The following is a 57,550-nucleotide window of genomic DNA, read 5'->3' as shown; positions in this document are numbered from 1 at the left end:
GCTCTACCACTGAGCTAAGGAGGCATCTCGAGCGCCGCCCATCATATAGTGCGTCACACTCGCCGCGCACACCCGGTCCGTTTGGCTACCGTGGGTCTCATGCGTTTCACCCCTGACTGCCACGGATTCGTAGGTGACGGTTGCCGGTGAACTTCCTCAATGGCGCCGCCAATCTGATCTTCGGCAAGCGCCGCGCGACCATCGACGCGGTCACCGCCGCACCCGCGCCGCTCCAGCCGATCGACCTGACGGACGACGCAGTGGTCGCCGAGGCGCTGGACGTCGCAGTTCGTGTGGGGGAAGTCCTGCTTGCGGCGGGCACCGGCGCGATCGACACCTCCGAGCAGGTACGGTTCGTCGCCGCCACCTACGGTCTGGCCCAGTGCGATGTCGACGTCACCTACAACTCGATCGTGCTGTCGGCGTATCGCGGGCAGACGATGCCCCCGGCCAGCACGATGCGCGTGGTGCAGTACCGATCGATGGACTTCACTCGACTGGCAGCGGTCGATCGTCTCACCCGGAGAATCCGACGCGACGCCATCTCGCCTGCGCAGGCCCATGAGGAACTCATGGCGCTCACCAGCGCGCCCCACCCCTACAACCGCTGGGTTGCAACGGTCGCGTGGTCGGGCATGGCCGCTGCGATCTCCGTGTTGCTCGGCGGTGGGTTCCTCGTTGCCTTGGTGGCCTTCGCATCGACGTTCGTGATCGACCGCGCCAACCGATTCCTCAACGGTGCAGGGTTGCCGTTCTTCTTCCAGCACGTCGCCGGCGGCATCATCGCCACTGCGCCGGCCATCACGTTGTACGGATTCCGCGAAGCACTCGGTATCGATATTTCGCCTGGGCTGATCATCGCGGCGGGGGTCACCGTGCTGCTGTCCGGACTCTCTCTGGTGGGTTCGGTGCAGGACGCCATCACGGGCGCGCCGATCACTGCGTCGGCGCGGTTCTTCGAATTGCTGATGATGACCGGCGGGATTATCGCCGGTGTGGCAACGACGCTGCGCATCGCCGAGGTGTTCGGGGCCGAACTTCCCCTGATCACCTATGCCCCGCTGCCCGATCTGACACAGCTGCCGACGAAGGTCACTGCGGGTGCGGCGGCTGCATTGTTCTACGCGCTGGCCTGTTACGCGGAGCGCCGGGCCCTGACGGTGGCCGCGCTCGCCGGCGCGGCAGGCGCCCTCGTCTATCAGTTGTCGCTGGGGCTGAGCCTCGGGCCGATCGTGTCGTCCGCGATCGCCGCGACGGTGATCGGCTTCGCGGGTGGTTTGATGGCCCGCCGCGCGCTGATCCCGCCGCTCGTCGTTGCCGTTGCCGGTATCACTCCCCTTCTGCCGGGCCTGGCTCTGTATCGGGGTCTGTACGCAATGCTGCGCAACGAGGTGACCACCGGCATGACAGCGCTGTTCTCGGCGTTCGGAATTGGATGCGCTCTCGCCGCAGGCGTGACGCTCGGTGAGTGGCTCGCCCGGACGACGCGGCATCCCCGCGTTCTCCTCGGGGCCGCAGCGAGCGGGTTGCGCCGACCGCAGATGCGCCGGACCGGTTCGCGGACCGCGATGGAGGAAGCAGAAGATCGTCCCAGCGCCACCGCGACGACCGGGCCGATTCCGGTCATCGACGGCACCGGGTCCCTACCCATCATCGAAGGCACCGGTCCACTTCCGACGTCACCGATCTCCACCACTGCGCCGATACCCGCACAAAAGACGAGAGTCACCCAGCGTTTTCGTCGGCTGCGTGACTCTCGTCGGATGTAGAAAAGTCTCTAGGAGCTACCCTCGCGGGCCTTCTCGTCGGCCTCCATTGCGTCGCGCAGGCTCTTGGGACGCATGTCGGTCCAGTTCTGCTCGACGTACTCGACGCACGCAGCGCGCGACTCTTCGCCGAATACCACCCGCCACCCCTGCGGGACCTCGGCGAAGGTCGGCCACAGCGAGTACTGCTCCTCGTCGTTCACGAGAACGTAGAAGCGGCCGTCTTCGTCGTCAAATGGATTCGTGCTCATCTCGCCTCACTTGTTGCGTAGGTGTGCTGGCTCGGTATTCTATCAAGCTCGCCGATCTCCGCCCGCTCCACCGATTGCCCCCTCAGTCGGCGTTCGAGGACCGAAGAGAGGACCTCTCCTGCACGAACGGCCGCGTTCGACAGTAGCGACGCAGTCAAACCGTGAGTCTTCTCCGTCCCTCCCAGCAGGTACACGTCGGCCGCGATCTCGGCCGGCAGCTCCAGACGATAGTCGCGTGCCACCGGCGGCACCGGGGTATTCCACGCGAGGTCTCCGAGCATCGAACCGAGCGATGTCGGCTCGAAGCCGGTCGCAAGGACAACGGCGTCGCACTCCAATGTGTCGGACGAGTCGTCCAGACTGTTACGAATCTCCACTTCGATGCCCGTGGAGGTCTCCGTGGTGGCGAGTACCTCGGATGCGCGGCGCATGAACAGACGGCGCGGCCCACGCACCCTCTCGCGGTATTCGGCTGCGTACAGCGCTTCGATCAGTTCGGGGGCCACGACCGCATAGTTGGTGCCCTTGTGCAGCGCGAGGAGCCGTTCGCGTTCCTCGAGCGGAGCCGAGTGCAGTTCGTCGACCACCTCGGGGTCGAAGATCCGGTTGGCGTACGGGCTGTCGTCGGCGGGGCTGTAGCCGAAGCGGCCGAAGACGTTGTGGACCTCTGCCTGCGGATAGTTGGCGTGGAGGTACTGCACCACCTCGGCAGCGCTCTGACCGGCACCGACGACGACGAACCGCTGGTGGACGGGAGAGGGCATCTCTTCGAGGTGGAACAGGAAGTCGTGGTTGTGGAAGCAGCGTGACGACTCGGTTGCCCAGGAAGGAACGCGAGCCCGGAGACCGACACCCATCACGACGGTCCGAGCGTGCACGACACTGCCGTCTGCAGCGCGGACCGTGAACAGGTCGGCGCTTCCGCGCGCGTTGTGCAGCGGCTCGACGGCCACGATGTCGGCGTCGTAGCGAACCTCGGTTCCGACCCGTCGCGCGGCCCACTGGAGGTAGTCCTGGAATTCGAGCCGGGTGGGGAAGAACGTCTGATGATTGACGAAGTCGACCAACCGGCCGTGCTCGTGAAGGTAGGAGAAGAAGCTGTAGCTGCTGGTCGGATTACGGAAGGTGACGAGATCCTTGGGGAACGCGATCTGCATGGTCGAGCCTTCGAGGAGCATTCCGGGATGCCACGCGAACTCGGTACGACGCTCGAAGAAACACGCGCGAACCTCGTCGCCCGGAGAGCTTTCGTTGTGTTCCTCGATCGCAATGGCCAACGCCAGATTCGCGGGACCGAAACCGATGCCGACGAGGTCGAAGACTTCCCCGTGCGGGTCGCCCTGCACCTCCGATTGACCGGTGAATGTACTTGATCGGTCGATCATCACTCAACTTCCGTAGTCGGGGGCAATGCTGCCCGCAGCCGGCTCGCCTCAACACCCCTGAACATAGCTCAGGCTAACCTTGGTTCGGCGAGCGTACCAAGCGAAGTGCCCCCTATGGGGACCCTCGTTTCGGACACGCCCACGGCCTGTCCGAAACACCCGAAAAAGCACGAGCGCGGCGGAACCCCACAGGGATTCCGCCGCGCTCGCACCACACGGTCCGGGTCGCTTGCGCTAGTCGGCCAGGAAGTCCAGCAGCAGTTTGTTCACAGCTTCGGGTCGTTCGAGGTATCCGTAGTGACCGGCGTCCGGGACCTCCTCGTACCGGGCGTTCGGGATCGCATCGGCGACCTCACGCGTCAGGTATGACGGAATCATCCGGTCGTCGGCGAATCCGACCGACAGGCACGGCACCCGCACCGACCGGTAGGCGGCACGGCGGTCGAACTCACGGTCCATCCCGAGCTGAGCCCGCACACCGGGCGAGGCACGACCACCGCTGAACTCGAATACGTCGAGCCAGTCGCGGGCAGTGTTCTCGTCGGCCAGCGACGCAGGCGACAGGTTCATCACCGCGGTGAGCGCGGCCTGGTACTTCGCGGGCAGTTCCACTCCGCTGTCGTACAGCTGACGTTCTCCCTCGGTCAGCGTGATCTGGAAACGGTCCATCCGAGCATGCCCTGCGAGGAACACGGCCTTCCGCACCAGATCCGGCCGGGCAAGCGCGAGTTCCTGCGCTACGCGCGAACCCATGGACGTTCCGACGACGTGCGCCGGGCCGCCGAGCAACTCGATCAGGCCTGCGGTGTCCTTGACCATGTCCTCGATGGTGATACCACCGAGACTCTCCCCCGACGGCGCGATGCCGCGATTGTCGAACGTCGCGACGCGATATCCCTCCTTCACCAGAGCGGGAACCTGATGCAGATCCCACACGCGGCCCGGGCTACCGGTCCCCATGATCAGGACGACCAGGTCGCCGGAACCCTTGACCTGGTAATTCAGTGGGATTCCGTTGATGGTGGCGATGGGCATGAAAACCTTCCTCGGCGAATAGCGAACAGCGCCACATCTCGACACGTGGCGCAACCCCCGCTACACCGTACCGTGATGGCTCGTCGCCCCACGCCTCCACGCACCTGACTCGATCCAGCGGAAGGCGGGTGGCGTCGATGCGTCCGATTCTCATAGAGTCAGGTAGAGCGCCTGCTCACAGCAGTCACCCCGGGAGGACAATCATGGCCGCGGAACCCACGGCGAAAGACATCGTGGACGAGGAGATCGAACCCCTCGCCGACGAAACCGCACGCCAGGCGCAGCGCGTCGTCGCCGCATACGCCGAGGATGCGGACGAGTGCCGCATGCTCCTGTCGATGCTCGGCATCGGCCCGCTCGACAAGAACTGAACCAACGAACCGTAGGCGGAGAGGACACAATGTGACGACCGGCGAGGCGGAACCGCGCGAAGATTCCGACACGTTCACCGAATCGGACTTCGTGGTCGTCGCGAACCGCCTCCCGGTCGACCTCGAACGGCTCCCGGACGGCTCCACCCGCTGGAAGCGCAGTCCGGGTGGTCTCGTCACCGCGCTGGAGCCGATCCTGCGCAGTAACCGCGGCGCCTGGGTGGGCTGGGCCGGTGTTGCGGATGCAGACATCGACCCCATCGTCGAAGACGACATGGTCCTGCATCCCGTCCCGCTCAGCGCCGACGAGATAGCCGACTACTACGAAGGCTTCTCCAACGCCACCTTGTGGCCGCTCTACCACGATGTGATCGTGCGCCCCGAGTACCGGCGCGAGTGGTGGAACGCCTACGTAGAGGTGAATCGGCGATTCGCCGAAGCAACGGCGAAAGCCTCCGCGCACGGCGCGACGGTATGGATCCAGGACTACCAGCTCCAGCTGGTCCCGAAGATGCTCCGAATGCTGCGGCCTGATCTCACCATCGGATTCTTTCTCCACATCCCGTTCCCACCGGTCGAGCTGTTCATGCAGATGCCGTGGCGCACCGAGATCGTCGAAGGCCTTCTCGGCGCCGATCTCATCGGGTTCCATCTCGCGGGCGGTGCAACGAACTTCCTGTATCTCGCCCGCCGGCTGGCCGGGCATCAGACGTCCCGCGGGACGGTCGGTGTGCGTTCCAAACTCGGTGTGGTGCAGGTCGGTTTCCGCACCGTCCGGGTGGGAGCGTTCCCGATCTCCATCGCGTCGGGAGCTCTGGACGAACAGTCCCGAAGCAAATCGATCCGCGCCCGCGCCAAGGCAATCCGCAAGGAACTCGGCAACCCGGCCAAAGTGCTGCTCGGCGTCGACCGGCTCGATTACACCAAGGGAATCGATATTCGCCTCGATGCCCTTCGAGAACTCATCGCCGAAGGCCGCGTCGACCCCACCGAAACGGTGATGGTTCAGCTCGCGACACCGAGCCGTGAACGAGTCGAATCGTATGTGCAGATGCGCGGCGAGATCGAGATGGTCGTCAGTCGCATCAACGGCGAATACGCCGAGGTCGGTCGCCCGGTCGTGCATTACATTCACCGCCCGGTGCCCCGCGAAGACCTGATCGCGTTCTTCGTCGCAGCCGACGCAATGCTCGTCACCCCTCTCCGCGACGGCATGAACCTCGTCGCCAAGGAATACGTCGCTTGTCGCAGCGACCTCGGTGGAGCACTCGTTCTCAGCGAATTCACCGGCGCTGCAGAGGAATTGAAACAGGCCTACCAGTGCAACCCGCACGACCTCGAGGACGTCAAGGACAAGCTCGAGGCCGCGCTGACGCAGACCCGCGAGGAAGGCCGCAAACGGATGAGAGCCCTCCGCCGTCAGGTTCTGACCCACGACGTGGATCGGTGGGCGCGCGCGTTCCTCGACGCACTCGCCCACCAGGGGGCCGCCGGTCCCGCGCTGGTCGCCCCCGCGGAGACCGACGAACCGACCTGACCGCCCGTCCTAGATGGGCGTCAACCGGTTCACGAGCCAGCGCCCGTCCTGGTTCTCGAGTTCCACACGTACCCGGCTCCCGCTGCTCACGGCTTCCGGGTTCTCGGAGCTGGTGGTGATCTGGTTGAGGAACAGCAGCGTCACTGCATGATCGGCGTCGGCCGACACCACCGAGGAGGCCTGCACACTCACCTGCACGCTGATCGACTTCTCTTTGGCGCCGGGCGCGATGATGTTCTGCATCAGGTTCATGTACTCGTCCCGGAAGTCGCCGGTGAGTCCCTCGGCCGCGGCAGCCGCCTGCTCGTCGACGTTCTCGAAGTCGTAGGCGAGCATCGCGACCGACTGTTCTTCCGCCGCAGCCACGGCCTCGGATCTGGCCGATTCGGCCGCGCTGTCCTGGATCTTGCCGTACCCGAGCCAACCGACGAGGACCGCGAAGACCAGTACCACCACACCGAGTGCACCTGCGATGAGCGGCAGCCGCGACGTCGACGACTCGGTATCGTTCGCTGCCGGTGCGGTGTTCCCGGCATCCGCATCGTTCTCGACATCCGTGTCGACAGCCGTCACGGGTTCCTCCTTCTGATCATCGCTCACGGCACGAACTCCACCTTCGACGCCAGCAAGCGACCGTCCTCGTCACAGACCGTGACGCGGAGGCGAAAATCGCGAGGCTCCGGTTCGGACTGTTCTGCGTTGCTCACCATCGCGCGGGACGCGACCAGCGAAGCCGTGCACGAACCGTCCTCGTTCTGGATGCCTGCCTCGAGCACTTCACCCGTGGTGGTGACGCCCGCCTGCTGCACGACCTCGACGAACGGCCCTTCACGACCTTCGAACTCGGCCTTGAAGTCGCCGGTTGCGCCCTCCATGAGTCGCTTGACGTCGGCGTCGGCGGTGTCGGCCTGGATGTTCGTCAGGTTGAGCACGGTCTGTCGCGCAGCCTGCAGATATTCCTCGCGACGGTCGTTGCGGTCGGCCGCGGACTGTCGTTCGAACAGCAACCACGCTCCCGCAGCGATGAGCCCGACGACCAGTACCGATGCGACGACCGTGACGAGTCTCGCCCACCGGGGGGCCGCAACGGAGTCCGGACGCTTGTCGGACCCACTGTCATTGCTCTGCTCAGCCGTGGTGGACCCGGCTTTGCTCAGGTCGACCTTGCTCGCATCGTCGCTGCCCGCGTCGGGGTTCTCTTTCTCGTCCGCCATCAGCCCTGTTGTGCCTTCATATAGGTTTCCAAACTCGTCCCATCTCCGAGGTCGGTGTGCCGGAACACAGTGCCGTCCGGTCCAATGTACGTGCCGGTTTCCGGATCGACCCTGCGCGCGGTCACGCCTGCGGGCGCCGCGTCGGCGTCACCCTCGGAATACGACGCGGGGGTCGGCATGCTGTTCTCCGACTGCACCGGCGTGGGGGCGCCCCGCCACGGGTTGTCCGAGTAGCCCGGCGTGTAGCCCGTGCGGCACATCTCGGGGGTCGGCGCTCGCCGGCCGGGGTACTCCATGCACGGTACATTCCGCGCACCACGTACTGCATTCGGATCCGATTGCGGCAGTTGACAGAAGATGTTGTCCGGAGTGTCCACCATCGAGGTGTCCGCCGGGCTGCGCCACTGGTCGGGCGGAAGGAACCCGGACAGGCACGGCGGCGGGTCGTGCAATTGCAGATGGAAGTCGACAACCGCGCCGTCCTCCGCAGGCCCGCCGCCTGCGGCGGTGATCAGAGCGGTCGTCATCGGCGGGTACAGCACCAGAATCTGCTCGATACCCGCGTTGTAGATCACCCCGACCTCACCGACGCTCACCAGATTGGCGAGCAGCAGCGGCAATGTCGGACGCAGTTCCTGCAGAAGGGTCTCCGCCTCCGCGGCAGCCGCGGGCCCCTTCTCCATGAGTGCCCGCAGATCCGGATCACTCTCGCGGAGACGATCGGTGAAGGTCACCATATCGCGGGTCCACGAGCGGATCGACTCACTCGTGACCACCTGGGTATCCAGCAGAGGCCCGATCTCGTCCAGGAGGCGGCGAGTTTCGCCGGAGTTCGCCGACGCTTCCTGCACGAACAGGCGCGTCGAGTCGATCAGTTGCTGCAACTCGGGCCCGGTCCCGTTGAACGCGTCGAAGGCCTCGTCGACAACGGTCTGCAATCGCGTGTCGGAGATGCTGGCGAGCAGGACATCCGCCTGATCGAGCAGTGCCCCGACCTCCTGGGGCACCGTCGTGCGATCGAGCGGAATCACATCGCCGTCGCCGAGATGTTCGTCCGACGACGAATTCTCATGCGGCACAAGATCGACGTACTGCTCACCGACCGCGGAAACACTGCGTACCGCTGCGTCGACGTCGGCCGGAATCTTCTGCCCGGAATCGATGGACAATACCGCGTCGACACCCACCGGCGACAAGGTCACGCTCGTGACCGTGCCGACGGTGTTTCCGCGGTACGTCACGTTCGAATGCGGATAGAGACCACCCGTGGAGGCCAATTCGACGGTGACGTTGTACTGACCGATACCTACCAGCTGGGGCAGCCGCACATACACGAGCGACATGACCACCAACCCGATCACGGTGAGCACCGCGAAAATCGAGAGCTGGATGCGGACGAACCTGGTGAGCATCATGGCGCAGGCACCTCCCATGGCAGCCCTGGAATCTTGATCTCGCCGATTCCCGGGATCGTCACTGTTCCTTCCGGGGCAGGTGGCGCGGGCGGGGGCGGCGCCAACGGCGCCTGGAACGGATCAACAGCCTGCGCCGCGAGACCGGCATCCGTACCGAGGATGCCTTCGGGCCCGGCCAGTCGCCCGGCGAGTGGAGTTCCGGTCAGGAAGTTCAGGTCGAGCCGGTCGAGAGTCAGATCGATCGTCATTGCAAGATTCGCGTAGTCGCCACGGATGATTTGGTCGATGCCCGCCTGCGGGAACGGATAGGTCAAGAGCACACCGAGCACCTCGGTCAATGCACTGCCTGAATCTGCGAGTGCACGCAGCGTCGGAGACAGCGCCTGCAGATTGGTCTTCAGATCATCACCACTGTTCTCGACGAGCCGGCTCGCGGTGGTGCTCAGCTCGCCGAGCGAGGTGATGGCCGATGTGAGGTTCTGTCGTTGGTCGGTGAGCACGGCGAGAGCCGGGGGAAGCTCCTCCAACGCTCGGACGAGCGTTTCGTTCTGATTGTTCACCGTGGACGCGAGACGATCCATCCCCTCGAGCGCCGACACGATGTCCTCGCGTTGCGTGTCGAGTGTGGAGACGAGCTCGTCGAGGCGCGGTAGCAGATCGCGAATCGAATCCTCACGACCCACGAGAGCCGCATTGAGCTCTGTGGTGATGTCGTTGATCTGTGCAAGGCCACCGCCATTGAGCACGACGGACAGTGAGGACAGGGTCTGTTCCGTCGTGGGGTACGCACCCGCACGCTCGACCGGGATGATGTCACCCGGCTCGAGCCGACCTTCGGGAGGTTCGGTGGTCGGTGCCGCGAGCTCGAGATGTTGCGATCCGAGCAGCGACGTCTGCCCGATACGAGCGGTCGCGTTGGCAGGCAACTCGACGTCGCCCTCGAGCGACACCGTCACCAGCGCTTGCCAGTTCTCGACCTCGATGTTCTCGATGGAACCGACCGTGACGTCGTCGATCCGGACCGGCGAATTCTGCGTCAGAGTAGTGACGTTCGGCATCCGTATCTGAACCTGATACGAGTCCTCGCCACGGCCCGCAGCACCGGGCATCGGGACCGAATTGAGCCCGTTCCACTCGCAGCCGGACAACGTGGCTGCCGCGACCACCGTCGTTGCAGCTGCGACGAATCGCGCGGCTGCGCTCCGCATTCTCATCGACCGCCTCCCGGCTGTAGCAGCGACCCGAGATCGCCCGGAACGCTGACCCCGGGCATCCCCTCGAGCAGCCCGGCCAGCGGAGACGGAGGCTGATCGGGAGCCGTTCCACGCCCCGCCGATGCCTCTTCGAGCCCGGGCTCGGAGTACTCGATCTGATCTGGGAACGCCTGGACACCCGCCAACGGATTGGCAAGCACCGGCAGGTAATTGGCCTGGATCGACGACAAGACCGGACCGAGCTGCTGCCTGCACAATTCCTCACTGCGCTCGGACGTCGCATTCGCAGCGGCGCCCACGGATCCACACATCCACTCGATCGGGCTGGCAGCGTTGTTGATCGCGAGAGCACCGGTGAGCGAGCCCTGCGCCGGCTTGTAGATGTTGTAGAAGTTCGACAGGGCGGTCGGGCCGGAATGCAGCACACGTTCGATTTCGGGACGCTTGCGGGCGAGCACTTCTGTGGCGTCAGCAAGCCGCTGCACCGATTCGGTCAGGCCCGCCCGGTTATCCTGCACGAATCGCTGCACATCTCCGACCGCCACATTCAGATCGGTGAGCGAGACACCCAGCTGGTCGGAGCTTTCGGCCAGCACATTCGACACCGATGCCAAACGACCGCCGAACTGCACGATCTGCTCGTTGCTCTGCGAGAGCACCGACACGAAGGTCTGCAGGTTGCGGACGGTGCCGAACAGGTCCGTTCGGCCTTCCGACAGGGTGTGCATGGTATCGGACAGTTCTCTGAGCGTGCTGTTGATGGTCGCGCCGTTTCCGTCGAGATTCTCCGCGGCGGTGTCGATGAACCTGCCGAGAGAGCCCTGCGGATCGAGTTCTTCCGGGCCGAGCGCTTCCGACAGTCGCATCAACTCTGCTTTGATCTCGTCCCATTCCACGGGAGAGGCGGTGCGCTCCACCGGAATGGTTGCATCGTCGGCGATCTCCTCGCCACCGGCGTAGACCGGTGTGAGCTGGACGAAGCGCGCCGACACGAGACTCTGAGCGATGATCACGGCCTTGGCGTCTGCGGGAACATCGACCGAGTCGTCGACCTGCATAGTCACGCGCACCATCTCGTCGCCGGGTTCGATGTCGGTGATCTTCCCGACCGACACACCCAGCACCCTCACGTCGTCACCCTCGTACAGCCCACTCGTGGAAAGGAATTCGGCGTGGATCGTACGTTTGCCCAGGCCGAGGAACACCGTGAGACCGACCGCCACGAGTGCGACGATCACGATGCCTGCAATCGCAGGCAGCAGCCATGCCGGGCGGCTTCGGCCCGCGTTTTCGGTGGGTGTCGTGTGCGCGTTCATTCGCCATCCCTCTTGATCGACGGCGGTTCCTTCGGAATTATGTCCTGCAGATCCTGCGGCAGCAGGTCGGGTGCCAGTTGACTGTCCACGATGGCCTTCCACCACGGCGCCGGGAGAATGTTCGACACATAGGCATTGAAGAACGGCCCGCTCGCGACGGATTCGCCGAGAGCACTGATGTAGGGTCCGAGCCCGTCGAGCGCGCCGGCGATGTTGTCCTTGTTGGCCTGCAAATTCTCGGTGACCCTGTTGAGCACCTCGAGCGTCGGGCCCATCTGCGCCTGGTTGTCCTGGACCAGACCGGTCAACTCCCGCGACACTGCCGAGATATTCGCGATGAGTTCGGTGATGGCATCGCGCCGCAGGCTCAGCTCGCCGAACAGTGAGTTGGCGTCGACGATCAGTTCGTTGACCTGGTCGCTGCGCTCGGCCAGGATCCCCGTGACGTCCTCCGCGCGTTCGAGCAGTTGCGACAGGGATTCGTCCCGCGCGTTGATCGACTGCGACAGCCGGGTCATGCCTTCGAGGGCACCGCGGATCTCGGGCGGCGTGTCCTGCAACGTATCCGACAACGCTTCGAGCGATTCGTTGATCTGTTCGGTGTCGAGCTCCGACGTGGTCGTGGTGAGGTCACCGAGAGCGTCGGTCAACGAATACGGCGAGTTGGTGCGGTCGAGGGCGATCACCGTCCCCGGACGCATCACGCCTTGCCCACCCGGGCGGACGGCGAGGGATTTGGCGCCCAGCACCGTGTTGGTCTTGATATCGGCCCCGGTACCGTCCCCGAGGGCGATGCCGTCACGGACGGAGAAGGTCACGAGCACGGCATCCCCGTCGAGGGCGACGTCGGTCACGGATCCGACGTCGACTCCCGAAAGGATGACGTCGTCACCGGGAACGAGGCCACCCGCATCTGCGAACCGCGCCGAATAGGTCAGTCCACCGGAAAGGAACTGCAGTTGGTCGTATTGCAGGCCCGCCACCACGATCGCGACGGACACCGCAAGACCGACCGCGCCGATCCGGAGTGTGTCTGGTTCTCGGATTCCACTCATTCGAGTTTTGCACACCTTCCGGTCGTTTGTGCCGCGGTCGTGTATCGGATGGTCGTGCCGTCCGGTCCCGACAGCTTGAAGGTGTTGGCACACAAAAAGAATTGGAAGAAGTTTCCGTACGCACCGACGCGGATGAGCTTCTTGTAGTCCGACGGCAGCCGTTCGAGGGTGGCGTTGATGTCGTCCTCACCGAGGTCCAGTTGCGTCATGGTGCGGTTCGTCTGCGCGATCACCGACTGCAGGTCGGGACGCGTGTTCTGCAGGAGCGATGCGAGATCTGCTGTGCCTGCGGCGATCTGCGGGATGGCGGCGCCGATCGGGTCTTTGTCGTCTGCGAGTCCACCGACCAGGGTGTGCAACCGATCGATCGTCTCGGTGAACTCACGATCGTGGTCGTCGATCGTCCCGAGAACGCCGTTGAGATTGTCGATCACGTCCCCGATCAATTGATCGCGGTCCGCAATCGAATTGGTGAACGAATTCGTGGAGCCGAGCAACGAGACTAACGCGTCGCCCTGCCCCTGAAAGACCTGCAGCAACGCACCCGAGAGATCGTTCACCTGTTTCGAGTCGAGCCCTTTGAGCAGGGGTTTGAACCCCCCGAGCAGAAGGTCGAGATCGAGGGCAGGTTCGGTCTGCTCGACAGGAATGCTGCCGCCTGCTCCGAGAATGTCGATGCTGCCCGGTCCCTCGAGAAGTTCGAGGTAGCGGTCGCCGACCAGATTCTCGTAGCGCACGGTTGCACGGGTACTCGCGAAAAGCGTCTGGTGGGAATCGACATCGAAATCGACTTCGGCGTGGTTGCCGTCTCCGATGTCGACTCCCGTGACCGATCCGACCTGGACCCCCGCGATTCGCACCTTGTCGCCGGTTTCGAGTCCCGATACGTCGGTGAAGGTGGCGTGGTAGCCCTCCGTTCCGGTGAAACGCGCCTGACTGAACACCACTGCGAGCCCCGCGAACACGAGCACCATGACAAGCGCGAAAATCGAGAACTTGACCGTGGATTCCCTCATGGTCACTGCCCTGCCGGAAGGTAGTCGCCGAACAGGAAGCCGAAAATCGTCGGGTACCGGATCCACGCTTCGGTGGACGGCTTGAACGGAACGGTCGCGGTGTCGGTCACCACGAACGATGCGTTTCCGTCGCGGACCGGATCGAAATTCGGCATTCCGTGGCAGTTGGGGCCGCCCGACGCACCGACCACAGGCAGATCCTCCTCGTGGTTGTAGGGAGTGGCACCACCCATGAAGCTGGTGCTGAGCATCAGGGCCGGGTACTTCCCGGTGCCCGCCATCGGCTCGAATGCGACGCGGGCGTCGTTGAGTCCGACGATGAAACAGGTGAGTTCGGGCGAGTACTCACCGAGCAGTGTGGTCGTATCGGTCAGGACATCGAGTGCGGTGGTGAGCTGACCTTCGTTCTCCCCCAGTACGTCCCGACCGGTATTGGCCAGCCCGGTGAGATTCATCAGCAGCAGGTCGAGTTGCTCCTGCTCGTCGACGATCGTGTCGCCCACATCCGTTGCATTTCCGATGGTGGTCATCAGATCGGGCGCGACATCGGCATACAGTTGCGCGACATCCGCGCCGACCTCGAGATCGTATTCCAGTTGCGGCAAAGAAGGATTCATCTCGACGAGGTATTCGTCTGCGGCAACGAGGGTCGCGCCGAGGTCGTCGCCGCGCCCGGACAGTGCTTCGGACAAGGCGCCGAGGGTCGCGTTGAGTTTCTCGGGCTGGATCTGGGCCAGGACATCGGACAGGTGCTCGAAAACGGTGTTGAACTCAACTGTCACGCTGTCGGCCGCGATCACCGCGCCCTCCTCCAATGGAGTGGACGACGGATCGTCCGGCACGATGATGTTGACGAACTTGGCACCGAACACAGTGGTCGATTCGATCGCGACCTTTGCGTTCGACGGAATGAGATCCATCTGGCCCGGCTGCATCGCGAGTTCGAGAACGGCCCCGTTCGGGCTGTGCTCGATCGAGGCGACCCTGCCCACCTCGACGCCGCGCAGTTTCACCTTGGCATCGGTTTCCATCACCAGGCCGGAGCGCGCCGAGGTGACGGTGATGGGTGTGGTGGAGGTGAATCCACCGACGAACAATGTCAATGCCACGACGATGATCACGGCCAGTCCGCCGACCATTCCGACGGCAGCAAGTTTCTTCTTCCACGAAGCGGTTTCCATGCGCGCCCTATCCCGACAGATTGAAGTTGCCGGAGGTGCCGTACACCGCAAGGGAGATCAGGAGGGTCACCGTCACGACCGCGATCAGTGAGGCCCGCACCGCGTTTCCGACTGCCACGCCGACACCGACCGGCCCTCCACTCGCGTTGAAGCCGTAGTAGGTGTGGATGAGCATCACCGCGACCGCCATCACCATGGCCTGCACGAACGACCACAGGATGTCGGTCGGGATGAGAAAGGTCGAGAAGTAGTGGTCGTATACGCCCGCCGACTGCCCGTAGAGCACAACGGTTGCAAACCGGCTGGCGATGAACGACGCGATGACCGCAAGCGAGTACAGCGGGATGATCGAGATCATCCCCGCCATCACGCGGGTCGAGACGAGGTAGGGGATCGACGGGATCGCCATGGTCTCCAGCGCGTCGATCTCTTCGGAGACACGCATCGCGCCGAGCTGCGCCGTGGAGCCGGCCCCGATCGTCGCCGCGAGACCGATGCCGGCAATGGTCGGAGCGGCGATGCGCACGTTGATGAACGCTGCGAAGAAGCCCGTGAGCGCCTCGACTCCGATATTGCCGAGAGAGCTGAATCCCTGCACGGCGATGATGCCGCCGGTGAACAAGGTCAGGAAGCCGACGATCACGACGGTTCCGCCGATCACCGCGAGCGCGCCTGTGCCCATGCTGATCTCCGCGATCAACCGCACGGTCTCTTTCGGATAGTGCATCACCGCGCGCGGCATGGTGCCGAGCGCGCGAGCGAAGAAGAGCGCTTGTTCGCCGAGCTTGTCGATCGACTTCGACGTGTTGCCGAGTCGTCGCGCAACTCTGGGGAACCGACCTGTCATCAGTGCCATCGTGTTCTCCCTCCTCATCCGCCGGTCAGCTTGATGCCGACCGCGGTGACGAGGAGGTTGACGACGAACAACGCCATGAAGGCGAATACGACCGTCTGGTTGACAGCGTCGCCGACGCTCTTGGCGCCGCCTCGCACGTTCAGACCGAGGTATGAGGCGACGAGTCCGGCGATCATGCCGAACAGCCCGGCCTTGACCTGGGAGATCATGAGTTCCCCGAATCCGGTGAGCAGTGTGATGCCGTTGATGAAGGCGCCCGGGTTCACGCCTTGGAAGAAGACCGAGAATCCGAATCCACCGAGGATGCCGATAGTGCAGACAAGTCCGTTGAGCAGTAGCGCGACGACGGTGGACGCGAGGACCCGCGGTACGACGAGACGCTGGATCGGATTGATACCGAGCACCTTCATCGCGTCGATCTCCTCGCGAATGGTCCGTGCGGCCAGGTCGGCACAGATCGCGGTGGCGCCTGCGCCGGCGACGATGAGCACGGTGACCATGGGTCCGACCTGGGTGACGGCACCCAGTGCGGCTCCCGCTCCGCTGAGGTCGGCCGCGCCGATCTCTCTCAGCAGGATGTTCAGTGTGAAGCTGACGAGCACGGTGAACGGAACCGCGACGAGGATGGTCGGCATCAGGGAGACCCTGGCGACGAACCAGGCCTGGTCGATGAATTCGCGTCGCTGGAACGGACGGACGAACGCGGCACGCGCAGTCTCGCCCGTCATGGCGAAGAGCCCACCGACGGCGCGAAGGGGGACTTCGAAGAGGTCTACCACCGCGTCCCCCCATCATTCGATGATTCGCCTGCACCACGCCACAGCAGCAGTAATGCTGTGACCCGCGTCATATTAACTAGAACGTGTTCACGTGTCAAAGATGCATCGCTTCCACGGTTGGAATGTCGGTCCTGCCGACGAAGAAACATGAGCGGATTCAAAGAATCCGAGCAGACATAAGCCGGTTTACACTGGGACTTTGATGAGAATCCGAACGTCCGGGAGACCGTTCCGCATCGTTGACAGCACGCGGTCGAGGCATCGGAATCAGACTTGATCCAGCAGCAAAACTAGAACAGATTCCTATTTGGATTCGGCATCGAAAGAGCAATTATCCCACAGCCGGAGCGCCCCCGCGGCACACGGACTGCACAGTAACCGAAACTGCCAGTTGCAGTAAACCCGATCCGGACGAGCGTCCGAATCGAACCTCCTACGAAGCTTAGAGGCGAACTACAGGTCGAGAGCGGCAGATGCCGAGAACGTCCTACCCGGATCCCGGTCGGAGAAGTACCCACCGAGCTCGGATGCGAGCGCGGCAGGGGTCCACTGCCCGACGGCGTCGAAGCGCTGCTCGACGGTCGGCGCTGCCATCAACGCAACCATCGGGCCGTAGACGATGAAGACCTGGCCGTTGACTTTCTCCGCCGCGGGAGAAGCCAGGTAGGACACGAGCGATGCGACGTGGTCGGGTGAAAGTGGGTCGATCTCCCCGTCGGGTGCATCTCCGAACACCGCTTCCGTCATCGCGGTGCGAGCACGAGGGCAGATCGCGTTGGCACGGACGCCGTACCGCGACAGACCACGCGCCGCCGACACGGTGAGTGAGGTGATTCCCGCCTTCGCAGCACCGTAGTTGGGCTGCCCCGCGGGGCCGAGGAGCCCGGCTTCGGACGAGGTGTTGACGATCCGCGCGTACACCGGGCCGCCGACCTCCTTCGACTTGCCGCGCCAGTAGGCGGCGGCATTGCGGCACAGGAGGAAATGACCGCGCAGGTGCACCGAGACGACCGTGTCCCATTCCTCGTCGGACATGTTCGGAAGCATCCGGTCGCGGACGACACCGGCATTGTTGACGACGATGTCGAGCCCGCCGAACCGATCCACTGCGGTGGCGACCATCGCGTCGGCGGTCTCTCGTTCGGCGACACTGCCGGCCACGAACTCGGCGTCGACCCCCAGCGACCGGATCTGCGCGAGGGTGTCGTCCACCGCGTCACCGGGAGCGAGGTCGTTGACGATCACCCTCGCGCCCGCACGGGCGAGACCGAGTGCCTCGGCGCGTCCGAGTCCCGCACCGGCACCGGTGACGACCGCAACCTTGCCTTCGAGCGACACATCGTCGCGACCGTTGCCGACAGCACTCATTCACGCACTCCCTTGCGAAGTCGGGCGGGACATCCGACATGCCCTCACCCGTGGCCCACCCCGGAGATCCGAAGCCGACCAGGAATCTAGAACTTGTTCCTGTTTATGACAAGACCCCCGGCAGATTCCCCGTGGGCCCGTCGCTAGCGAACCTCGGACAGCGCCGCACGCGGGCACTGTGCGATTGCGTCACGAACGAGATCCTCACTCCCCGCAGGAGTGGGGTGCACAACGATCAGTTCATCGTCGTCGTTCAGATCGAAGACCTCGGGTGCGATTCCCACGCACACCCCATTGGCCTCACAACGGTCGAAGTCGACCTCGACATCCATTTCCGGACCTCATTTCCTCGCCGTACGAGTCGTTCGAACTTACACTAGAACGCGTTACAATTCTGTGCAATGATTCGTCGGATCCTATGACGACGAAGGAGCGTTCGTGGACATCAACTACACCCCCGAGCAGCAACGGCTGCGCGCGGAACTGCGCGAGTACTTCGCCGACCTGATGACGGAAGAACGGCGCGAGGCGCTTGCCGCCACCACCGGCGAGTACGGCTCGGGCAACGTATACCGCGAGGTCGTCCAGCAGATGGGGAAAGACGGCTGGCTCACGCTCGGCTGGCCGGAGGAATTCGGTGGCCAGAACCGTCCCGCGATGGATCAGCTGATCTTCAGCGACGAGGCCGCCATCGCAGGAGCACCCGTTCCGTTCCTGACCATCGACTCGGTCGCGCCGACGATCATGCACTACGGCACCGACGAACAGAAGGCGTACTTCCTCCCGCGTATCTCCGCCGGTGAACTCCATTTCTCCATCGGATACTCGGAGCCGGAAGCGGGCACCGACCTCGCATCGCTGCGCACCAGTGCCGTCCGCGACGGCGACGAGTGGGTGATCAACGGCCAGAAGATGTGGACGAGCCTGATCGCCTACGCCGACTACGTCTGGCTCGCGGTCCGCACCGACCCTGCGGCAAAGAAGCACAAGGGAATAAGTATCCTCATCGTCCCCACCGACGCCGAGGGATTCTCGTACACACCGGTGCACACCATGGCGGGCCCCGACACGAGCGCCACCTACTATCAGGATGTCCGGGTCCCGGCCTCCGCACTCGTCGGGGAGGAGAACGGTGGCTGGGCACTGATCACCAACCAGCTCAACCACGAGCGGGTCGCGCTGACCTCCGCCGGACCGGTCCTCAGCGCACTGCGCGAGGTCCGCGCCTGGGCCCAGCAGACGCAAGGTCCCGACGGGCGGCGTGTGATCGACCAGGAATGGGTCCGGATCAACCTGGCGCGTGTGCACGCCAAGGCCGAGTACCTCCAGCTCATGAACTGGGACATCGCCTCCGGCACCGGTCCGCTCGGACCCGCCCCGGCCTCTGCCAACAAAGTCTTCGGAACGGAGTTCGCCACCGAGGCGTATCGCCTGCTCATGGAGATTCTCGGCCCCGCGGCGACTGTGCGGCAGAACTCGCCCGGCGCATTGCTGCGCGGACGCATCGAGCGGATGCATCGCAGTTCACTGATCCTCACCTTCGGCGGCGGCACCAACGAAGTGCAGCGCGACATCATCGCGATGACCGCACTCGGCCTGCCACCTTCCAAGCGCTAGAAAGGACATCCATCGTGGATTTCACTCTCACCGAAGCGCAGCAGGACCTCTCGGAACTCACGCGCAGCATCGTCACCGACATCGTCACCAACGAACATCAGCGCGGCCTCGATGCCGCAGAGGACCGCACCGATCACATCCTGTGGGACGCACTTGCGTCGTCGGGGGTACTCGGCGCGGCACTGCCGGACTCGGTCGGCGGCGACGGATTCGGCCCCCTCGAACAGGCCAGCATCCTCATCGAACTCGGACGCGCCGCTGCGACGGTGCCTTACCTCACATCGATCGTCGTATCTGCTTCCGCAATAGCCGAATTCGGAACGAAGGAACAGATCGAGGAGTGGGGTGAACCCGCTGGATCCGGCGAGAAGATCCTCACCGCCGCGCTGACCGAAGAGGTCAACGACGATCCGCTCCACCCCGTTACCTCGGCCACCGCATCAGGTTCCGGCCACATACTGAACGGCACCAAGATCGTGGTCGACACCGCACCTGTCGCCGACGGCTTCCTCGTGCCCGCCACCACGGGCGACGGGGTCGCGGTGTTCCTGGTACGCGCCGACGATCCCGGCGTGAGCGTCATACCGCAGCAGACCACGAGTTTCGGATCTGCGGGCATCGTGACGCTGGACGGGGTCGAGCTCGGACCGGATCGCGTTCTCGGCACTGACGGTGCCACCGTCGCGGCGCGGCTCCGCGACCGGTTCCTCCTCGGGTCGGCTGCATACCAGTGCGGAGCGTTGGACCGAGGTCTCGAACTCACCGCCGAGTATGCACGCGAACGGGTCCAGTTCGACCGTCCCATCGGCAGCTTCCAGGCCGTCGCTCAACGCCTGGCTGACGCGTACATCGACTTCAGGGGCGTGCGACTGACGCTGTGGCAGGCAGCCTTCCGCATCGCCGAGGGCGATCCTCACGAGCAGGAACTGCGCACCGCCGCATTCTGGGCAGCCGATGCCGGGCATCGGGTCGCGCATACCGTCGTACACGTCCACGGCGGTGTCGGGCTCGACGAGGATCATCCCGTTCACCGGTACTTCCTCGTTGCGAAGCATCACGAGTTCTTGCTGGGATCGGCCACGACGCAGTTGCGTGCACTCGGCCGGGAACTCGCCGACGCTCCCGCCTGACGCTCCCCTGCCCGACGTTCGGAGGAAGTCATCATGCTCGACACGGTTACCACACTGCTCCGGCGCCTCGACACGGTCGACGACCGGGGCGTGCTGTTCGAGGACTCCTTCGTCTCGTGGCGCGACCACGCCGCGCTCTCCCACGATCGGGCGGCGCTCTTGCGCGACATTCTCGATCCGTCGCGCCCACGGCACATCGGTGTGCTGCTCGACAACGTGCCGGAGTTCTCGTTCCTGCTCGGGGCTGCCGCGTTCTCGGGATCGGTGGTGGCGGGTCTGAACACCACCAGACGCGGTGAGGCGCTCGCCCGCGACATCCTGCTCGCGGATTGTCAGGTGGTGTTCACCGAGACCGCACACATCGGACTTCTCGCCGGACTCGATCTACCCGGTGTGCGGGTGATCGACATCGATTCCGAGGAGTGGCGCGCCACGATCGCCCCGTACGAGGGCTCCGAGCAGATCGTCGACGACATCGCGTCCGACGATCCCTTCATGTTGATCTTCACCTCCGGCACCAGCGGAGACCCGAAGGCCGTGCGATGCACGCACGCGAAGATCGCCGACCCCGGGAGCATGCTCGCCGAGAGGTTCGGTCTCGGCCCGGCCGACACGGTCTATCTCTCGATGCCGATGTTCCATTCGAACGCCATGATGGCCGGCTGGGGCGTCGCACTGGCCGCCCGGAGCAGTGTCGCTCTGCGTCGCCGGTTCTCCGCATCCGGGTTCCTGCCCGACCTGCGGAAATTCGGAGTCACGTACGCGAACTACGTGGGAAAGCCGTTGTCCTACGTCGTCGCCACACCCGAACGGCCCGACGACGCCGACAATCCACTGCGCATCATGTACGGCAACGAGGGCAGTGCGCCCGCGGTCGCCGAATTCGGTCGCCGATTCGGCGCGACCGTCGTGGACGGATTCGGTTCCACCGAAGGCGGCATCGCAATCCGCGCGACCGCCGGCAGGCCTGCCGGGTCGCTGGGACTGCTTCCCGACGGCATCGAGATCCTCGACACCGAAACCGGGCTCCCGTGTCCGCCGGCAGTGTTCGACGACGACGGGCGGATCGTCAATGCCGACGAGGCCACCGGGGAACTGGTCAACTCGGATGGCGCAGGCGCGTTCGCGGGGTACTACAACGACCCCGAGGCCGATGCCGAGCGCCTGAGGAACGGTCGCTACCACAGTGGCGATCTCGCATACCGTGACGCCGACGGGTTCGTGTACTTTGCGGGTCGCAGTTCGGGATGGCTACGCGTGGACGGTGAAAACCTCGGTGCTGCACCCATCGAACGGGTACTGTCACGATACCCGGGGTTCTCACAGGTGTCGGTGTACGCCGTGCCCGACCGTTTCGTGGGCGACCAGGTGATGATCGCGGTCGTCCCCGCTGTCGATGACGAGTTCGATCCGGCTGCCTTCGCCGAATTCCTCGATACTCGAGCGGATCTCGGTCCGAAGCAGCTCCCGACGTTCGTCAGGGTCGCCCGGAGCCTCCCCCAAACGGCAACGTTCAAGATTCTCACGCGCACACTCTCGGCCGAACGATGGCATTGCGCAGATCCCGTCTGGGTCCGCGAACGCGGACAGAACGACTTCCAGTTGCTGACAGGCGAACTCGCACACAACCTGGACAAGGCCCCCACCACCTGAACATAGGACACCTACATCACTGCCGGTGCGCGGTTTCGGTAGTTCCCACTACCAGAACCACGCACCAGCGAAGCTCTATGCGTTCGCGGCCTCGTTCAACCGCTCCAAGGTGCCGGTCGCGTCGAGGTATTCCTGTACCCAGCGTTCGATGACCGCGGAAGTCTTCTCCACCTTCGTGAACTGACCGACGACCTGACCCACCGGGTTGAAAGCGACGTCGACGGACTCGTCCGGGTACTTATGGGTGGCGGCAACAGCCATGCCGGAAACCATGTACTGCAAGGGCATCCCGAGCGGCTTCGGGTTCTCCTCCTGCTCCCACGCCTCGGTCCAGTCGTTGCGCAGCATGCGGCAGGGCTTGCCGGTGAACGAGCGGCTACGCACGGTGTCGCGGCTGCCTGCCTTGATGTAGGCATCCTGCTGGACCGCCGTATTCTCGGCCTCCTCGACCATGAGCCACTGCGAACCCGACCAGACGCCCTGCGTGCCGAGGGCAAGAGCGGCAGCGATCTGCTCACCGCTGCCGATGCCACCGGCAGCCAGCACCGGAACGGGCGCGACTTCCTTGACAACCTGTGGCCACAACACGATCGAGCCGACCTCGCCGCAGTGTCCGCCGCCTTCGCCGCCCTGAGCAATGATGATGTCGACGCCTGCATCCGCATGCTTGCGGGCCTGGTACGGAGAACCGCACAGCGCCGCGACCTTACGTCCGGAGTCGTGGATGTGTGCGATCATGTCGGCCGGCGGCGTGCCGAGTGCGTTGGCGATGAGCGTGACTTTCGGATGCTGCAGCGCGACCTCCACCTGCGGGGTGGCGGTGGCTTCGGTCCAGCCCAGCAGCTGCAACGCGTTATCGTCCCCGTCCTTGGGTACTGGGACACCGTGATCGCTGAGGATTCCACGGGCGAATTCGAGCGTCTCCTGCGGAACCATCGACTGCAGCATCTTCGTCAGCTCGTCGGCGGACAGGTTGGCATCCATGCCCTCGTACTTGCCCGGAATGACGATGTCGACACCGTAAGGCCGGTCGCCGATGTGCTCATCGATCCAGTTCAACTCGATTTCGAGCTCTTCAGGCGTGAAACCGACGGCGCCGAGGACGCCGAAACCACCCGCCTTGGCCACAGCGACGACAACGTCACGGCAGTGAGTGAATGCGAAGATCGGGAACTCGATGCCGAGTTGGTCGCATAGGGGTGTGTGCATTCGGCACTCCTCAAGAAGAGACGGTGAATAACTGAAACAAGTTCCACCATAGGGCCAGCGTGCCCGAATGAACATGTCGAGTGTGCAGTTTTTCCGAAACCGCCCGGCGTGTCGCGACAACGACTGCACACTCGAATTGGCTACTCCACAACAAACGCGCCGTCGGCGCCGCCCGCCGCGCATTCGACACCACCGACTGGTCACGCGACGTCGAATTCCGCTACCACTGCCTCAGCCAGCTCCACGAAGCGATGACCAGAAACATGGAGCGTCTGCGCCGGATAGTGGTGACCGAGGTCGGCTGCCCCATCGGCGTGACCAGAAGTCAGATCGAGGAGCCGATCGACGAGGTGAAGCACTGGGCCGAATACGGCCGGAGCTTCGACTATCTGCAGGACACGGGAATGCACCCCACGGTGATGGGTCCGGCGCGCAGACTCCTGCACTTCGATCCGGTCGGGGTCGTCGGCGCGATCACGCCCTGGAACGTGCCGTTCTATCTCAATGTCGCCGAGACGATGCCGGCGCTGATGGCCGGAAACACCGTCGTCCTCAAGCCCGCGCAGCTCACCCCGTGGTCCGGGAGCGAACTGGGACGCATCGTCGCCGAAGAAACCGATATTCCGGCCGGGGTCTTCAACGTCGTACTGTCGAACGCCAACGAAGTGGGCGCGGCACTGTCGTCGGATCCGAGGGTCGACATGATCACCTTCACCGGTTCGACAGCGACCGGACGAGCCATTCTGGCCGCCGCCGCACCCACGGTAAGAAGACGATGCTCGAACTCGGCGGCAAATCCGCTCATATCGTGCTCGACGACGCCGACCTCGGTGCGTCCCTCCCGATGGCGGCGGTGATGGCGTGCGTGATGTCGGGGCAGAGTTGCATTCTGCCCAGCCGGATCCTGTTACCACGCAGCCGCTACGACGAAGGCGTCGCGGTGCTGAAGGCCACGATGGAATCCTTCCCGGTGGGCGATCCGTGGGTTCCCGGCAACATGCAGGGCCCGCAGATCAGCGAGACCCAGCGTCAGAAGGTGCTCGGCCTGATCACCGACGGTGTCGAATCGGGCGCGACCCTCATCACCGGCGGCGGCATTCCGGAGGACCTGCCGACGGGTTACTACACCCAACCGACTCTGCTGGGCGACGTCGATCCCGATTCCCGCGTGGCGAAGGAAGAGATCTTCGGCCCGGTACTGACCGGCACCGCCTACGACACCGAGGACGACGCCATTGCGATCGCGAATAATTCGATCTACGGCTTGTCCGGTGAGGTGAGCAGCGCCGACAACGATCGCGCGCTGGCCGTCGCGATGCGGATGCGCACCGGCAGTGTGACCGTCAACGGAAAGTCCTTCTTCGGCATCACGAGCCCGTTCGGCGGTACCAAACAGAGTGGTCTCGGCCGACGCAACGGCACGCAGGGTTTCGAAGAGTACCTCGAAATCAAGACGATCGGACTGCCCGGCTGAACGAGAACCGACTGCGCTCAGATAACGCCGCGCTCGCGCAGATCGGCACGCTCGCCTTCGTTCACGCCCAGCAGGTCGCCGTAGACAGCGGCGTTGTCGTAGCCGGCGATCGGCGGGCCTGCACGACGCACCGAACCGGGGGTGTCGGCCAAACGTGGCACCACCCCCGGTCCGAGAACATCGAGGCCGGTGCGTTCGTCATGATGGGAGACCAGCATGTCGCGCGCCTGGAACTGGTCGTCGGCGACCACTTCGGCCACCGTATTGACGGGCCCTGCAACGACACCCGAGGCCGACAGGTGTTCGAGCAGGTCGGTGAGGGTCCATGTCGCGGCCCACGCGCCGATGAGATCGTCGAGGTCGTCCTGATTGACACCACGCGCAAGGTGGTCGGCGAACTTCGCATCGTCGGCCAGTTCCGGGCGATCCATTGCCACGCACAGGCGCCGGAAGACGGTGTCCTGATTGGCCGCGATGACAATCCACATGTCGTCGGCGGTGCGATACAGATTCGACGGCGCGATGCCCTCGAGCCGCGTACCGGACGGGCCGCGAACCACCCCGGCAGCGTCGTAGTCGGGAATGACCGACTCCTGGACGGCCAGGCACGCTTCGGTCAGCGCCACGTCGACGATCTGCCCACGTCCCGTCCGCTCGCGGCTCAGCAGCGCAGCAAGCACTCCTTGGACGGCGAACATGCCGCCGAGGGTGTCGCCGAGTGACAGCGCGAGACGCGGCGGCGCCTGCCCGGGGTAGCCGTTCAGGTGCCGGAGACCGCTTTCCGCCTCCGCGACCGAGGCGTATCCTGCGTGCCCGGCTCTGGGGCCGGTCTGTCCGTATCCGGACACGCGCGCAAGCACGATGCCCGGGTTGACCTCGGAGAGCACGTCGTAGCCGAGGCCCCATTTCTCGAGTGTGCCGGGCCGGAAGTTCTCGACGACGACGTCGGATTCGGCGACCAGCCGGCGGAAGAGGTCCTGACCGTCGGCCGACCGCAGATCGAGGGTGATGCACCGTTTGTTGCGCGCGTGCACGGTCCAGAAGAAACGGTGGCCATCACGCTCCCCCTGCCCCCAGGTGCGCAGCGGGTCGGGACGCTTCGGATCCTCGATCTTGATGACGTCGGCACCCATATCGCCGAGCAACCGCCCGGCGAACGGACCGGCGATCAGTGTGCCCAGTTCGAGTACCCTGATCTCTCCGAGCGCACCGGCTGCGGTCTGCTCTGTCGGCTCGGTCGGTGTGCCTGCGGTATCCGTCGTCACTGAGTGTCCATTTCTTTCCGGTCAGTAGCCGAGGTGAACCGTCTTCTCCTCGGTGAACGCCTCGAGGCCGCTGCGCCCGAGCTCGCGCCCGATGCCGCTCGCGTCGCGACCACCCCAGGGTAGTGCCGGGTCGGGTACACCCCAGCCATTGACCCACACGGTGCCGACCCTCAGCTGCGGAATCACGCTGTGCACCGTCGAGAGACTCTGGCTGAAGATGAAGGCATTGAGACCGTATTGCGTCGCGTTCGCGAGGCGGACGGCTTCCTCCGTGGTCTTGAAGGTGATGACGGTGGCGACGGGTCCGAAGATCTCCTCTCGCGCGATCGTCAGATCGTTGGTGCCGCGGAACACTGTGGGCTGGACGAAGAAACCCTTCTCTCCCACGCGTGCGCCGCCGGTGAGCAGATCGGCGCCTTCACTCTTGCCCTTCTCGATGTACCCGAGGATGCGGTCGAGCTGCTTGCGGTTGACGATCGTGCCCTGGGTGGTGCCGGCGTCGAACGGGTCGCCGATCACTGCGGCACGTGCGAATTCGACGAGGCCCTCGATGACCTGGTCGGCGACGGATTCGTGCACGATCACGCGCGTGCCCGCGGCGCACACCTGCCCCTGGTGGTAGAAATTGCCCATCGCGATCCACGGCAGCGAGGCTTCGAGGTCGGCGTCGGGGAAGATCAGCTGCGGGGCCTTTCCGCCCAGTTCCAGGGTGACCTTGCGGAACTTCTCGCCCGCAAGCGAGGTGATGGTCTTGCCGACGGCGGGGCTGCCGGTGAAGGTGATCTTGTCGATGCCCTGGTGCGCAGCAAGCGCAGCTCCGGCCTCCGGCCCCAGGCCGGGAACGACGTTGAACGCCCCATCGGGCACTCCTGCTTCGGCGAGCAGGTCGGCCAGCTTCAGCACCGCGAGGGAAGCATCCTCGGCGGGCTTGACCACGACGGAACAGCCCGCCGCGAGTGCCGGTGCGATCTTCCACGCCGCCACCACGGTCGGGTTGTTCCACGGCGTGATCGCACCGACCACCCCGAGTGGCTGGCGGAGGGTGAAGCCGAAGCGGTGTTGCGGTCCGACATCAGGGAGGATCATCGCCTCACCGGCGATCTTGTCGGCCCAGCCCGCGTAGTGCCGGAACGAGGCGGCGGCGGCGGGAATATCGCCTGCGACGGTATCGGCGTATAGCTTGCCCATCTCCGCGGTCTCGAGCGCCGACAGCTCCGGCGCGTGCTGCTCGATGAGATCGGCTGCGCGGGAGAGGATCCTGCCACGCTCGGCGCCCGCCATCCGCGACCACGCACCCGAGTCGAACGTGTCGCGGGCAGCATCGACGGCGGCATCGATGTCGTCGGTGCCGCCGCATGCGATCTCGGCGACAACTTCTTCGTTCGCCGGGTTGATCGACGAGAACTGCGCTCCGGACCGAGCGGAGACCGCCCGGCCGCCGATGCGCAGCAGCGGTTCCGGCAGAACAACCGGAGCTGGAGTGACGGGAGCTGCAGTGTCGGTCATGGAATGCTCCTATTTCGAGGGTGAGGTGAAGCGACGTTCCAGTCCGGCCCACGACGAGTCGTAGTCGGGTTGACGATGGGATGCAGACAGCGCCCTTTCGGTGACGGCGAGGGCGAGTCGGGTTTCGAACATGAACGACATCGTGTTCTCGAGCTTCATCGGTGAAAGCTCCGCGGCGGACGCCAGATCGAAGGTCTCCCGGTCGGGCCCGTGCGCACCCCACTGGTTGTGCAGCGATGCCCCTCCCGGCACGAACCCTTCGGCTTTCGAATCGTGTCGCCCACGGATCAGACCCATGAACTCGGTCATCACGTTGCGATGGAAATGCGGTGGCCGGAAGGTGTGTTCGCCGACCACCCAGCGGTCGGGAAAAACACAGAAGTCGACGTTGGCCTGCCCTGCGACCGAGGTCGGCGAGGTGAGGACGGTGAATATCGACGGGTCGGGATGATCCCAGCCTGCGGTGGTCATCGCGTTGAATCGCGACAGATCGTACTTGTATGCACCGTGCGTCCCGTGCCACGCGACGACGTCGAGCGGCGAATGGTCGAGTTCGGTGGCCCACAGGTGACCGCCGAACTTCTGAACCAGCTCGACCGGCCCGACACGATCCTCGTACCACGCTGTGGGATAGAGGAAGTCGCGCGCATGAGCGAGACCGTTGGCGCCGATCGGACCGAGTTCCGGGAGTCGGTAGGCGGCTCCGTAGTTTTCACAGACGTACCCGGTTGCTGCGACGTCGAGCAGTTCCACCCGGAACCGCACACCCCGTCCGACGACGGCGATCTCCCCCGGCGAGACCGCGAGCCTCCCGAACTCGGTGCACAGAAGCAGAGCGCCCGCTTGCGGGACGAACAGCAGTTCACCGTCGGCGTCGACGAAGTACCGGTCGGTCATGGATGCCGACGCCGCATACATGTGTATGCCGATACCCGTACGGGCGTGTACGTCGCCGTTCACGGCGTAGGTCGTGATGCCGTCGCATGAAATCCACCCCGGCCGCAGACGCGGGCTGCGGATCCCACCGCAGCCTGTTCGGCGTCAGTACCGCCGCCGTCGATGGTGCAGACACCCATCCACGATCGTCGGTGCGTTCGAACGGCCGGTGCGCGGCCGACGGCATGATCCGGTACGTCCAACTCCTCGTGTTGATTTCACGCGGTTCGGTGAATGCGGTCGCAGAATGCTGCTCGGCGTACAGCCCGTACGGGGCTCGCTGCGGCGAGTTCTGCCCCCACGGCAGCGCACCCGCGACCGCCTCGCTGTGGTGCTCGTTACCGAACCCGTTCAGGTACTCGAGGTCCACCGTCACGTCAGGGCGACCATCTCGTGCAATGTCGTCCCCGAACGATCGTATTGTTCACCGTCGATGGTCACGGTCATCGTGAAATCGGACCGGAAACGGAAGTAGCCCGGCCGGCCGACCAGCCAGTTCACGATCGGCTTGACGAGCTTGCTCGACGCGATCGGGATGTCTTCGAGGAGATTGTGAGCGTGGACGATTTCGCGCACCGTCAATGTCAGATCCAGGGAATCGGCAACCTGTATCCGTAACCACGACGGGTAGGTGCGATCGGCGACGGCGTCGTAGACCGCCGGGCCCTCCGTCATCTCGACCTCGCCGTTGCTGAGCACCACCTCACGTCCCATAGCGATCATCACCGGCTGTGACCAGTGCTCGCCGTATTTCTTCTGCGTCTGCACCATCGCGTAGACCAGCGAGAAATCGTCGGTGTAGAGACGGCCCCAGTACCACTTCGAGATGATGCGTTTCATGTCGCCGACGCCCCAGTTGTGGTCGTGGTAACCACGCCCGGCGACCTCTGTGGTGACCCCGTCGACGGTCACCGTTCCTGCGACACGTGCTCGGGGTGCGCCGACCACCCACGCGAAGAACTCGCGATCGTTGTAGCTGGTCTGCCCGCGTCCCGGCATCCACGGCGGCACTTCGGCGGTGAACGTGAGATCGAACGCGAGGTCGTCTTCTGCCACCGACACGTGGTAGACGGGTAACCCGTCTTCCTCGCCGGTCACCTTGGCGAAGCTGCGGCCGACCTGGGCGTCGCACCGCTCCGCCGACACGGTGAGCTCTGCGTCGGAGTACTGCTTGATGGCCTCGCGGCGCTCGCCGTCGGCGCTGTAGACGTGGATCTCGACGCCGGGCTTGCGGTGCAACAACTCTCGCGTCTGCAGCATCGCGACGACGATGCGGCCGTCGTCGAGATGGGCGTCGAAGTACCAGTGTTCGAATGCGTGCTTGTCGGTCGACGGATGAGCACCGTTGTCGCTCGGGACGACTTGCGTGATGTCACCGTCGCGCCGGCCGGGGCCATTCCATGCCTCGACGATCTGCAGTGCCGCCATAGTTCCTCCGGTGTAGGTGGGGGTTCAGCGCCGCAGGGCGCCGCTTGCGTCGAATTGTGCTTCTCGTCCGTTCATTTGGGCTCGGTACCAGTTCTCACGGTGAGCGACCATGATCTTTTCGTGCACTCCGGAGATCCCGGGAAGACGACGGGCGAGTTCCATCGCGGTGATGAACGGGAATCGGACGATCGGGATGATCATCCAGGGGATGACGGTCGGCATCGAGTATTTGCGACGGGTGCCCGGCCCCATGAACATTGCCGAGTAGACCGCGTTGATCCGGAAGTTGTATGCCGCCCGTAGCCGCTCGAATCCTAGCTGGCCGTCGCGGGGCGCGAACGCCTTCGGGTACGACTCGATCAATTCCTTGCCGTGCTCGCCCGAGTCGTACGACCGGGACACCACGGTGGTGAGCAGCGTGCGGATGCTGTCGCCGATCGTCTCCGGATACCAGTCGATGCGGACACCGAGCAGGTATCCCATGTACTTCTGGAAGTGGATGAGAGCGCGGATCTCCCGCGGTGTGGTTTGGTACCCGAGAGTCCACAGGGCAAGGCCAGGGGTGAGACTGCCTGCGATCAGGGTGAGGAGCATGTAGGTCTGGCTGATCGGCAGTCCCCACTTCTGTTCGTCCCATTCGGGATGCTTCGCGACCCGGTCGCGTACCGATACATGCATCACGCGGACCTTGAGGGCGGTGGCGCGTCCGGTCGATCCCGGGGTGAGCAGAGCACCGGGTTCGGAGACATCGCACCAGAACCGGCAGGTTTCGAGGTAGCGACGCAGCGCGTTGTCTCCGGCATACCCACCGGCCAACGACAACGGGGTCGCCACCGCGGATTCCGTGTAGATCTCGAGGGTTTCGGCACCCGCGAAACTGAACAGCATGGTGCCCCAGCGTCGCCAGATCTTCGCGCCTTCTTCGACAAGTTCGGGCTGCACCCAATCGGGGACGATCTCGAACTCCTCGAACAGCGCCTTCATTGCCTCGGGTGCGTCCGGCACGCTGTCGATTCCGTCGGTGAGGGCGGTGTCGAGCAGTTCCCGGGTTTTCACCGGTCCGAGGTCACCGTGGTAGACCTCGCCGACGAAACGTTCCGCGGTGGGGTCGCCGCTGAACAGATCGTTGCACAGGGCACGGGCAGTCTCGTCGTCGTGCAGGATGTCGAAACCTGTGACCTTGCGGATGAGGTTCCGGACCCGCGCGACGCCTGGGCGCTCGACGGCCTGCCAGTAGGGAAATCGACTCGGACAGCGGTCCTGTGCCGGCGGCGTCGCCTTAGCACCGAGTGTCCCGGTCATGGCGTTGCCTCCTCGAGGACGGTGCGGCGGATCCAGCCGGTGATACGCCCGACGACGTCGTCGAGGCCACCCGGCTGGTCCACCAGGTAGTGATTGAGTCCGCGCATCTCGATCAGTTCGGTCTCGCCGCCCAGCGCCTGGTGAATCAGGCGCGAATCCTCCGCGAACGCAGCCTGGTCGCCGAGCAGGCTCATCACCATTGCCGGCGCGGCGACGTGCAACAGGTCTTCGAAGGCGTCAGCGTTGGTGAGGTCGGAGCTCCACGTACTGAGCCAGCTGCGCACCGTCACGAATCTGGCGAGACCACCCGCTGCGGTGTTCGCGGCGGCCGGGTCGCCGTACATGCTGCCGAGCTCGCGGTCGCTGGGATCGAGGGTGAGGTCGACGAAGCGGGGGTCGGCGACCGTGCGGTGCACGACGAATCCTCGGTCGGATGCACCGGTGCGGTTCATTTCGTCGAGCTGGTCGAGGGCCCACGCATCGATGCGGCGCATGCGGGTGAGCTGCGCGTCGCGGTAGCGGGTAACCCAGTCGCGGTCGAGCGGTGCGGTTCGGCCGGATGCGTAGAGATCGAGTTCCGGGTCGACGCGATATGGGTCGGCCTCGTCCAGGACGGCGCCATCGATCCAGTGCCTCAGGACTCGTGCGCGTCCGGGGTGTGCGCCGACGAGCATCACCGCGTCGGCGGGACGCAGCTTCGCGTCGGGGAAGGACGCCGGGTCGCCTGCGGGTGTCTCGACGACAGTGGGGTTCTCCGCCTGCGACTGATAGAACGACGCCAGCGAGCCGCCACCGCTGAAGCCGAGCAGCACAACCTTCTCGAAGCCCAGCTCCTCGGCCATCCAGCGCACGCCAGTGCCGAGATCGAATGCCGCGCGCTCCATGATCAGAGCCGGTTCGTTCGACGCGTACCGGGTGTTCAGGCCCATGGCCGGAATGCCTGCCCCGGCGATCGCGCGGAGCAGGAAGTGGCTCAGGAAGTTCGAGGCGGGATGACACATGATCACGCCCACTTTGCGTGAATATCCCGGTGCGGCAACCAGATTTCCGTGGAGGGTCGGATAGTGCCTGCTCAGTCCTGAGTGCATTTCGACGCGGCCGTCGGAGGCGGGTTCGTAGGGAATGCGCTGGAAGTGGTCTGCTACGTCGTAAGTCATTGCACCGTCCGATATTCGAGCATCATGTCGTGGTCTTCATGGTCGAGGATGTGGCAGTGCCACACATAGCCTTGGAGTTCACTGCCATGCAGATCGTCGTCACCGTGGTGCGGCATCACATGCGCGTGGTCGTCGAACGTGTGCACCGCCGGGGAGAAGGTCGCGTCAGGGTCGAAGCCGAGTTCGTCGGCCGTCGGGAAGCGCACCACGATGCGCGTAACGGAGTTCGGGTCGCAGATCACTGTGTCCTTGAAAGCAGTCTCCCAGGGCTCGGGTCCGCGAAGCGGCTCGACAACGAACGGGTCGGCGTCCGGAGTCCACTTGATACCCAGAGGGCCCTGTGGCTGACGCGCACACATCGCAAGGGTGTCGATCGCCTGCCGCCCGAGCACACGGAAGGTGACCAGATGCAGATGGATCGGGTGTGGGTCGGGGGTGGCGTTGACGATGTTCCACTGCTCGATCGCACCTTGTCTCGGTGTTTCGATGTCGTCGCTGTCGAAGGTGAGATTGTTGAGCGACATGATCGACGGAGGCAGCCGGACATCCGACGGCTGACTCAGCGACACGTTGCGTACCGTCTGCGGTACCGGAATCGGGCCTACCACCGGGGGTTGCCCCTGCCCGCCGCGCAGGGTCTCCGGGACGGGGCCGGTGAATCCCCGTTCGGTCCCGACGCGAAAGCGCATGAACACCGGCATCAGCACCGCGCCGATCTGCGCGGCCTGCGGCGCGGCGGGTTCGCTGTTGCGCAATTCGACCGTCGAATCAGGTTCGAGAGCACCGAAGTCGACGAGGATGTCGACGCGTTCGCCAGGCGAGAGCCGCACGCGATCGGTGCGGACGGGGGCGTCCATCAGGCCGCCTTCCATCCCGAGCACCCAGAATTGCATGCCGTCGGAGAAGTGCAGATCCCAGATGCTGAACGAGGCCGCATTGAGCAACCTCATCCGGTACAGGCCGCGGTCGACACGGGCTTGCGGCCAGATCTTGCCGTTGACGACGCCTACGTCACCGACGGCTCCGCCTTCCCAGCGCCCCTGCGGAACAATGGGGGTCGAGCGAATGCTCTGTGTGCCATCGCTGTTCACGATCTTTTCCTGTAGCACGAGGTCGAGTTCGTACGCGCCCGTAGGAAGGCCGAGTGGATTTCCGGGATCGCCGGTGTCGTAGTCGTCCCGCAACAGATACAGCCCGGCGAGACCGGCGTAGACATTGAGTCGGGTCACGGCCATCGCGTGGTCGTGATACCACATCGTCGTGGCTTCCTGCCGGTTCGGGAAACGGTAGGTGTAGCCCTGACCCGGGCGTGAGATCTGCTTCGGGTGGCCGTCGAATTCCGGTGGTGTGACTCCCCCGTGCAGGTGCATCGAGGTGGGCACCGCGGTGCGGTCGTGCTCGCCGAGTCCGTGCAGTGACGTGTCGAAATCGGCTGCGAACGGATGGGACGTGATCCGATTGCGGTACTCGACCGTGGTTTCACGCCCCTGCCGCGCAACGATGACCGGGCCGAGGTAGGTGCGGTCGCCGTAGGCGAGGGTCGCGCCGGGAGCGAGGTCGCGATGGAAGCTGTGCGTCGCGCTCACCGCATCGATCGTCACCGTCGCGGCATCGATGCGCGGCAGAACGGGGAGTTCGTCGACGAACGGTTCGAGCGGAGGCGAGTGGAAGAGCAACGGACTCGAGATGCGCGGGCCGTCCGCGACCGCGCGGCCGGCGCCGAACAGCAGCGACGCTCCTCCACCGACGCCCAGCGTCGCCCCCGCGAGAAGTTGTCTGCGACTGAGTTTTTTCATCATGCGCTTTCGCGTCGATCCCACCCCGATTGACAAGAACACGACGGATCGTGACGACCCTCACAGTACCATACGGTATGGTTTGGTCAAGCGGCGGCGTCGACGTGTAACCTCGCATCAGCGCTCAACAAGGAGAGATGGTCGTGATTCGGCAATCGGAGAAGAAGAAACCCACTTCCACCCGCCGGCCGCGGCTCTCGCTCGACGACTGGACCGACGCGGGTCTGCAACTACTTGTCGCCGAGGGCCGCAACGCGGTGAAGATCGCACGGCTGTGCACCGAACTCGGCGTCACCAAGGGCAGCTTCTACTGGCACTTCGCCGACATCGACGAGCTGATGCATGCCATCGCCACCCGTTACTGCTCACACGACAACGACACACTGCGCGGACTGACGAGCATCGAAGAGATGCCGGTCCGCGACCGTCTCGCGCACATGGGCGCGACCCTCGTCGAGGATCGAGCCTGGGCCACCGAGGTGGCGATCCGCGACTGGGCGCGCACCGACCCGCAGGTGGCGGAATCCGTGCGCGCCCTCGACCAGCGCATCATGTCGGTGGTGGAGAACGCATTTCACGAACTGGGTTTCGACGATCGCGAAGCGCGCATCCGAGCCGGCACCCTGGTGTATGCGGGCATCGGCTTCGTCTACGGTCGCGACAACCTCACCACACCGACTGTCGACGAGATCCAGGACCTCGTCGCGCTTCTCACGCGGATGTAGTGTCCGGGATTCGCGTCAGGCGCACGCGCCACGCCTCCGGTCCGCGCTCCTCGTAGTCGACGCCGAGCCGCCCGTCCACCCGGTCGGTGAGCTGGCGGAGCAGCGGGATCGGGTCGTGGGGCGCTACGAGCAGGAGCGTGCCGCGTTCAGGCACCGCATCGAACGCACCGAACACCGTGGCGTGGCGAATTGCGTGCGGGATCTCCCGCACATCGAGCACCGGAGAGGGCTCGTCGCGTTCGCCGCACGCGCACACGTGGCCGTCGTGCTCCGGCTGCGCATCCCCGCCCAGTAGTTCGTGCATACCTTCCAGAATGCCGGCGAGTGAGACATCCGGATCTGCGGCGACGAGCGGAAGGATTCGGTCGTTCTCGTCGACGAGGTGCAGGTCGAACACCACTCGTAAGGCGTGGGCAGCTGCAGCCGCACGGACCGGATCGGGTTCCTTCGCAATCCGGTCGACGAGAGCCGCAATAAGGCGGTGCACGGCGATCATGGACTCGACGAGCAACTTCGCGTCGCCGCGCCCGGCCGCCGCGGGGTAGAGCACGCGCTCTTCTGCGGTGGCGTGTGGCAGCAAGGAACCGGTGAGGAAGTCGACCATCGCACGACGATGCACGTCGACATCCTTCCCGGTGGCCGCAGCGTCGAGCAATGCCTCACTGAGGATCGCGATATGTCCCGCGAGCTCACTGTGGTGACTCTTGACGGCATCGACGGCACGCGCGTCCTCCGCGGTGGTGGCAACGACGATCTGGTCGGCACTCATGGACCGCTCCTTCCGTGGCGCCGCGGTGGTGCGCGGCAAGGTGGCCTTTCGCGGACCAATTTACTACAGTTATTTCCGTGGAAAATAGGGAACTTCGTCCCGGACCGCGCGCGACACCGGTCCCGGAGTCGCACCTCGCGCTGTCGCCCCAGCGGATCACCGTCCTCGACGATGTCCGGGCCCATGGCCCGGCGCGCATCAACGACATCGCCGAGCGGCTCGGTCTCCACGCCAACACGGTGCGCGAACACCTCGACGCGCTGGTCGGCCACGGCCTCGTCGACCACACCACCGAACCGGCCCGCGGACGCGGACGCCCCGCCAAGGTGTATCGGCCCATGCCCGCCGCAGACCCCACCCTGGCCGGCCGCGACTACGCCGGACTCGCGACCGCCCTCGCCGGACACATCGCTCGTACCAGCGCCGATCCAGAAGGCGACGCACGCGCCGCGGGGCGAGAGTGGGGATGCGACCTCGCACGCGAATCCGACTACGACACCGCAGATCCACATGCCTTCGTCCTCGACCTGCTCACACGGCTCGGATTCGCGCCCCACGACCGTGGCCCCGCGCTCGGCGTCGCACTGCCGATGTGTCCCCTGCTCGACGCCGCGCGACGCTACCCGAACGTCGTGTGCCAGGTTCATCTCGGCATCGTCGAGGGCGCACTCGAAGAAGTCGGCGCACCGGTCGGACCCGGACTCGACCTCCTGCCCTTCGTCGAACCCGGCGGGTGTCGGCTCTTCATGCCCGAACCCACGACTCCCGAAGTGTGCTGCTGTCCGCGGGGTGAATCGTGAACGAACGGGGCAACTGGCATCTTCGGGCCGGGATGGTGGTTGCCGCGTGGTTCGCGGCGCTGGTCGTGGTGTCCGTTGCCCACCGGTGGATTCCGCAATCCGGTTGGCTCCTTGTGCATCTGCTCGGTATAGGTGCTGCGAGCAACGCGATCCTGATCTGGAGCGGGCATTTCACCGATGCCCTGCTCCGCCGTTCCGCCACGGGAGCTCGACGTCCCGACACGGCGCGACTCATCGCGTTCAACACCGGCGCTGTGGTCCTGGTCGCAGGAATGGTCGGCGGGTGGTGGCCCGTCGTACTGGTCGGTGGGTGCGTCGTCGCCGGTGTTGCCGGATGGCACGGCATTACGCTGCTGCGGCGACTGCGGGCGGCGCTGCCATCCCGGTTCGGGCACACCGTGCGCTACTACATCGCTGCAGCAACGATGTTGCCGGTCGGTGCGGGGTTCGGTATCGCCATGGCCAATTCCGGCCTGCCCGGGGAACTTCACGAGCGCCTCGTGCTCGGGCACGCAGCCGTCAACGTCCTGGGCTGGGTGGGGTTGACGGTGCTGGGCACACTCGTGACCCTGTGGCCGACGATGCTCCGAACCCGGATGGCGCAGCGCGTCGAGACCGCAGCGCGACGCGGACTCCCGGCGTTGATTCTCGCTCTCGCGGTGGGAGTCGCCGGTGCCCTCGCGGGTATTCCCCTCGTCACCGCAGCGGGAACGCTCGGATATCTCGCAGCCGCGCTCTATGTCCTCGAACCACACCTCGATGAGATCCGCCGAAAACATCCCGCCGATTTCGCGACGCTGTCGGTGCTCGCCGGTATCGTGTGGCTGCTCGGTTCACTGATCTACCTCACGGTGGCACTGGCGACCGCATCGACTCCACTGGAAGCGGCCGCGGCGGCCGGGTCCGTGACCGCGGCACTGCTCGCCGGTTTCCTCGTCCAGGTGTTGCTCGGCGCCCTCACGTATCTCATTCCCGTCGTCATCGGCGGCCGTGCTGCCGTGCAGGGAGCGATGACCGAACTCGAGCGCGGCGCGTCGTGGCGCCTGTCGGTCGCCAATGCGGGTCTGCTGGTGTGTGTACTGCCGATACCGAGCCTCGTGCGAGTGCTGTGTTCGGTGCTCGTCCTGGTGGCGTTCGCGTCGTTCCTGCCGTTGGCCGTGCGCGCGGTTCTGGTTGCCCGGCGCATGCGTGGGACAGCGTCGAAACCGGGCCGCCCCGAACCTGTTCCCGCACGCAAGCGCATCCGGTCCGCCGCAGCAGGGCTGGGCATCGTCGTCCTCGGCGCGGCAGCCGGTATCGCGGCCGATCCGGCTGCCGCAGGTCTCTCCACCGTCGATGCTTCGAACGTGAGGGCGAGTGGGTACACCACCGAAGTCGAGGTGCAGATCGAGGGTATGCGGTTCGTTCCCGACGTCCTCGAAGTGCCTGTGGGGGATCGTCTGGTGGTCACGCTGGTGAATACCGGTACCGATCGTCACGATCTGGTTCTCGCCAACGGTACCCGCACCGCTCGTATCGGTCCGGGTGAGACGGCGACGCTCGACGCCGGACTCGTCGGCGGGCAGATGGACGGATGGTGCTCGGTCGCCGGGCACCGCCAGATGGGAATGACACTCACCGTGGAGCCGACCGGTGTGGTCGACGACCTCGAACACACCGACCACGGGTCCGGGGCGGAAGCGGGGTCTCTCACCTCATCGGACGTGTCGCGCAGTCTCGGTGCAGACCCCGCGGCGGGATTCGTCGCGCACGATCCGGTCGCGCCGGCGCCGACTGCCGATCACCGGATCACCCTGGCTGCAACCGACGAGCAACGTGAGGTCGCACCCGGGATCACGCAGCGCCTGTGGACATTCGGTGGCACCGCGCCCGGGCCTGTCCTGCGCGGCCGCGTCGGCGACGTCTTCGAGATCACCCTCGTCAACGACGGAAGTATCGGCCACTCGATCGACTTCCACGCGGGCTCGCTGTCTCCGGACGAACCGATGCGCACCATCGAACCCGGTGAGTCGCTCGTCTACCGGTTCACCGCGACCCGCTCTGGGATCTGGCTGTATCACTGCTCGACCATGCCGATGTCCCTGCATATCGCCAACGGGATGTTCGGTGCGGTCATCATCGACCCGCCGGACCTCGTGCCCGTCGCCCGTGAATACGTCCTGGTGCAGTCGGAGCTGTATCTGGGAGCCGAAGGAGGCGAGGCCGACTCCGACAAGATCACTGCGGAGGACCCTGACCTGGTGGTGTTCAACGGCTATGCGAACCAATACGACCACAGGCCGCTGCAGGCCCGGGTGGGTGAGCGGGTCCGGATCTGGGTGCTCGCCGCAGGACCGAACCGCGGTACGTCGTTCCATGTCGTGGGCGGGCAGTTCGACACCGTCTTCTCGGAGGGCGACTACCGCCTGCGGCCGGATACGGGAGGAAGCCAGGCCCTCGGATTGTTCCCGGCCCAGGGAGGATTCGTCGAACTCGAGTTCCCCGAACCGGGACGCTACCCGTTCGTGTCGCACTCGATGGTCGATGCCGAGCGCGGCGCGCACGGCATCGTCGAAGTGCGAGAATGACTCTCGGCTACCGCGCCTGATTCAGCCGCTCGACCGCCCGGTCGTAGCCGTCGACGAGTTCGGCCATGATCTCCGCGACGGGCCGGATCTCGTTCATCCGTCCGACGATCTGCCCGACCGGCATCGCCACGACCTCGGGATCGTTCCCCGCCGAGATACGCTGGTGCGCTTCGCTGACCAGGATGTTCTGCAAAGGCATGGGAAGCGGTGACGGCGCATCGGGCTGCGACCACGCCTCGGTCCACTTGGTCTTGAGGAGCCTGGCCGGTTTGCCGGAGTAGATACGTGACCGCACGGTATCGGACGAACTCGCGCCGAGCAGGGCACGCTGGATCGACGACGGCCCCTGCGCGGCCGAACCGAGCTTGTATTCGGAGGTGGTAAGCCAGTACGAACCCATCCACACGCCGGACGCGCCGAGCGCGAGCGCTGCAGCGACCTGACGGCCCGACCCGACACCACCCGCTGCGAGAACCGCAGCGGAATCGCCGATGGCATCGACGAGCTCCGGCCACAACACCATCGACGCGACTTCACCGGTGTGGCCGCCTGCCTCGTAGCCTTGGGCGATGACGATGTCGACGCCGTTCTCGACATGTCGTTTCGCGTGTTCGACGGCACCGGCCAACGCAGCGACGGGCACACCTTTCTCGTGTGCGAGATCGATGACGTCCTTCGGTGGTGAACCGAGAGCGTTGGCGATGAGTGCGGGTCGATGTCCGAGCGCCACGTCGACATGGGAGCGCGCGACCGAATGCAGCCAGCCCAGCACTCCGGTGGCGTGTTCGGCGTCGTCGTTGAGCGGTGGAACACCCAGCTCCGTGAGTGTGCGGTCGACGAACGCACGGTGCTCTGCCGGGATGAGGCTGTCGAGATCGACGGCGGTACCTTCCGTGGGCACCTTGGCGGGCATCACGATGTCGACACCGTACGGCTTGCCGTCGGTGTTCTCGTCCATCCAGGTGAGGACCGCGTCGAGTTCTTCGGGGTCGTTGAACCGAACGCAACCCAGCACGCCGAGGCCCCCGGCCCTGCTGATCGCCGCTGCGACGTGTTCGGACGGCGTGAATCCGAAGATCGGATACTCGATACCGAACTTCTTACTGAGATCGGTCTGCATGTGTGTCCTTCTACTTCGCCGCGACGACGCCGCTGCTGCTGTACATCTCGTCTGCAGGACGAGATTCGGCCTGCTCTTTCGCCCAGCGATAGTCGGGCTTACCGGCAGGCGACCGCTTGATCTCGTCGGTGAACCAGACACTGCGTGGCACCTTGTAGCCGGCAATCGACGCGCGCGCCGATTCCACGAGATCGGCCAGTGGGGGCCGACTTCCAGCCCGTGTCGCAACGACTGCCGCAACACGCTGCCCGAACCGCTCGTCGGGGACACCGATCACGAGCACGTCGAAGACGTCCGGGTGGGCCTTGAGCGCGGCCTCGACCTCTTCCGGATAGATCTTCTCGCCGCCGCTGTTGATCGATGACGAGCCTCGGCCGAGCATCGTGACCGTGCCGTCGGGTTCGATCTGTGCGTAGTCACCCGGGATCGAGTACCGCACGCCGTTGTATTCACGGAACGTCGCTGCGGTCTTCGCCTCATCGTTGTAGTACCCGAGCGGGATGTGTCCCTTGCGGGCGAGCAGACCGACCTTGCCGTCGCCGGGCTGCAGCGGGGTTCCGTCCTCGTCCAGCACCGAGGTCGCCGCGTCGATCTTCACGGTGGGGGCACCGGTATGGGCCTGCCCCTTCGCGACGACGCCGATGCCCGAGAACCCCGTCTCGGAGGAGCCGATGGAGTCGGAGATCATACAGTTCGGGAGCAGTTCGAGGAATCGTTCCTTGAGTGCAGGAGAGAACAGCGCCGCACTGGACCCCATGAAGTACATGGACGAGAGATCATATGGCTTACCGGTTTTCGGGTTCCCCTCGTCGAGCGCATCGATCATGGGGCGGCCCATTGCGTCGCCGGTGATGAAGATGACGTTGACCTTGTGTTCCTCGATGACGCGCAATGTGTCGTGGCCGTCGAACTCGGGGTGCATGATCAGCTTGCCGCCGCCGAACAACGCCTGCAACAACGCCCACTGCGCACCGCCGTGGATCATCGGCGGGATCGGGAAGCGCACCATCACGGGGTTGGCGGCGCCGGTCTTCGCCAGTTCCCACTCGTCAGCTACGTACTCACCGGTGAGGAAATTGATACCGCCGCCGAGGACGCGCCACACGTCTTCCTGCCGCCACATCACACCTTTCGGCTTACCGGTGGTGCCGCCGGTGTAGAGCATGTACAGGTCGTCGGGGCTACGCTCGCCGAAATCGCGCTCCGGGGAACTCTGCGCGAGCGCCTGCTCGTAGTCGACTCCCCCGTAGCCGGAGTAGTCGAGCCCGGTTTCGTCGTCGACGACGAGCGACGTCTTCACCAGTGGCGTCGTCGGCAGCACGTTCGCGACCTTGTCGGCGTACCTGCGCTCGTGGATGAGTGCCACCATGTCCGAATCCTCGAAGATGTGCTGCAACTCGTTCTCGACGTACCGGAAGTTGATGTTGACCACTACCGCCCGGATCTTGAACACCGCGATCATCGCCTCGACGGCCTCGATGGTGTTGCGCGAGTAGACGCCCACCTTGTCGCCGGGCACGACACCCTGTTCCTGCAGGTAGTGCCCGAGGCGGTTGGTCCGCTCCTCCAGCTGCGCATAGGTGAGTTCGCGACCGTCCGACGCGAGTGCGACACGGTCGGGGACGAGGTCGATGGCGTGCTCTACGAGATCTGCGATATTAAGGGCCACGCCATCAAAATAGAACGTGTTATCGTTTCTGACAAGACCGGGATTGAGATCCAGTTCACAACACTTCAGGAGTTCCAGTGTCCCCTACCGCCCCCACCGGCACCGCCGATAATTCGGACATTTCGGAGCGTGCTCCGCACTGCCTCGTCGAGCAACGCGGACACACCCTGATCGTCACGATGAATCGGCCGGAAGCACGAAACGCCCTGTCGGGCGAGATGATGGCGATCATGACCGAGGCGTGGGACCGGGTCGACAGCGATCCCGAGATCCGTGTCGCGATCCTCACCGGCGCGGGTGGGGCATTCTGCGCGGGCGCCGACCTCAAGGACATGAACAAGTCTGCACCCGGCGACAAATTCGAGCAGGGCGAGCGAGGCGACGGGAAGGGTGCCTGGGACCTGTCTCGCCTGCCTGCTCTGCTCAAGGGACGGAGACTGACAAAACCCCTCATCGCGGCGGTCGAGGGCCCCGCCATCGCAGGCGGCACCGAGATCCTTCAGGCCACCGACATTCGCGTCGCCGGTTCGAGCGCGAAGTTCGGCGTGTCCGAGGCCAAGTGGGGCCTGTTCCCGCTCGGCGGTTCGGCGGTGCGCCTCGTCCGTCAGATCCCGTACACGATCGCCGCAGACATCCTGCTCACCGGTCGGCATCTGTTGGCACCCGAAGCCAAGGAGATCGGGCTCATCGGGCACGTCGTCGAGGACGGCCAGGCTCTCGATAAGGCGCTCGAGATCGCCGACACGATCTCCGCCAACGGACCTGTCGCAGTTCAGGCAATCCTCGAAACCATCCGCCGGTCCGAAGGACTCCACGAAGAAGAAGCCTTCCGCATCGACGCCGAACTCGGTGCTGCCGTTTTCAAGAGCGCCGACGCGAAAGAAGGGCCTCGCGCCTTCACCGAGAAGCGAGCGCCGAAATTCACCGGTGCCTGACGAGATTCACCTGCCGCGCTGTGAAGCCGCGGCGCGCTCGTCGAGTTCGGCCAGCGTGATCGGATGTGCCGGAGGGGCATCGAGCACAACGCTGCGGACCGTGCTCAGGTGATCGTCGACGTGCAGTAGCTCGCCGGAGTTCAGCGCCGACCAGTGCGGGTCTTCGTCCATTCTCTCGCTGGCAACCACCACGGCCGGATACTGTGCCAGATGCCCCGCCTGCACACGCACGGTGCCTGCAGTGCCGCCGTGGTCGAGGCGACGATCCCCCTGGGCGCCTCCGCCCGGACGTTCGAGCACCCACAGTTCGTGGGTATCCGGGTACCGCAACGCCCAGAGCTCGGTGGCCGTCGTCAGGATGACGTTGAGAGCGAAGATCCGGAGGTTCTCGGCGGCCCACTGGGCGGCGGCAGTGAGGCCGGCCGTCACGTCCCCGTCGTGCTCGTCTATGCGCCTGGTGGCGAGCGCGAAGAACCGCTCCGAATCCGTCTCACCCTGCACAAGATCTCTGTATGAGCCGAGCTCCGCATCCAGCCGGTCGAGATCGCCGAGAACGCCGTTGTGCGCGAACAACCGTCCGTTCTGCTCGAAGGGATGTGTGTTGCGCGGGGCGAGCCCGCCCGTGGACGCGTACCGGATATGAGCGAGAAACGTCCGCGACGACCGCTCTCGGGCTTCCGTGGCGAATGCTCGATCCTCGTACGCGGCCACCGGTTGCTTCTCCACGAGAGGTACGTCGCTGTCGGTGAACGTGCCGAGACCCGTGCCGTCCGGCTCGCGACGGCTCTGGCGAGCAAGAGAATCGGAAGCGTCGAGCAACCAGAAGGTCGCGTGCACTCGGTGCGGTGCAGCACTGAGCGCGAACAGTCGGCACATGCGGACCCCCCCTCACCACGGAACTCCGGATGACTCGAGGATAGGTCGGACCCGCGTGCCGCGAGACGGAAACGGATGCAGCGGGAGTCAGCCCAGCACAACGTGGGCCAGCGACTGCACGTGCTCGGCGTCGCGGCACGACACCAGGAGCATGGTCACTCCCGCGTCTTCCCACCGCTTGACACCCGCGCGTACCTCGTCGTGGTTGCCCACGATCATCGTCTCGGTGACCATCTCGTCGGGAATCGCCGCGGCCGCCTCGTCCTTACGTCCGGAGCGGAACAGTTCGGTGACCTCGTCGACCACTTCGCCATATCCCATCCGGCGGTAGACCTGCGCGTGGAAGTTCAACTCCGGTGCACCCATTCCGCCGACGTAGAGCGCGGTGACCGGTTTCATTCCGGCGATCGTCGCGGCCTTGTCGTCGGTCACCACCACCTGGCAGGTCGCCGCGATCTCGAAGTCCTCACGAGTGCGACGCGCTCCCGGACGGGCGAATCCTTCGTCGAGCCATTCGTTGTACATCGGGGCGAGGCGCGGGGAGTAGTAGATCGCGAGCCAGCCGTCGGCGATCTCGGCGGTGAGCGCGACGTTCTTCGGTCCTTCGGCTCCGAGCCAGATCGGGATGTCCGACCGGAGCGGATGCGTGATGGGCTTGAGTGGTTTACCGAGCCCGGTCGCGCCCTCACCCGAGTACGGCAACGGATAGTGCGGACCCGCGCTGGTGACGGGTTCCTTCCGCGCGAGGACATCACGGATGATCGACACGTACTCGCGGGTCCGGGCCAGCGGTTTTGCGAACGGTTGCCCGTACCAGCCTTCGACGACCTGCGGTCCGGACACACCCAGGCCGAGGATGTGCCGGCCGCCGGAGAGGTGGTCGAGCGTGAGTGCGTGCATGGCGCAATTCGTCGGGGTTCGTCCGGAGATCTGCACAACAGAGGTCCCGAGCCGTACCCGCTCGGTCGCCGACCCCCACCATGAGAGCGGCGTGAACGCATCCGACCCCCACGATTCGGCCGCGAAGACCGCGTCGAACCCTGCCGCCTCAGCGGCAGTAACGAGTTCCGGTCCGTTGGCCGGAGGCTGCGCGCCCCAGTATCCCAATTGAAGTCCCAGTTCCATTGCACGCCTTTCTGGTCGGACGACTGGCGATGCCGCCCTGTTCACACGCTACTCTTGCCAGCGACATTAGAACCTGTTCTACTCGAAGATGTGAGTCTGGGAAAGAGCGCGGTCGTCGAACCGCCACTGAGAGCCCCGTTGAATCTTCAGTTCGACTACACCCGGTCCACCGGGCCTGCTGTCGGCGCATTCGTCACCGGTTTGCGCGACGGACGGATCGTCGGCGCACGCGGTTCGGACGGTCGAGTGCTCGTCCCTCCCCCGGAATACGACGCGATCACCCACGAGCCGCTCGTCGATTTCGTCGAAGCGGGGCAGACCGGCACCGTGGTGAGCTGGACGTGGAATCCCGAGCCTCTGCCCGGGCAACCGTTCGATCACCCGTTCGCGTGGGCTCTGATCCGGCTCGACGGTGCAGACTCGTCGCTGCTGCACGCCGTCGATGTCCCTTCTCCCGACGACATGAGCACCGGCATGCGGGTGCGCGTCCGATGGGCGGACGAGCGGGTGGGCGACATCCACGACATCGTCGCGTTCGAGCCGGGCGAGGCCGAGGATGTACCGGCTGCAGGCACCGGCACCGAACCGGTCACCATCATCACCACTCCGCTCGATCTGCACTACACGCACACGGCGTCCCCCGAGGAGTCGTGGTATCTGCGTGGATTGAAGGAAGGCAAACTCGTCGGTGGACGCACCGGGCCGGGCGGCAAGGTATACGTCCCGCCGCGCGGCGCAAGCCCCACCGACGGCGTTCCGACCAAGGAACACGTCGAGTTGTCCGACAAGGGCATCGTCACCACGTTCTGCATCGTCAACGTGCCGTTCATGGGCCAGCAGATCAAGCCGCCGTACGTCGCGGCATATGTGTTGCTCGACGGCGCCGACATTCCCTTCCTGCACCTGATCCTCGAGTGCGATGCCGCAGAAGTCCGTATGGGTATGCGCGTCGAAGCGAAATGGCGACCGCAGGAGGAATGGGACTACACCCTCAGGAACATCGAATACTTCCGTCCCACCGGCGAACCCGACGCCGACTTCGACACTTTCAAACACCACCTCTAGGAGCCGCGGAATCATGACAGACATTGCAGTCGTCGGCTTCGCGCACGCTCCACACGTCCGCGAAACACACGGCACCACCAACGGTGTCGAAATGCTCGTGCCCTGCTTCCAGAATCTCTACGACGAGCTCGGAATCACCAAGTCCGACATCGGTTTCTGGTGCTCCGGTTCGTCCGACTATCTTGCCGGTCGTTCGTTCTCGTTCATCTCGGCCATCGACGCGATCGGTGCAGTTCCTCCGATCAACGAGTCGCACGTCGAGATGGACGCAGCGTGGGCCCTCTACGAGGCCTGGGTCAAGCTCATCACCGGTGAGGTCGACACCGCGCTCGTGTACGGGTTCGGCAAATCGTCGGCCGGTACGCTGCGGCGCACCCTGTCGCTGCAGCTCGATCCGTATCTCGTCGCACCACTCGGTCTCGACGCCGTGTCGCTCGCAGGCCTGCAAGCGCGCATCGGACTCGACTCCGGAAAGTGGACCGCGGAGCAGATGGCCGAGGTCGCCGTGCAGGCCCGCGCCGCGGCGAAGAGCAGGCCCGATGCCCAGGTCAGCGGCGATGTCACCGTCGAGGAATTGCTCGCGACCCCGTACGTCGCCGACCCGTTGCGCCGCCACGATTGCGCCCCCGTCACCGACGGCGCCGCCGCGATCATCCTGGCGTCCGGCGACCGCGCACGAGAACTGTGTGAGAACCCCGCGTGGATCACCGGGATCGAGCATCGCATCGACTCCCCGAATTTCGGAGCCGCCAATCTGACGTCCGCGCCGTCCGCGCGCGCTGCCGCTGCGGCTGTCACCGGCGGTGACAACTCCTTCGACCTCGCCGAGCTGCACGCACCGTTCACTCACCAGGAGTTGATCCTGCGTGAGGAGATCGGATTGAACGGCAACACTGCCATCAATCCGTCGGGTGGTCCGCTGACCGGCAACCCGATGTTCTCCGGCGGGCTCGAGCGTATCGGTTTCGCCGCCCAGGCGATCATGGACGGGAAAGCCGGCCGAGCACTCGCCCACGCCACGGGTGGCGCTGTGCTGCAACAGAATCTGGTAGCCGTTCTGGAGGGACGAAACTGATGGCGAAGCAACCCGCAGCTGTCCTCGGAACGGGACAGACCCACTACGTCGCGAAGCGGCACGATGTCTCGATGGCGGGACTCGTCCGTGAAGCGATCGACCGTGCCATGACCGACGCCCATGTCGGCTGGGACGACATCGACGCCGTCGTGATCGGCAAGGCCCCCGACCTGTTCGAAGGCGCGATGATGCCGGAATTGGCGATGGCCGACGCGATCGGCGCCACCGGCAAACCTCTCCTCCGTGTTCACACCGCCGGGTCCGTCGGTGGTTCGACCGCAAACGTGGCCACGAGCCTCGTCCAGGCGGGGGTCCACCGTCGCGTACTTGCGGTCGCGTGGGAGAAACAGTCCGAATCCAATGCGATGTGGGCGCTGTCTACGCCGGTGCCGTTCACGATGCCGGTCGGCGCAGGTGCGGGTGGCTACTTCGCACCCCACGTCCGCTCGTACATCCGTCGGTCCGGGGCGCCCGAGCACATCGGTTCGATGGTCGCCGTGAAAGACCGCCTCAACGGCGCGAAGAACCCGTACGCCCACCTCAAGCAGCCCGACATCACCTTGGAGAAGGTGCAGGCGTCGCAGATGTTGTGGGATCCCATCCGCTACGACGAGACGTGCCCGTCGTCCGACGGGGCGTGCGCCGTGGTGCTCGGCGACGCGGACAGCGCTGCCGCAGCCGAGGCGGACGGCCGGACCGTCGCGTGGATCCATGCGACCGCTATGCGCACCGAGCCCACGACCTACGCCGGCCGAGACCAGGTCAATCCCGAGGCAGGCAGGATCGCAGCGGCTGCACTGTGGCAGCAGGCGGGAATCACCGACCCCCTCACCGAAATCGACTGCGCCGAGATCTACGTTCCGTTCTCGTGGTTCGAACCGATGTGGCTCGAAAACCTCGGGTTCGCCCCGGAAGGCGGTGGGTGGAAACTCACCGAGGCAGGAGAAACTGCAATCGGGGGACAACTTCCGGTCAATATGTCCGGGGGTGTCCTGTCGTCGAACCCGATCGGTGCGTCGGGCATGATCCGCTTCGCCGAGGCGGCGATCCAGGTCATGGGTAAGGCCGGCGACCATCAGGTGGAAGGCGCGCGCAAGGCACTCGGTCATGCATACGGTGGTGGCTCGCAGTACTTCTCGATGTGGGTCGTCGGGTCCGATAAGCCGGCGAACTAGGGGTATGTCATGGTGAAGTTCACCGTCGGCGTTGCGATGACGCCACTGGATCAGCTCGCGGGGATCGCGAAGACCGCCGAGGAATGCGGCTTTTCGTCGATCGCATTGCCGGATTCGCTGTTCTATATGGAGAAGCAGACCGTCGACTATCCCTACACACCGGACGGGTCGCGGATGTGGACGGCGGATACACCCTGGGTGGACCCACTCATCGCCGCAGCTGCGATGGGGGCAGCTACGTCGACGATCGAGTTCTACACCCAGGTCCTCAAACTCGGTTCCCGCAATCCGGTACTGCTCGCCCGCCAGGTCGGTTCGGTCGCGAACCTCACGAACAACCGTTTCGGCCTCGGTGTCGGAATCGGCTGGGCACCAGAAGAGTTCGAGTGGTGCGGCGTTCCCTACGCGCGACGTGGAAAACGTGTCGACGAGATGGTCGAGGTACTGAAGCTGATCCTCGGCGGTGGCATGGTCGAGCACCACGGCGAGTTCTACGATTTCGATCGCCTGCAGATGAGCCCGGCCCCCAGTAAACCGGTGCCGTTGTACGTCGGTGGTCACACCGACGTGGCGTTGCGCCGCGCAGCGCGGGTCGGCGACGGCTGGACCTCGGCAATGATCAAGTTCGACGATCTCGTCACCGTGATCGGCCGCCTGCGCACCTTGCGCAGCGAATACGGCCGGACCGACACTCCCTTCGAGATCCAGACGGTGTGTATCGACAAGTTCGGCTCGTCCGGTTACGCCGAACTCGCAGACGCCGGGGTCACCGACATCATCGTCGTGCCATGGATATTCGACGGTCACGGATTCGACTCCCCGCTCGAGGCAAAGCAGGAATCGTTGCGGAAGTTCGCCGATAAGTTCATCCACGCGAATGGCTCCATCCACGAGAGAGGCACAGCATGAGCGAGGAACATCCCGCACGCGTCGCGGCACGCTCGTCCCAGGCGGCCGCGAGCGGCAAGCGCAAGGACGAATGGCTGGCGCTGTTCGCCGACGACGGATATGTCGAAGATCCTGTCGGACCGTCGGGGTTCGACCCGGAAGGCAAGGGCCATCACGGGGCAGAGGCGATCGCGAAGTTCTACGACATGACGATCGCGAACACCGATTCACTCGAATTCCTCGTCGACGACGTCCTGGTGTGCGGCGACGAGTGCGTCAACATCGGCACCATTCGCACGACGATGGCAGGCAACATCATCGACGCCGAGGGCGTGTTCGTCTACCGAGTGAACGACGAAGGCAGGATCGCGTCGCTGCGCGCCTTCTGGGAGGTCGATCGAGCAATGAAGACGGTGCGTCCGGCCCAGTAGAGTCGGACCGTGGTCACTGCTGGAATCGTTCTCGCTGCGGGGGACGGCTCGCGGTTGGGTGGACGGGCGAAAGCCCTGCTACCCCACCGGGGCCGTCCCCTGCTGCATTCCGTCGTCGACGCTCTCGGGCAAGGGGGGTGTGACGAGGTGATCGTCGTGACCGGCGCGTATGCCGACGAGGTGACTGCAGTGTGCCCACCCGGGGCAACCCTGGTGTACAACCCGCGATGGGAGATCGGCATGTCGACCTCGCTTCAGCGCGGGGTCGACGCGGCCGCAGGTGCCGATGTGATCGCGCTGACGGTGGTGGATTTCCCCGGAATCAACGCCGATCTCGTGCGCGCAGTTCTGGGAGCGCACGAAACCGGCACTGTGACGCTGCCCAAGTTCGGTGACCGCCCGGGCCATCCTGTCGTATTCGACGTGGTGGATGCTGTCGCAGCGGCGTCGCAGGCGACCGGAGACGAGGGTGCCAGGTCGTTCCTCCACCGCAATCGCGACCGGGTACGGCGGCTGGACTGCGCGGGGCTTGCGGACCCCGGCGATATTGACACCGTCGAGGACCTGCACCGGCTGGATTGAGTCCGAGCCGGCCGCGGCCAGCGAGCAATTCATTGACTTACCAGTCAATCAATTATTACGCTGTGTTCATGGCCCGCTCCGCAGACCCAGAACTCCAAGCCCGCCGCCGCGACGCCATCACCGACGCTGCCGCCGTGCTCTTCGCCGAGCGCGGCTACGACGCAACACCCATCACCGCGATCGCGAAAGCCGCGGGCGTCAGCTCTGGCACCGTCTTCCACTACTTCAGCGACAAACGCGGCGTCTTCCGGGCAATCTTCGAGCGCGACCTGCCCGAATCCCGGTCGATGATCGAGCGCTATCAAGACGCCGCAGACCCCCTCGCGGCTGTTCTCGACATCGTCGCCGAGCTGGTCGAACCCGCTTCGGATCCGCTCGCGGCGGGCCTCGTGGTCGAGGTGATGCGGCAGGTGACCCACGACCCGCAACTTGCCGTCGTCCTCGACGAGACGGACGCCGTTGTGAACCGAGGACTCAGCGATCTCCTCCGTCGCGCGCACGACCGGATCGACCCCTCGCTCGATCCGGACGCGACCGCCACCTGGATCCGGGCGATCACCGACTCGGCATTCCTCTACGCAGACAACCCGGCCGCCACAGCACCCGTCGACACCATGCGGACGGTCGTTCACCGCTATCTGACCGGACACAGAGGAGAGCGCCATGACAAAAATGCGTGACGATGCGACAAAGGTTTCGATCTCCTGGGCCATCCCCGCCGCGGTTGCGGTGGCGTGCACCCTGGTCGGCGTCGGGCTCGGGTTCGCCGCTCCCCCGTTCTGCCGCTGGGCCGTCGACACTCTGCCGACGGTTCCCGGACCGGTCGAGCTCCTCTCGGAGCTCACCACCGCGTGGTCGCTGCCGATCCTGACCGTGCTCGGGATCGTCGCGGGTACCGCTCTCGCCATGATGACCGTCGGGGAATCTCTCACTGTCACCGTCGATTCCGATGGCGTGCTGCTCGATCAGGACGACGACGAACTGTATGTGCCGCGGTCCAAGGTCGCCGGGGTCCATCTCGACGACAAGGACCTGGTCCTGACGGACACCGCGGGGCGCGAACTGGCCCGGCGCAATCGCGACGATCTCGACAAGACCGCTGTCGCCCACGCATTCACCGAGCACGGCTACCCGTGGACAGACAAGGCCCTCCACGCGGACGAATTCTCCCGGTGGGTCGACGGCGACCCCGCTCTCGACGACGAGACGCACACGCTGCTCCGCGAACGACGTACCGCGCTCTCCCGCCAGGAGGCAGGCACTGCACAGAAATTGCACGACGCACTGCAGGCCGGCGGCATCGTCGTGCGCGATCGCAACAAACGTCAGGAATACCGCCGGGTCCGATGACCCGAGATGCGGAAAACGAAGCGCGCCACACCGTCGGACCACTACGCTGCCGAGATGACTCCGGTTCGGGTGAATGTCGATAATTTCGTCCGCGCAGAGACCGATCGGATGTTCGCCGATCTCCAACGCGATGCCGGAGGGATCAATACTCTCCTGCACCATCGAACGCCAGCGGCGGTCGAACATCAGACTGTCATCCGGATGAATCGCGACACCCTCTACAGTTTCGCGATCGTCGATGTGTCGGGTGGGGCGAGTGTCACCGTACCCGAGTCCGGGGAGCGTTATGTGTCGGTGATGGTGGTCGACGAGGATCACCACGTCGACCGGATATTCCACGAACCGGACGAGTACCGACTCACTGCCGAGGACTACCCGACACCGTACGTGGCTGTTGCAGTCCGGATCCTGGTGGATCCGGCCGATCCGGACGACGTACGCGAAGTTGCCGAACTACAGGATCGCTTCCGCATCGTCGCAGGATCGTCGACACCGTTCGTCGCCCCGAACTACGACCGGAAAAGCATGGACGACACACGTGACGCCCTGCTCGCGCTGGCGCGAAATCTTACGGACTTCGACCGCATGTTCGGCACGAAAGCCGATGTCGACGAGGTACGACACCTGATCGGTACGGCTGCAGGCTGGGGTGGTCTTCCCACCGCGGAAGCGGTGTATATCGGGGTGGACCCCGGGCTGCCGGTCGGCGAGTACGAACTGACGATGCGCGATGTGCCCGTCGACGGGTTCTGGTCGATCTCGGTCTACAACGCCGAGGGATTCTTCGAGCCGAACGAAAGTCACGCCTACAGCGTCAACAACATCACCGGTGTCACCGACGACGACGGTTCGCTCACCATCCGGTTCGGCGGTGATCCGAAGCAGAACAATGCAATTCCTATCACTGATGGGTGGAACTACCTTGTGCGCCTGTACCGTCCACGCGCGGAAGTCCTGGACGGCCGCTGGACGCCCCCCACCATCACCGCGCAAACCTGAACCGGGATCGCGAAGACGCACGGACCCCCGCACCCGAAGGAGCGAGGGTTCCGCGTGACCGCCCGTGTCAGTGCTTGACCGGGCACCCACCCTGCGTCTTGTAGTCGACCTGGAATTCCTTGATCCCGTTGAGCCAGCCGGACCGCAGCCGATGCGGATCGGAGATCTTGGTGATGTCCGGAATATGGTCTGCGATCGCGTTGAAGATCAGGTCGATCTCCATGCGAGCCAGGTTGGCACCGAGGCAGTAGTGCGCTCCGGTTCCACCGAATGCGAGGTGCGGGTTGGGATCCCGGAGGATATTGAACTCGCGCGGGTTCTCGAAGACTTCTTCGTCGTTGTTGGCCGACGCGTACAGCATCACGACGCGGTCGCCCTTCTTGATCGCCTGACCGCCGAGCTCGGTGTCCTCGAGTGCGGTGCGCTGGAACGAGATGACCGGTGTGGCCCAGCGGATGATCTCGTCGGCAGCCGTCTTCGGACGGTCGCGCTTGAAGATTTCCCACTGCTCTGGGTTGTCGAGGAAGGCCGCCATGCCGTGGGAGATGGCATTGCGGGTGGTCTCGTTACCCGCGACGGCGAGCACGATGAAGAAGAATCCGAATTCCTCGGGCGCGAGTTCGTCGCCGTCGATGTCGGCTTCGATGAGGGTGGTGACGATGTCGTCCGCCGGATTCGCTTTACGCTCGGCGGCCATCTGGTACGCGTAGCCGAGGACCTCCATCGAGGCCGCTGCCGGATCGGCGGTGTTGTCCGGATCGTCGTACCCGGTCATCTGATTGGACCACTCGAAGATCTTCGCGCGATCATCCTGGGGCACACCGATGAGATCGGCGATGGCCTGCAGCGGCAGCTCGGCAGCGATCTGGGTGACGAAGTCGCCGCCGCCCTCCTGGCAGGCCTCGGCGACGATCTTCTTTGCCCGCGAGTTCAATTCGTCGCGCAGACCGTTGATCGCGCGGGGTGTGAATCCACGTGCGACCAGCTTACGCAGCTTGGTGTGCTCGGGCGCGTCCTTGTTGAGCAGAACGTGACGCTGAAGTTCGATGGCCTCTCGCGGCATGTCGTCGTTGAAGCGCGGGATCGCGGTGTTCTCCCAGTTGGAGAACACATCGCTCCGCCGGGAGACTTCGCGGACCTCTTCGTGGCGGGACACGACCCAGAAGCCTTCGTCGTGGAAGCCGCTGACATCCGGCGACTTCTTGTTCCACCAGACCGGTGCCGTCTTACGCAGTTCGGCGAATTCTTCGAACGGCATGCGCTCCGCAAAAAGATCGGGATCTGTGAAGTCGATGCCTTCGGGGATGCTGGGCTGTGCCACCACTGAACCTCTCCTGCCCTTGCGCGGATACCCGCGCTGTAATGTGGAACACGTTCTAGAATCATTGAAGCACAGCACACGCGGCTCGCCAAGGAAACCATGGTTCCGAACGGCGAGACCACCCCTTGCACCACTCGATAACCCGTTCTATTTTCCGAGGTAGGAACGCTGCCCCGAGGGGCACACAGAAAGGAGCCCGCTGTGGGCACACCCGTCATCGTCGAGGCCGCACGCACCCCGATCGGCAAACGAGGTGGATGGCTTTCCGGCCTCCACGCCGCCGAGATCCTCGGTGCAGCGCAGAGCGGGCTGATCGAGCGGTCCGGGATCGACCCGGCACTCGTCGAACAGGTCATCGGCGGCTGCGTCACCCAGGCCGGCGCCCAGTCCAACAACATCACCCGCACGGCCTGGCTGAATGCCGGACTGCCGTGGCAGGTCGGCGCCACCACGATCGACTGCCAGTGCGGGTCGGCGCAGCAGGCGAACCACCTCATCGCAGGTCTCATCGCAACCGGTGCCATCGAGGCCGGGATCGCGTGCGGTATCGAAGCGATGACGCAGGTTCCGCTCGGCGCGAACGTCGGAGACCAGGCCGGACCCCGCCGACCCGAGTCGTGGAACATCGACATGCCGAACCAGTTCGAGGCCGCCGAACGAATCGCTCGGCGCCGCGGTATCACCCGCGATGACGTCGATGCCCTCGGTGTGCGCTCCCAGCAGCTCGCGAAGCAGGCATGGGACGAAGGCCGCTTCGAACGCGAGGTCCTGCAGGTCGTCGCCCCTGTCGTCGACAAGGAAGGCAATCACACCGGCGAGAAGCAGACCGTCACCCGCGACCAGGGGCTGCGGGACACGTCCGCCGAGTCGTTGGCCAAGTTGAAGCCCGTCCTCGACGGCGGCATCCATACCGCAGGCACCTCGTCGCAGATCTCCGACGGTGCGGCCGCGGTGCTTCTGATGGATGAGGACAAAGCGAAGGCATTGGGCCTGAAGCCACGCGCGCGGATCGTCTCGCAGGCCCTGGTCGGCGCCGAGCCCGAATTCCACCTCGACGGCCCTGTCCAGGCAACCGCGAAAGTGCTCGAGAAATCCGGCATGAGCATCGGCGACCTCGACCTGTTCGAGGTCAACGAGGCATTCGCGTCGGTGCTGCTGTCGTGGGCCCAGGTCCACGGGCCCGACATGGACAAGGTCAACGTCAACGGCGGGGCGATCGCGCTGGGTCACCCGGTCGGGTCGACGGGGTCGCGGTTGATCACGACTGCGCTCCACGAACTCGAACGGCGGGACGCATCGACGGCCCTGATCACGATGTGTGCAGGTGGCGCGCTCGCCACGGGCACCATCATCGAACGCATCTGATCATGGGCACCGAGGCGGCCCCCAAGGGGCTCGATTCGAAGGCGACGACCTCGATCATCAAGTGGATGTCGCGTGTGAACGTGGCCCTGTACCGGGCCACCGGTGGCCGCCTCGGTGGAAAATGGCGGGTGGGCAGCGCATTTCCGTGGGGAATCCCGGTGTGCCTGCTCACCACCACCGGCAGGAAGACCGGGCAGCCACGGACCGCTCCCCTGTTGTTCCTCGAGGCCGACGGCAAGGTGCTTCTCGTCGCGTCCCAGGGCGGGCTGCCGAAGCATCCGCTGTGGTTCCGCAACATCCTGGCGAATCCCGAGGTGACCGTCCAGATCCGGTCGGACATCCGTCGAATGAAGGCTCGTGTCGCCACGGATACGGAACGCGCACAGTACTGGCCGAAACTGACTGCGATGTATCCGGATTTCGACAACTATCAGTCGTGGACCGATCGCGTCATACCCGTAGTCATCTGCGAGTGAGGTCACCTGACGCACGGCGCCTCGAACAGCAATACTGGTAGGCGCATTGTTCATGCTTTCGAGAGGGGACGTCACCCGATGGCAACCACGAATCACGACCAGGTACTCGACCGCCGCGAGATCGCGGCCGCCCTGCTGCGTGCGCTCGAGCAACGCCACGAGGTGCTCGACGCCATCGTCGAGAGCGATGACCGGGACAGCGCCATCGCCGCCATCGGGTCACTGCTCGGCACCACCGATTTCTGCGCAGAGGCCGTCCTCGCCCTTCCACTGGGACGCCTCACGAAGGCGGAACGCAAGAAGATCCGCACCGAGCTGGACGATCTCGACGCGGTGGTGAAGTGGACTACGGATTCGCGCCCTTACGCGACCGGTGAGCACTTCCGACTGCGCCAGATCAGCGACGACCGGGCCGACATCGAGCTGCTCAAGGCACGCTGTGCCGAACAGCTCGGCGACGGCAGCGACGCAGCGGTGGAGACCGAGCGTCAGAAGGGTGCTGCGCTCATGGACGACGAGTCGGGCATGTGGCTCGTCGCGGAAGACCTCTCCGGTGACGAGCCGAAGAAGATCGGTTTCGCATTCGGGGAGCTCACCGGCAACGAGGTGGAAGTGCGGATCTGGGTTCGCCCCGAGGTCCGGAAGCAGGGCTACGGCACCGCCACACTCAAGGCGGCCCGCACCGAACTCGCGGCCTACTTCCCCGGCTCGACGTTGATCATCCGCACCCCGGCGTAGCGAGACTGCGCAGCCCGTGCGCGTTGTCCGGTGACGAGGACAACGCGCACGGCGGAAGGGGCTCGAATGCCCGAGGGATCGTTTCTGACGATGCGTGGATGCCTGTCGCGGGGCGCCGACGTCGCTGTGATCGGCCCGTCGCTGCTCATCGGCGCGAGTGCGCTGGCACCGGCGTCCCTGGTGGTGGCGGCGGTGCTCATGGTGGTGCTCGTCGCGGTGCTGGTGGTGACGTCGTCAGATGCGCTGCCCGCCGACGCGCACACTGATACCGCCGCTACCGAGGGGTGAACCCGCTCCCGGCCCGGTGTTCTCCGGCACGGACCGGGAGCGGGAGTCTCTCAGGCGCCGTATACGGGGGTCGGGGGTTCCGACGAAGCGATGAGCTTCTCGACGACCGGTCCGAGCTCCTTGGGATCCCAGCGGTCACCCTTGTCGACGGCTTCGCCGTGACGCCAACCGTCTGCCAGCGACACCTTTCCGCCTTCGGCCTCGAACACGCGGCCGGTGACGTCCTTCGACTCGCTGCTGCCCAGCCACACGACCAGCGGCGAGACGTTCTCGGGCGCCATCGCGTCGAATCCTTCTTCCGGTGCAGCCATCATCTCGGCCATCGCACCACCGGCACCGACGGTCATGCGGGTCCGCGCGGAAGGCGCGATCGCATTGACCGTGACGCCGTACCGGCCGAACTCGGCGGCGGCCTGGATGGTCAGGGTCGCGATACCCGCCTTGGCCGCAGCGTAGTTGCCCTGACCGATGCTGCCCATCAGGCCTGCGCCGGAGCTGGTGTTGATGATGCGGGCATCGACCGGGTTACCGGCCTTCGACTCCGCGCGCCAGTACGTCATCGCGTGCCGCATCGGAGCGAAGTGGCCCTTCAGGTGCACGCGGGTCACCGCGTCCCACTCCTGCTCGCTCATGTTCGCCAGCATGCGGTCGCGCAGGAAACCTGCGTTGTTGACCAATACGTCGAGACGTCCGAAGTTGTCGAGCGCGGTCTTGACGAGGTTCTCGGCACCGGCCCAGTCCGCGACGTCGTCACCGTTGACGACGGCTTCACCGCCGGCAGCCCGGATCTCCTCGACGACCTGCTCGGCGGGGGTCTCCCCGGTCGCAGAGCCGTCGGCACCCGCACCGATGTCATTGACGACGACCTTGGCGCCCTCGGCTGCGAAGGCCAACGCGTGGGCTCGTCCGAGCCCACGACCGGCACCCGTCACGATGACGACGCGTCCGTCCAGCAGTCCACTCACTTTGTCTCCTTCGT

Annotated in this window: 55 protein-coding genes, 1 tRNA gene and 1 pseudogene (2 of these 57 cut by a window edge); 24 read left to right on the top strand and 33 right to left on the bottom strand. The window is 65.0% G+C overall.

Going from position 1 to position 57,550, the window contains the following annotated elements; translation table 11 throughout:
* A tRNA-Thr gene (locus HCA61_RS10900) sits at window positions 1-24 on the bottom strand (it extends 48 nt beyond the left edge of the window).
* A 122-nt stretch (window positions 25-146) separates the two neighbouring features.
* Here HCA61_RS10900 and HCA61_RS10895 point away from each other — a divergent pair.
* On the top strand, window positions 147-1,769 hold the full coding sequence (locus HCA61_RS10895; protein WP_169688205.1) for a threonine/serine exporter family protein: 1,623 nt from the start codon (window positions 147-149) through the stop codon (window positions 1,767-1,769).
* An 8-nt stretch (window positions 1,770-1,777) separates the two neighbouring features.
* Here HCA61_RS10895 and HCA61_RS10890 read toward each other — a convergent pair whose 3' ends face one another.
* The 3 genes from HCA61_RS10890 to HCA61_RS10880 all read right to left on the bottom strand — a co-directional run bounded on the left by HCA61_RS10890 (window position 1,778) and on the right by HCA61_RS10880 (window position 4,437).
* Window positions 1,778-2,017: an MbtH family protein gene (locus HCA61_RS10890; RefSeq protein ID WP_169688204.1), complete on the bottom strand. Its 240-nt coding sequence runs from the start codon at window positions 2,015-2,017 to the stop codon at window positions 1,778-1,780.
* Window positions 2,014-3,402 carry a SidA/IucD/PvdA family monooxygenase gene (locus tag HCA61_RS10885; RefSeq protein ID WP_169688203.1) on the bottom strand — a complete coding sequence of 463 codons (1,389 nt, stop codon included), beginning with the start codon at window positions 3,400-3,402 and terminating at the stop codon, window positions 2,014-2,016. The genes HCA61_RS10890 and HCA61_RS10885 overlap by 4 nt, the downstream gene beginning before the upstream one ends.
* A 234-nt stretch (window positions 3,403-3,636) precedes the next feature.
* Window positions 3,637-4,437 (bottom strand): alpha/beta hydrolase, encoded by an 801-nt coding sequence (locus HCA61_RS10880; RefSeq protein WP_169688202.1) that lies wholly within the window; start codon window positions 4,435-4,437, stop codon window positions 3,637-3,639.
* Window positions 4,438-4,640: 203 nt separating this feature from the next.
* Here HCA61_RS10880 and HCA61_RS10875 point away from each other — a divergent pair, with 203 nt between their 5' ends.
* Together HCA61_RS10875 and HCA61_RS10870 are read left to right on the top strand one after the other, a co-directional pair.
* Window positions 4,641-4,808, top strand: coding sequence for a hypothetical protein (locus HCA61_RS10875; RefSeq protein WP_169688201.1), 168 nt, complete (start codon window positions 4,641-4,643; stop codon window positions 4,806-4,808).
* Between the two features lie 31 nt (window positions 4,809-4,839).
* On the top strand, window positions 4,840-6,345 hold the full coding sequence (locus HCA61_RS10870; protein ID WP_346777543.1) for a trehalose-6-phosphate synthase: 1,506 nt from the start codon (window positions 4,840-4,842) through the stop codon (window positions 6,343-6,345).
* A 9-nt stretch (window positions 6,346-6,354) separates the two neighbouring features.
* Here the strand turns inward: HCA61_RS10870 and HCA61_RS10865 are convergent, their stop codons facing one another.
* The 12 genes from HCA61_RS10865 to HCA61_RS10810 all read right to left on the bottom strand — a co-directional run bounded on the left by HCA61_RS10865 (window position 6,355) and on the right by HCA61_RS10810 (window position 18,091).
* Window positions 6,355-6,828 carry a twin-arginine translocation pathway signal gene (locus HCA61_RS10865; protein ID WP_240959177.1) on the bottom strand — a complete coding sequence of 158 codons (474 nt, stop codon included), beginning with the start codon at window positions 6,826-6,828 and terminating at the stop codon, window positions 6,355-6,357.
* A 113-nt stretch (window positions 6,829-6,941) separates the two neighbouring features.
* On the bottom strand, window positions 6,942-7,559 hold the full coding sequence (locus HCA61_RS10860; protein WP_240959128.1) for a hypothetical protein: 618 nt from the start codon (window positions 7,557-7,559) through the stop codon (window positions 6,942-6,944).
* Window positions 7,559-8,974 (bottom strand): MlaD family protein, encoded by a 1,416-nt coding sequence (locus HCA61_RS10855; protein ID WP_169688198.1) that lies wholly within the window; start codon window positions 8,972-8,974, stop codon window positions 7,559-7,561. Before HCA61_RS10855 ends, HCA61_RS10860 begins: the two co-directional genes overlap by 1 nt.
* Complete coding sequence (locus tag HCA61_RS10850) at window positions 8,971-10,182, bottom strand: MCE family protein (protein ID WP_240959176.1); 1,212 nt, start codon at window positions 10,180-10,182, stop codon at window positions 8,971-8,973. The genes HCA61_RS10855 and HCA61_RS10850 overlap by 4 nt, the downstream gene beginning before the upstream one ends.
* 2 nt (window positions 10,183-10,184) lie before the next feature.
* Window positions 10,185-11,504 carry an MCE family protein gene (locus HCA61_RS10845; RefSeq protein WP_169688196.1) on the bottom strand — a complete coding sequence of 440 codons (1,320 nt, stop codon included), beginning with the start codon at window positions 11,502-11,504 and terminating at the stop codon, window positions 10,185-10,187.
* Window positions 11,501-12,559: an MCE family protein gene (locus HCA61_RS10840; RefSeq protein ID WP_169688195.1), complete on the bottom strand. Its 1,059-nt coding sequence runs from the start codon at window positions 12,557-12,559 to the stop codon at window positions 11,501-11,503. Before HCA61_RS10840 ends, HCA61_RS10845 begins: the two co-directional genes overlap by 4 nt.
* Window positions 12,556-13,575, bottom strand: coding sequence for an MCE family protein (locus HCA61_RS10835; protein ID WP_169688194.1), 1,020 nt, complete (start codon window positions 13,573-13,575; stop codon window positions 12,556-12,558). The genes HCA61_RS10840 and HCA61_RS10835 overlap by 4 nt, the downstream gene beginning before the upstream one ends.
* 2 nt (window positions 13,576-13,577) lie before the next feature.
* Complete coding sequence (locus tag HCA61_RS10830) at window positions 13,578-14,756, bottom strand: MCE family protein (protein ID WP_169688193.1); 1,179 nt, start codon at window positions 14,754-14,756, stop codon at window positions 13,578-13,580.
* A gap of 7 nt (window positions 14,757-14,763) precedes the next feature.
* Entirely contained in the window at window positions 14,764-15,612 is an 849-nt protein-coding gene (locus tag HCA61_RS10825; RefSeq protein WP_169688192.1) for an ABC transporter permease, read from the bottom strand.
* 14 nt (window positions 15,613-15,626) lie between these two features.
* Window positions 15,627-16,391 carry an ABC transporter permease gene (locus HCA61_RS10820; RefSeq protein ID WP_132476421.1) on the bottom strand — a complete coding sequence of 255 codons (765 nt, stop codon included), beginning with the start codon at window positions 16,389-16,391 and terminating at the stop codon, window positions 15,627-15,629.
* Between the two features lie 453 nt (window positions 16,392-16,844).
* Window positions 16,845-17,759, bottom strand: coding sequence for a 3-oxoacyl-ACP reductase (locus tag HCA61_RS10815; protein ID WP_169688191.1), 915 nt, complete (start codon window positions 17,757-17,759; stop codon window positions 16,845-16,847).
* 143 nt (window positions 17,760-17,902) lie between these two features.
* The gene (locus HCA61_RS10810) at window positions 17,903-18,091 is read right to left on the bottom strand and encodes a ferredoxin (RefSeq protein WP_054714149.1); all 189 of its coding nucleotides are present in this window, start codon (window positions 18,089-18,091) and stop codon (window positions 17,903-17,905) included.
* 106 nt (window positions 18,092-18,197) lie between these two features.
* Between HCA61_RS10810 and HCA61_RS10805 the strand changes: the two genes are divergently transcribed.
* The 3 genes from HCA61_RS10805 to HCA61_RS10795 are packed head-to-tail and all read left to right on the top strand — an operon-like array spanning window position 18,198 to window position 22,159.
* Window positions 18,198-19,376, top strand: coding sequence for an acyl-CoA dehydrogenase family protein (locus HCA61_RS10805; RefSeq protein WP_169688190.1), 1,179 nt, complete (start codon window positions 18,198-18,200; stop codon window positions 19,374-19,376).
* 14 nt (window positions 19,377-19,390) lie between these two features.
* Window positions 19,391-20,506, top strand: coding sequence for an acyl-CoA dehydrogenase family protein (locus HCA61_RS10800; protein WP_169688189.1), 1,116 nt, complete (start codon window positions 19,391-19,393; stop codon window positions 20,504-20,506).
* Between the two features lie 33 nt (window positions 20,507-20,539).
* Window positions 20,540-22,159 (top strand): long-chain-fatty-acid--CoA ligase, encoded by a 1,620-nt coding sequence (locus HCA61_RS10795; protein WP_169688188.1) that lies wholly within the window; start codon window positions 20,540-20,542, stop codon window positions 22,157-22,159.
* 75 nt (window positions 22,160-22,234) lie between these two features.
* Here the strand turns inward: HCA61_RS10795 and HCA61_RS10790 are convergent, their stop codons facing one another.
* Entirely contained in the window at window positions 22,235-23,368 is a 1,134-nt protein-coding gene (locus tag HCA61_RS10790; RefSeq protein WP_169688187.1) for a nitronate monooxygenase family protein, read from the bottom strand.
* A gap of 155 nt (window positions 23,369-23,523) precedes the next feature.
* On the opposite strand from HCA61_RS10790, the pseudogene HCA61_RS10785 reads away from it, so the two are divergent.
* Window positions 23,524-24,842: pseudogene (locus tag HCA61_RS10785) on the top strand (aldehyde dehydrogenase family protein); the annotation flags it as partial.
* Window positions 24,843-24,859: 17 nt separating this feature from the next.
* Here the strand turns inward: HCA61_RS10785 and HCA61_RS10780 are convergent.
* The 8 genes from HCA61_RS10780 to HCA61_RS10750 all read right to left on the bottom strand — a co-directional run bounded on the left by HCA61_RS10780 (window position 24,860) and on the right by HCA61_RS10750 (window position 34,232).
* On the bottom strand, window positions 24,860-26,038 hold the full coding sequence (locus HCA61_RS10780; protein WP_346777554.1) for a CoA transferase: 1,179 nt from the start codon (window positions 26,036-26,038) through the stop codon (window positions 24,860-24,862).
* Between the two features lie 90 nt (window positions 26,039-26,128).
* Window positions 26,129-27,613, bottom strand: coding sequence for an aldehyde dehydrogenase family protein (locus HCA61_RS10775; protein WP_169688185.1), 1,485 nt, complete (start codon window positions 27,611-27,613; stop codon window positions 26,129-26,131).
* 9 nt (window positions 27,614-27,622) lie between these two features.
* On the bottom strand, window positions 27,623-28,573 hold the full coding sequence (locus HCA61_RS10770) for a homogentisate 1,2-dioxygenase (protein WP_346777542.1): 951 nt from the start codon (window positions 28,571-28,573) through the stop codon (window positions 27,623-27,625).
* A complete protein-coding gene (locus tag HCA61_RS26815; RefSeq protein ID WP_346777541.1) occupies window positions 28,476-28,925 on the bottom strand; it encodes a homogentisate 1,2-dioxygenase in 450 nt (149 codons plus the stop codon). The genes HCA61_RS10770 and HCA61_RS26815 overlap by 98 nt, the downstream gene beginning before the upstream one ends.
* Window positions 28,922-29,977: a lipocalin-like domain-containing protein gene (locus HCA61_RS10765; RefSeq protein ID WP_169688184.1), complete on the bottom strand. Its 1,056-nt coding sequence runs from the start codon at window positions 29,975-29,977 to the stop codon at window positions 28,922-28,924. Before HCA61_RS10765 ends, HCA61_RS26815 begins: the two co-directional genes overlap by 4 nt.
* A 24-nt stretch (window positions 29,978-30,001) precedes the next feature.
* Complete coding sequence (locus HCA61_RS10760) at window positions 30,002-31,279, bottom strand: oxygenase MpaB family protein (protein WP_169688183.1); 1,278 nt, start codon at window positions 31,277-31,279, stop codon at window positions 30,002-30,004.
* A complete protein-coding gene (locus HCA61_RS10755) occupies window positions 31,276-32,436 on the bottom strand; it encodes an alpha/beta hydrolase (RefSeq protein WP_169688182.1) in 1,161 nt (386 codons plus the stop codon). The genes HCA61_RS10760 and HCA61_RS10755 overlap by 4 nt, the downstream gene beginning before the upstream one ends.
* The gene (locus tag HCA61_RS10750) at window positions 32,433-34,232 is read right to left on the bottom strand and encodes a multicopper oxidase domain-containing protein (RefSeq protein ID WP_169688450.1); all 1,800 of its coding nucleotides are present in this window, start codon (window positions 34,230-34,232) and stop codon (window positions 32,433-32,435) included. The genes HCA61_RS10755 and HCA61_RS10750 overlap by 4 nt, the downstream gene beginning before the upstream one ends.
* Window positions 34,233-34,375: 143 nt before the next feature.
* On the opposite strand from HCA61_RS10750, the gene HCA61_RS10745 reads away from it, so the two are divergent.
* A complete protein-coding gene (locus HCA61_RS10745; protein ID WP_247272667.1) occupies window positions 34,376-34,957 on the top strand; it encodes a TetR/AcrR family transcriptional regulator in 582 nt (193 codons plus the stop codon).
* Here the strand turns inward: HCA61_RS10745 and HCA61_RS10740 are convergent.
* A complete protein-coding gene (locus tag HCA61_RS10740; RefSeq protein WP_169688180.1) occupies window positions 34,944-35,726 on the bottom strand; it encodes a DUF2249 domain-containing protein in 783 nt (260 codons plus the stop codon). The genes HCA61_RS10745 and HCA61_RS10740 overlap by 14 nt on opposite strands.
* 77 nt (window positions 35,727-35,803) lie before the next feature.
* On the opposite strand from HCA61_RS10740, the gene HCA61_RS10735 reads away from it, so the two are divergent.
* Entirely contained in the window at window positions 35,804-36,526 is a 723-nt protein-coding gene (locus HCA61_RS10735) for a helix-turn-helix domain-containing protein (protein WP_169688179.1), read from the top strand.
* A gap of 32 nt (window positions 36,527-36,558) precedes the next feature.
* Complete coding sequence (locus HCA61_RS10730; RefSeq protein ID WP_169688449.1) at window positions 36,559-39,093, top strand: multicopper oxidase domain-containing protein; 2,535 nt, start codon at window positions 36,559-36,561, stop codon at window positions 39,091-39,093.
* Between the two features lie 7 nt (window positions 39,094-39,100).
* On the opposite strand, the gene HCA61_RS10725 is transcribed toward HCA61_RS10730, so the two are convergent.
* Window positions 39,101-40,213, bottom strand: a complete 1,113-nt coding sequence (locus tag HCA61_RS10725) for a nitronate monooxygenase family protein (RefSeq protein WP_169688178.1) — start codon at window positions 40,211-40,213, stop codon at window positions 39,101-39,103.
* A 10-nt stretch (window positions 40,214-40,223) separates the two neighbouring features.
* Window positions 40,224-41,882, bottom strand: a complete 1,659-nt coding sequence (locus HCA61_RS10720; RefSeq protein ID WP_169688177.1) for an acyl-CoA synthetase — start codon at window positions 41,880-41,882, stop codon at window positions 40,224-40,226.
* A gap of 77 nt (window positions 41,883-41,959) precedes the next feature.
* Here HCA61_RS10720 and HCA61_RS10715 point away from each other — a divergent pair, with 77 nt between their 5' ends.
* Window positions 41,960-42,817 (top strand): crotonase/enoyl-CoA hydratase family protein, encoded by an 858-nt coding sequence (locus tag HCA61_RS10715; RefSeq protein WP_169688176.1) that lies wholly within the window; start codon window positions 41,960-41,962, stop codon window positions 42,815-42,817.
* Between the two features lie 6 nt (window positions 42,818-42,823).
* Here HCA61_RS10715 and HCA61_RS10710 read toward each other — a convergent pair whose 3' ends face one another.
* Together HCA61_RS10710 and HCA61_RS10705 are read right to left on the bottom strand one after the other, a co-directional pair.
* Window positions 42,824-43,693 carry a class II glutamine amidotransferase gene (locus HCA61_RS10710; RefSeq protein ID WP_169688175.1) on the bottom strand — a complete coding sequence of 290 codons (870 nt, stop codon included), beginning with the start codon at window positions 43,691-43,693 and terminating at the stop codon, window positions 42,824-42,826.
* An 87-nt stretch (window positions 43,694-43,780) separates the two neighbouring features.
* Window positions 43,781-44,818 carry an LLM class F420-dependent oxidoreductase gene (locus HCA61_RS10705; RefSeq protein WP_169688174.1) on the bottom strand — a complete coding sequence of 346 codons (1,038 nt, stop codon included), beginning with the start codon at window positions 44,816-44,818 and terminating at the stop codon, window positions 43,781-43,783.
* A gap of 90 nt (window positions 44,819-44,908) precedes the next feature.
* Between HCA61_RS10705 and HCA61_RS10700 the strand changes: the two genes are divergently transcribed.
* The 9 genes from HCA61_RS10700 (at window position 44,909) to HCA61_RS10660 (ending at window position 52,383) form a co-directional block, all read left to right on the top strand.
* On the top strand, window positions 44,909-45,883 hold the full coding sequence (locus HCA61_RS10700) for an OB-fold nucleic acid binding domain-containing protein (RefSeq protein WP_169688173.1): 975 nt from the start codon (window positions 44,909-44,911) through the stop codon (window positions 45,881-45,883).
* 13 nt (window positions 45,884-45,896) lie between these two features.
* Window positions 45,897-46,958: a thiolase domain-containing protein gene (locus HCA61_RS10695; protein ID WP_169688172.1), complete on the top strand. Its 1,062-nt coding sequence runs from the start codon at window positions 45,897-45,899 to the stop codon at window positions 46,956-46,958.
* Entirely contained in the window at window positions 46,958-48,133 is a 1,176-nt protein-coding gene (locus HCA61_RS10690) for a thiolase domain-containing protein (RefSeq protein ID WP_169688171.1), read from the top strand. The genes HCA61_RS10695 and HCA61_RS10690 overlap by 1 nt, the downstream gene beginning before the upstream one ends.
* 12 nt (window positions 48,134-48,145) lie before the next feature.
* Window positions 48,146-49,042 carry a TIGR03619 family F420-dependent LLM class oxidoreductase gene (locus HCA61_RS10685; RefSeq protein ID WP_346777553.1) on the top strand — a complete coding sequence of 299 codons (897 nt, stop codon included), beginning with the start codon at window positions 48,146-48,148 and terminating at the stop codon, window positions 49,040-49,042.
* Window positions 49,039-49,452 carry a nuclear transport factor 2 family protein gene (locus HCA61_RS10680; RefSeq protein WP_169688169.1) on the top strand — a complete coding sequence of 138 codons (414 nt, stop codon included), beginning with the start codon at window positions 49,039-49,041 and terminating at the stop codon, window positions 49,450-49,452. The genes HCA61_RS10685 and HCA61_RS10680 overlap by 4 nt, the downstream gene beginning before the upstream one ends.
* A 9-nt stretch (window positions 49,453-49,461) precedes the next feature.
* The gene (locus tag HCA61_RS10675; protein WP_169688168.1) at window positions 49,462-50,034 is read left to right on the top strand and encodes a nucleotidyltransferase family protein; all 573 of its coding nucleotides are present in this window, start codon (window positions 49,462-49,464) and stop codon (window positions 50,032-50,034) included.
* Between the two features lie 68 nt (window positions 50,035-50,102).
* The gene (locus tag HCA61_RS10670) at window positions 50,103-50,714 is read left to right on the top strand and encodes a TetR/AcrR family transcriptional regulator (RefSeq protein ID WP_169688167.1); all 612 of its coding nucleotides are present in this window, start codon (window positions 50,103-50,105) and stop codon (window positions 50,712-50,714) included.
* On the top strand, window positions 50,698-51,384 hold the full coding sequence (locus tag HCA61_RS10665) for a hypothetical protein (RefSeq protein WP_169688166.1): 687 nt from the start codon (window positions 50,698-50,700) through the stop codon (window positions 51,382-51,384). Before HCA61_RS10670 ends, HCA61_RS10665 begins: the two co-directional genes overlap by 17 nt.
* A gap of 54 nt (window positions 51,385-51,438) precedes the next feature.
* The gene (locus HCA61_RS10660; protein WP_206039901.1) at window positions 51,439-52,383 is read left to right on the top strand and encodes a DUF1254 domain-containing protein; all 945 of its coding nucleotides are present in this window, start codon (window positions 51,439-51,441) and stop codon (window positions 52,381-52,383) included.
* Window positions 52,384-52,450: 67 nt separating this feature from the next.
* On the opposite strand, the gene HCA61_RS10655 is transcribed toward HCA61_RS10660, so the two are convergent.
* Window positions 52,451-53,704: a cytochrome P450 gene (locus tag HCA61_RS10655; RefSeq protein WP_169688165.1), complete on the bottom strand. Its 1,254-nt coding sequence runs from the start codon at window positions 53,702-53,704 to the stop codon at window positions 52,451-52,453.
* 201 nt (window positions 53,705-53,905) lie between these two features.
* Between HCA61_RS10655 and HCA61_RS10650 the strand changes: the two genes are divergently transcribed.
* From HCA61_RS10650 to HCA61_RS10635, 4 genes are all read left to right on the top strand, one after another.
* Window positions 53,906-55,069 (top strand): steroid 3-ketoacyl-CoA thiolase, encoded by a 1,164-nt coding sequence (locus HCA61_RS10650; RefSeq protein ID WP_169688164.1) that lies wholly within the window; start codon window positions 53,906-53,908, stop codon window positions 55,067-55,069.
* A gap of 2 nt (window positions 55,070-55,071) precedes the next feature.
* Entirely contained in the window at window positions 55,072-55,545 is a 474-nt protein-coding gene (locus HCA61_RS10645) for a nitroreductase family deazaflavin-dependent oxidoreductase (RefSeq protein WP_169688163.1), read from the top strand.
* Between the two features lie 78 nt (window positions 55,546-55,623).
* Window positions 55,624-56,283 carry a GNAT family N-acetyltransferase gene (locus HCA61_RS10640; protein WP_169688162.1) on the top strand — a complete coding sequence of 220 codons (660 nt, stop codon included), beginning with the start codon at window positions 55,624-55,626 and terminating at the stop codon, window positions 56,281-56,283.
* 66 nt (window positions 56,284-56,349) lie between these two features.
* Window positions 56,350-56,571, top strand: coding sequence for a hypothetical protein (locus HCA61_RS10635; protein WP_169688161.1), 222 nt, complete (start codon window positions 56,350-56,352; stop codon window positions 56,569-56,571).
* 50 nt (window positions 56,572-56,621) lie between these two features.
* Here the strand turns inward: HCA61_RS10635 and HCA61_RS10630 are convergent, their stop codons facing one another.
* The gene (locus HCA61_RS10630) at window positions 56,622-57,536 is read right to left on the bottom strand and encodes an SDR family oxidoreductase (protein WP_169688160.1); all 915 of its coding nucleotides are present in this window, start codon (window positions 57,534-57,536) and stop codon (window positions 56,622-56,624) included.
* Window positions 57,533-57,550 carry the end of an SDR family oxidoreductase gene (locus tag HCA61_RS10625; RefSeq protein WP_169688159.1) on the bottom strand. The gene runs 759 nt beyond the window's last position, so the window shows 18 of its 777 coding nt (coding positions 760-777); its start codon lies off the right edge, out of view — the gene reads right to left on this strand; its stop codon occupies window positions 57,533-57,535. Before HCA61_RS10625 ends, HCA61_RS10630 begins: the two co-directional genes overlap by 4 nt.

Source organism: Rhodococcus sp. HNM0563 (assembly GCF_012726195.1).
In the GTDB taxonomy this organism is placed as follows: domain Bacteria; phylum Actinomycetota; class Actinomycetes; order Mycobacteriales; family Mycobacteriaceae; genus Rhodococcus.
The sequence above is the reverse complement of the archived record's forward strand: the minus strand, read 5'-3'. Positions and strand labels throughout refer to the sequence as shown.

Coding starts and splice junctions, on each gene's coding strand:
- HCA61_RS10890 (WP_169688204.1), bottom strand. CDS start 2,017: ATGAGCACGAATCCATTTGACGACGAAGACGGCCGCTTCTACGTTCTC.
- HCA61_RS10670 (WP_169688167.1), top strand. CDS start 50,103: ATGGCCCGCTCCGCAGACCCAGAACTCCAAGCCCGCCGCCGCGACGCC.
- HCA61_RS10730 (WP_169688449.1), top strand. CDS start 36,559: ATGGTGGTTGCCGCGTGGTTCGCGGCGCTGGTCGTGGTGTCCGTTGCC.
- HCA61_RS10885 (WP_169688203.1), bottom strand. CDS start 3,402: ATGATCGACCGATCAAGTACATTCACCGGTCAATCGGAGGTGCAGGGC.
- HCA61_RS10855 (WP_169688198.1), bottom strand. CDS start 8,974: ATGATGCTCACCAGGTTCGTCCGCATCCAGCTCTCGATTTTCGCGGTG.
- HCA61_RS10765 (WP_169688184.1), bottom strand. CDS start 29,977: ATGGCGGCACTGCAGATCGTCGAGGCATGGAATGGCCCCGGCCGGCGC.
- HCA61_RS10795 (WP_169688188.1), top strand. CDS start 20,540: ATGCTCGACACGGTTACCACACTGCTCCGGCGCCTCGACACGGTCGAC.
- HCA61_RS10845 (WP_169688196.1), bottom strand. CDS start 11,504: ATGAACGCGCACACGACACCCACCGAAAACGCGGGCCGAAGCCGCCCG.
- HCA61_RS10665 (WP_169688166.1), top strand. CDS start 50,698: ATGACAAAAATGCGTGACGATGCGACAAAGGTTTCGATCTCCTGGGCC.
- HCA61_RS10790 (WP_169688187.1), bottom strand. CDS start 23,368: ATGCACACACCCCTATGCGACCAACTCGGCATCGAGTTCCCGATCTTC.
- HCA61_RS10830 (WP_169688193.1), bottom strand. CDS start 14,756: ATGGAAACCGCTTCGTGGAAGAAGAAACTTGCTGCCGTCGGAATGGTC.
- HCA61_RS10640 (WP_169688162.1), top strand. CDS start 55,624: ATGGCAACCACGAATCACGACCAGGTACTCGACCGCCGCGAGATCGCG.
- HCA61_RS10825 (WP_169688192.1), bottom strand. CDS start 15,612: ATGGCACTGATGACAGGTCGGTTCCCCAGAGTTGCGCGACGACTCGGC.
- HCA61_RS10710 (WP_169688175.1), bottom strand. CDS start 43,693: ATGTGCCGACTGTTCGCGCTCAGTGCTGCACCGCACCGAGTGCACGCG.
- HCA61_RS10740 (WP_169688180.1), bottom strand. CDS start 35,726: ATGAGTGCCGACCAGATCGTCGTTGCCACCACCGCGGAGGACGCGCGT.
- HCA61_RS10860 (WP_240959128.1), bottom strand. CDS start 7,559: ATGGCGGACGAGAAAGAGAACCCCGACGCGGGCAGCGACGATGCGAGC.
- HCA61_RS10840 (WP_169688195.1), bottom strand. CDS start 12,559: ATGAGTGGAATCCGAGAACCAGACACACTCCGGATCGGCGCGGTCGGT.
- HCA61_RS10835 (WP_169688194.1), bottom strand. CDS start 13,575: ATGAGGGAATCCACGGTCAAGTTCTCGATTTTCGCGCTTGTCATGGTG.
- HCA61_RS10645 (WP_169688163.1), top strand. CDS start 55,072: ATGGGCACCGAGGCGGCCCCCAAGGGGCTCGATTCGAAGGCGACGACC.
- HCA61_RS10680 (WP_169688169.1), top strand. CDS start 49,039: ATGAGCGAGGAACATCCCGCACGCGTCGCGGCACGCTCGTCCCAGGCG.
- HCA61_RS10875 (WP_169688201.1), top strand. CDS start 4,641: ATGGCCGCGGAACCCACGGCGAAAGACATCGTGGACGAGGAGATCGAA.
- HCA61_RS10635 (WP_169688161.1), top strand. CDS start 56,350: ATGCCCGAGGGATCGTTTCTGACGATGCGTGGATGCCTGTCGCGGGGC.
- HCA61_RS10755 (WP_169688182.1), bottom strand. CDS start 32,436: ATGACTTACGACGTAGCAGACCACTTCCAGCGCATTCCCTACGAACCC.
- HCA61_RS10850 (WP_240959176.1), bottom strand. CDS start 10,182: ATGCGGAGCGCAGCCGCGCGATTCGTCGCAGCTGCAACGACGGTGGTC.
- HCA61_RS10750 (WP_169688450.1), bottom strand. CDS start 34,232: ATGAAAAAACTCAGTCGCAGACAACTTCTCGCGGGGGCGACGCTGGGC.
- HCA61_RS10810 (WP_054714149.1), bottom strand. CDS start 18,091: ATGGATGTCGAGGTCGACTTCGACCGTTGTGAGGCCAATGGGGTGTGC.
- HCA61_RS10690 (WP_169688171.1), top strand. CDS start 46,958: ATGGCGAAGCAACCCGCAGCTGTCCTCGGAACGGGACAGACCCACTAC.
- HCA61_RS10705 (WP_169688174.1), bottom strand. CDS start 44,818: ATGGAACTGGGACTTCAATTGGGATACTGGGGCGCGCAGCCTCCGGCC.
- HCA61_RS10760 (WP_169688183.1), bottom strand. CDS start 31,279: ATGACCGGGACACTCGGTGCTAAGGCGACGCCGCCGGCACAGGACCGC.
- HCA61_RS10695 (WP_169688172.1), top strand. CDS start 45,897: ATGACAGACATTGCAGTCGTCGGCTTCGCGCACGCTCCACACGTCCGC.
- HCA61_RS10815 (WP_169688191.1), bottom strand. CDS start 17,759: ATGAGTGCTGTCGGCAACGGTCGCGACGATGTGTCGCTCGAAGGCAAG.
- HCA61_RS10725 (WP_169688178.1), bottom strand. CDS start 40,213: ATGCAGACCGATCTCAGTAAGAAGTTCGGTATCGAGTATCCGATCTTC.
- HCA61_RS10775 (WP_169688185.1), bottom strand. CDS start 27,613: ATGACCGACACTGCAGCTCCCGTCACTCCAGCTCCGGTTGTTCTGCCG.
- HCA61_RS10660 (WP_206039901.1), top strand. CDS start 51,439: ATGACTCCGGTTCGGGTGAATGTCGATAATTTCGTCCGCGCAGAGACC.
- HCA61_RS10880 (WP_169688202.1), bottom strand. CDS start 4,437: ATGCCCATCGCCACCATCAACGGAATCCCACTGAATTACCAGGTCAAG.